The following is a 57,671-nucleotide window of genomic DNA, read 5'->3' as shown; positions in this document are numbered from 1 at the left end:
TCAAGGGGCTCCAAAAATAAATAATGCTGTGATTGCAGCTATTCCTCAATTTAATCAGCGTAACTATCAAGTGGCGTTTGTTACTGGAAAAGGTCGCTACGATGGGGTTGTTCAAGGATTAAACAAAATCAATGTTAACGATAACGTAAAGGTATTGCCTTACATTGATAACATGCCTAACGTTTTACCACAGGTTCATTTAATAGTTGGTCGTTCTGGAGCAACTAGTATCGCTGAAATCACCGCTTTGGGAATTCCCGCTGTTTTGATTCCAAGCCCTTACGTAACCGCTGATCATCAAACTAAAAATACAATGAGTTTAGTAAATAACCACGCGGCTGTTATGATAAAGGAAGATGAGCTTAACTCAGATAGTTTGATCAGGGCCATTGATAGCCTCATGACTGACGAGGAAAAACGGGCTTCAATGGCAGCGAGTTCAAAACAAATGGGGGTAACGGACTCTGCTGACCGAATTTTAACGATTGCTAGGTCATTAATGAATTAGTAACTGTATAGGGGACTTTTTATGGGAAAGAATAAGAAGGATAGTTCTGAACTAACGCCGTGGGAGAAAGCTGCTGCAGACAGTTCAGAACCAGAAAGCCAACAGCATAAAGCTAGGCAACGAAAACATAAAGATCACAAACCTTTGCTAAAGGAATTTCAGCGTCGAAATTTAAAGCGCCTTAGTCCAATCGTTTTTCTAATGATCGTTGCGATTTTGGGATTGGTCTTTTTGCTGACACCAATCAGCCGAGTTCAATCTGTAGAAGTGACTGGAAATAAGGTCGTGGCTTCTTCGTCTTTACTCCGTTATACGTCCATAAAAAAGGGAAACTCGTTGATGACTATTTGGACGCAACGGAAGCGGCTTGAGGCTGAGATGAAAAGTAGAAGCCAACGGTTAGAAAACGTTGATATTAAACTCAGTCAGTTTAATCACGTGAAAATCGCGGTTAAGGAATACCCAACTATTGGTTACTTATATGCTCACCATGGCTATCAACCAATCCTAAAGAGCGGGGTAATCATCAACACCAAGATTTTAAATCCCAAAACTGGTTTTCCAATTTTAAGGGATTTTAAAAACCCCAGCAAACTTAAAGCGGGTATTAGTCAGTACAAAAAGATCACACCAAATGTAAGGGCATTAATCGTTACTATTAATTACGCTCCAAAAAAGGATAATGATAACCGAATTGTTTTACAAATGCATGATAAAAATACGGTTTACGCGGTCCTTAAAACGTTTGGTGACAAAATGAACTACTATCCAAGTATGGTCCAGAAGTTTAAAACCCCTAGAATTATTGATTTACAGGTTGGTGCGTATTCCTATCCTAAGTCGTTGAAGAAGCGGGAAAGCCAGACGAGTCAGGCGATAACTGGCCAAAATCAGACAAGTGAATCTAGTTCACAGAGGGCTAATACTCAAAGTAGTCAACAATCGGCATCACAATAGTTTTCGTGGTTGATTAACCTTTTTATCTTGGATATTGTTGTGGTAGAATTAAGTTATATTCAAAATTTATTAATAGTGTGGAGGTTCCTTACATAAATGGATAATTCAGGTTTGTATGTGGGACTTGATATAGGAACCACCTCAATAAAAGTAATTGTTGCGGAAAAAGTTAAAGGGCAATTGAACGTTATTGGTGTGGGGAATGAACCATCTAACGGATTGAGTCGTGGGGTAATCATTGATATTGACCAAGCGGCAGAGGCCATTAGAGGGGCAGTAAATCAAGCTCAAGAAAAAGCAAGTATTGAAATTAAAGACGTTGTTGTTAGTGTTCCAGCAAACATGTTAAAAATTGAACCATGCAATGGGTTGATTACAATTGACGATCAGTCTAGAGAGATAACGGGTGCTGACGTGAGAAATGTTGCCGCCTCAGCTCTCGGCACTAGTTTGCCACAAGAACGGGAAGTTGTAGATGTTCAACCAGAGGAGTTCATCGTTGACGGCTTTGACGGTATCAAGGATCCGCGGGGAATGGTTGGAGTTCGGCTTGAGATGCGTGGTAAGTTGATTACCGGTTCAAAGGGAATAGTTCACAACTTACAAAAAGCTGTTGAAAAGGCCGGGTTGAATATCGTTTCAATGATTCTTACCCCACTTGCTGAAGGTCATGAACTATTAAATGACGGGGAGCAAGACTTTGGTACTATCATCATTGATCTTGGTGGTGGTCAAACAACGGCTTCTGTCATTCATGATTATGAGTTGAAGTATGCAGTGACCGATCCTGAGGGCGGTCAGTTTATCACTAAGGACATCTCAATCGTTCTTAATACGTCGATGAACAATGCTGAGAAGATCAAGCGTGATTATGGCTACGCAGATTCATTCCAAGCATCATCAGACAATGAGTTCCCAGTTGAAGTGGTTGGTCAATCAGAACCAAGTTATATCGATGAAAAGTACTTGTCAGAAATTATTGAAGCGCGACTTAGTCAAATATTCGACCGAATCAAGGACAAATTAGACCAAGTTTCAGCATTAGACCTTCCTGGTGGAATCGTTCTAACGGGTGGGGTAGCTGCACTACCTGGAATTGCTGATTTAGCAGCTGATCAATTCAATACCAACGTTAGGGTGTATATTCCTGATCAAATGGGGCTGAGACATCCATCGTTTTCAGCAGCATTATCCTTGGTATCTTATTACTCAGACTTATCGGACGTCGAACTTACAGTTAGGTCGGCAGTAAAAGCCACAATGACTCAGGCACCAGCTGTTAAAGAACCTGTTCATCCTAATAATAAGCAACAAGCGGAACCGGTAGCTAAGCAGAGTAAACCAAAGCGTCAAAAATCAAAAAAGAAGCGTGGAGAAGGATTTAAGAGTTTCTTCAGCGACTTCTTCGATTAGGAATAAAACGGAGGTATTAATAATATGGAATATTCACTTGATTCCGCTCAAAGCAACGGAGCCAAAATCAAAGTATTCGGAGTTGGTGGCGGGGGTAGTAACGCCGTTAATCAAATGATCAACCAAGATGTTAAAGGGGTTGAATTCATTGTAGCCAATACCGATGTTCAAGCATTACAAACATCAAAGGCAGAAATCAAGATTCAACTTGGTCCTAAGTTAACTAGAGGTCTTGGTGCCGGTTCAAACCCAGAAATCGGAGCAAAGGCTGCCGAAGAAAGTGAAGAAGCAATCGCTGAAGCACTTGAGGGAGCTGACATGGTGTTTGTCACTGCCGGAATGGGTGGTGGTACTGGTAACGGTGCTGCTCCAATCGTGGCAAAAATCGCTAAGGATTCAGGGGCCCTCACAGTTGGGGTTGTTACCCGACCATTTAGTTTTGAAGGACCTAAGCGTTCTAAGTACGCTGACGAAGGGGTAGCTCAACTTAAAGAAAACGTTGATACCCTTATCGTTATTTCTAACAACCGGTTGCTTGAAATGGTTGATAAGAAGACACCAATGATGGAAGCATTCAAAGAAGCAGATAACGTTCTTCGCCAAGGTGTTCAAGGTATCTCTGACTTAATTACTAGTCCTGGATACGTTAACTTGGATTTTGCTGATGTTAAGACAACCATGCAAAACCAAGGTTCTGCATTGATGGGAGTTGGCTCCGCAACTGGTGAGAATCGGACTGCTGAAGCAACTAAGAAAGCTATTTCATCTCCATTACTTGAGGTTTCAATTGATGGTGCAGAACAGGTATTGTTGAACATTACTGGTGGCCCTGATATGTCATTGTTTGAAGCTCAAGATGCTTCTGACATTGTTTCTCAAGCTGCTACAAGTGACGTCAACATTATCTTTGGTACTTCAATTGATGAGTCACTCGGCGACGAAGTCCGGGTCACAGTTATTGCTACTGGGATTGATAAGAAGAAGGCTCAAAATGCCCGGTCTGCTAGAAGCCCAAGGGGAACATTTAGATCTAACCAACCAGCTTCTAGTCAACCTTCACAACCAACAGGGAATCAACCTTCAGGAAATGATGAAGATCCACTTGGCAACTGGGACATTAGAAGACAACCTTCTTCACGGAATTCATCCGCAGATACGGATCAATTCAGCGATGTTGAGAAGAAAGATTTCGAACCGTTCCAAGCTGATGTTCCAACTGATGATAGTGCTGATGATGGGGATAGTCAGGATGACATTCCACCATTCTTGAAGCACCGTCGTAATCATAAGGATTAAGGTTGGATTACTTAGAAGCGGGTCTGAAAGGAAAGGTCATGTCACAAAAATTCAATTTGGCTAATTTTTTCGGAATGGAAGAAGAAAATAACCAACCCACAAAAAGCGATTCACAATCAGATCAAAAGAGAAAAGACAATATTGTTCTTATGAGTAGAGAAGACACACCAGCTCCAAAAAGTAGAGTTATCGTGTTCGAACCAGTCAACTATTCAGATGCAGATATGATTGCTACGAAGTTGATGGATGGATATGCCGTTATTATCAAACTAGGTAAACTCGACGTTAAATCATCAGCCAGAATGGTTGATTTCCTAAACGGAACAATTTTTGCTATTCATGGTTCAATCAACCGACTGGACACAAATATATTTATCTGTGCTCCAAACAATTTCCAAGTCACTAAGTAATTTATCTATCAACCAATTAAAGGAGAAATTTATTTGGTAACTGTAGTTAGCTATATCGTTATGGCACTTGTTCAATTGATTAACATATACACATGGGCAATCATCATTTATGCCCTGTTAAGCTGGTTTCCTGGAGCTTATTCAAGTTGGCTTGGTCGCTTTCTTGCTAGAATCGTTGAGCCGTTTCAATCAATGTTCAACTTTGCGTCGATTGGAATGATTGGACTGGCACCGGTTGTTGCTGTGTTCGTTTTATGGTTAGTTCAGAAGGGAATAATTTATGTTGGTCAGCTGATAATCCTTAATTTCGGCTAGAGGGGGACAACATTGGTAGATTTAAATATTACCCAGCACTTTAGACCCGAAGAGACGCCGTTTCTTGAGTCAGTGGAGGATATGTGTGGTCAGGCTCAAAATGAGTACCGACCAATCCTGACAGACTTTATGAATCCGCGAGAGCTGTATATGTTTGAGGCCGTTGCAAATCGCTTTGACTCGATTTCATATCAGTTTTTTGGTGGGGTTAAAAGTGCAGAAATGAAGCGGGGGCTAATTTATCCAGACTACTTTGAACCTAAGGAATCAGACTTTCAAATTGTTGCGTATCTAATTGATTATCCGAAGAAATTCGCAACGCTTAGTCATGGCCAAATTTTGGGTTCAATCATGGGCAGTGGAATTAATCGGAATGTGGTTGGTGACATCGTAACCGATGGTGACGATTGGCAGTTTGTTTGCGAACGGGAAATGAGCGATTATTTAACTTCTCAGCTTGATAAAGTTGGGAAGATCAAGGTGAAAATCAAGCCACTTGAACTTGCGAACCTAATCACACCAGTTGATGAATCTGAGGAGACTACGACAACCGTCGCCTCGCTCAGAATTGATGCTTTAATTAGTGAGGGATTTAACATATCTCGTCACCATGCAAAGGAATTGGTTGAACAAAAGCTAGTGAAGTTGAACTGGGCTGTAAATGAGCGTCCCGATACCGAAATTAGAGTGTTGGACGTGATTTCAGTTCGTGGGTTTGGCCGGTTGAGCATTAAGCAAATTGATGGTTTAACCAAGAAGGGCAAAATTCGAGTTAGTTTGGATTTACTTAAAAGAGGAAAAAAATAGGAGGGATGCACGATGGTATTAAGTCCACAAGATATTCACAATAAGGAGTTTTCTTCAAAGCTTCGGGGGTACAACGTTGATGAAGTTAATGATTTCTTAGATCAGATTATTAAGGATTATCAGATGGTTCTGCAAGAAAATAAAGATTTGAAGAGCCAACTCGACGAGAGTAAGGATAAACTTACATACTTCAATGATTTAAAGGATTCACTTAATCAATCGATTATTGTTGCGCAGGAGGCTGCGGATAAAGTTAAATCTAATTCTCAAAAGGAAGCAGAAATAACTAATCGTGAGGCTCAAAAGCAAGCTGAGGATACCGTTAATTCAGCAAATGGTAAAGCAAATAAGATTCTTGAGGAAGCTTCAAAACGGGCTAAAAAGTTGGCAGTTGAAACTGACGATTTGAAGAAGAATACCCGTGTATTCCGCCAGCGGTTGCAAGTTATGTTGGAGAGTCAGCTTGAGGTTATCAAAGGTTCTGACTGGGATCAATTAGTTGATGATTCAGGTTCTACAACGTACGAAGACATTGAAAAAGTTGTATCTGAGCTTGACAATGATTCTTCAGCAAGCGTAAAATCAGATAACAAGCAGGAAGATAATCCTGCTGATTTGGTTGAAGATACTCCGGCTAATGGCGATAGTGCCAGTGACACCGTTGTTATTTTCCCAGATGGTTCAACTAAATAACATTCGATAAGAGGACGGAAAGTTTTCTGGAGACACTTGCAGAGAGCCAAACAGAGCTGAAAGTTTGGTAGTAGTCACTTGAGAAAAGATCACCTCTTGATAATCGATAACTTACAGAGAGAATTTTATTAATTCTAAATTTGGGTGGTACCACGGAGATTTCGTCCCTTGCGATGAAGTCTCTTTTTTTGTTTAGAATTTGAGAAAGGGAGTTAGTTATGCGAGTTAAAGACACACTTAATCTTGGGAAGACCAAGTTTAAAATGCGCGGAAATTTGCCCGTTAAAGAGGTTGATCGGCAAAAGGCGTGGGATGACAATGACGTATATCAACAGAGACAAAAATTAAATGAGGGCAAACCAAGTTTTGTTCTTCATGATGGTCCTCCATATGCCAATGGAGATATTCACATGGGTCATGCCATGAATAAAATTTCCAAGGATATCATCGTTCGTTACAAATCAATGAACGGGTACCGGGCTCCTTACGTTCCAGGTTGGGATACTCATGGGTTGCCAATTGAACAACAATTGACTAAAGCTGGTTACGACCGTAAAAAGATGACCACTAACGAATTCCGGAAACTTTGTCGGGAATATGCTTTGAAACAAGTTGACCGGCAAAAGGCAGGCTTTAGAAGATTGGGAGTAGCTGGTGATTGGGACAACCCATACTTAACCCTTGCCCCTGAATTTGAAGCTCAAGAGGTTCGTGTATTTGGTGCCTTTGCTAAACGTGGCTTGATTTATAAGGGTAAAAAACCAGTTTACTGGTCATGGTCATCAGAATCAGCTTTAGCTGAAGCTGAAGTTGAGTATCACGATATCACTTCACCATCAGCCTTTTATGGTGAAAAAGTGGTTGATGGTAAGGGTGTCTTAGAAGACAACAACACTTACATGGTTGTTTGGACAACTACTCCATGGACAATTCCCGCTTCTGAAGGGATTACTGTTGACGCTGACTTCGACTATTCCGTTGTTCAACCAGAAGGTGATGATCGAAAGTTTGTTATTGCCACTGAACTTCTTCATAAGGATGAAGAACTATTTGGTTGGAGCAACGTTAAGGAACTTAAGGTGGTTAAGGGTAAGGACCTTGAATACGTTCTTGCAGAACACCCATTTGATCACAGTAGAAAATTAGTAACTATGTTAGGTGATTTCGTTACTTTGGATGCTGGTACTGGACTTGTTCATACCGCACCTGGATATGGTGAAGATGACTTTAGAATTGGTCGTCAATACGATTTGGATATTTTCGCTCCAGTTGATGATCGCGGTTACCTAACCGAAGAAGCTGGTGAGGATTTTGCCGGTGTATTCTACGATGATGCCAATGAAATTGCCCTTAATAAATTAAAAGAGCAGAACTTGTTGCTCGACTACATGCCAATTGAGCATAGTTACCCATTTGACTGGCGGACAAAGAAGCCAATCATTTTCCGGGCAACTCCTCAATGGTTTGCTTCTGTTGATAAAATCAAGGACGAAATTTTATCGGCAATCGATGATGTCGAATTCTTCCCAGATTGGGGTAAAGTTCGGCTTGCTAATATGATTAAAAACCGTGGTGATTGGGTTATCTCAAGACAACGGGTTTGGGGTGTACCACTTCCCATCTTCTACGCCGAAGATGGCGAGGCAATCATCACTGAAGAAACAATTAACCATGTAGCTGACCTGTTTGAAAAGTATGGTTCAGATATTTGGTTTGAAAAGGAAGCCAAAGATCTTCTTCCTGAAGGCTTCACTAGTGAGCATTCTCCTAACGGTGAGTTTACTAAGGAAGACGACATTATGGATGTTTGGTTCGATTCAGGTTCATCACATCAAGGTGTGCTTGCTGAACGTGATAATCTTACTTACCCAGCTGACATGTACCTTGAAGGTTCAGATCAGTACCGTGGTTGGTTCAACTCAAGTTTGATTACCAGTGTTGCGGTATCTGGTAAAGCTCCTTATAAGCAGGTTGTATCACAAGGATTTACGCTTGATGGTCAAGGCCACAAGATGAGTAAATCACTTGGAAACACTATCGCTCCAGATGAAGTTATCAAGAAAATGGGAGCCGAAATCGTTAGACTTTGGGTTACCTCAGTTGATACGTCTGCCGATGTGCGGGTTTCAATGGATAATTTCGTTAAGATTTCTGATGCTTACAAGAAGATTAGAAATACGATGCGATTCTTGCTTGCTAACACGACTGACTTTGACCCTAAGACGAATACGGTTGAATTTGATCAACTTGAGTCAGCTGATAAGTACATGTTATTGTTGTTGAATAAGTTTGTCAGTGATGTAAAGGCCGACTACGACAAGTATGATTTCTTGAGTTTGAATAAGAAATTAACGACATTTGTTGCTAATGACCTTTCAGCATTCTACCTTGATTTCTCAAAGGATATTTTGTACATCGACAAAGAAGATGGTCACAAGCGTCGGTCAATGCAAACAGTAATGTACGAAATTGCTGTTGCATTAACTAAGTTGATGACTCCAATTCTTCCACATACTGCCGAAGAAATCTGGGAATTCTTGAAAGAACCAGAGGAATTCGTTCAACTTGCCAACATGCCAGAAGCAAAACATTTTGATAATGAAGAAGATACGTTAGCTAACTGGAACTCATTCTTGAGTTTAAGAAGTGACGTTTTGAAGGTTCTTGAAGAAGCTCGGGATAACAAACTGATTGGTAAATCATCAGAGGCAGCTTTGACAATTTATGCAACTAGTTCTGTTAAGGAGTTATTCGATAAACTAGGAACCGAATTGCAAACAGTATTGATGGTTTCTCAACTATCAGTCGCCGATTATGATGATGCTCCTGCTGATGCAGAGGTATTTGAATCTAACGGAATTGCTCTCAGCGTTAAGAAAGCTGAAGGCCAAGTTTGTGAACGTTGTCGGTTGATTAAGCAAGACGTTGGTTCTGATCCAGATTACCCAACTTTCTGTGCTTCATGTGCTGCAATTGTTCGAAGTGAGTTCCCAGAAACGGCAACTGAAGGTTTCGAAGAAAAGTAAATGATATAATATCTCCCATAGAGTATTTCTGTGGGAGATTTTTTGGAGGTAAGACCATGTTAATGGGAACAATCAAAAGTTACAGTGAAAAGAATGCATTTGGCTTTATTGAACAGGATAACGATAAGGAAGATTTGTTCTTCTTTAAGAATGCGTTTAGAGATGATCAGATTCGCGATATTCAAGCAGGCGCTAGGGTAGAATATGTAGTAGTAACAGGGCAAAAGGGTCCTCAAGCAGCAAAGGCGCAAATCGTAACCGACGAAGGTTAATTGTCAAATCTATCAGTAACGGTTAAAATAACTTTGGATTAAGGTGATTTTGTGGATTTTGAAGAGAAGGTACTTAGTACTGAAAAGATATATAACGGAGCAATCATTGATGTTATTAAGCAGAAGGTGGAGCTCCCAGATGGTCAGACTTCATACCGAGAAATTGTTCGTCACGCTAAGGCAGTTGGGGTACTCGCAATTACCGATGATGATAAAATGATTTTGGAAAAGCAGTGGCGAGCACCAGTTTCTGAAACGGTGTTAGAGATTCCCGCGGGTAAACTTGATAGTCGTGATAAGTCAAGCGAACATGCCGTTTATCGAGAGTTAAACGAAGAATTACGGATGAAACCAGCCGAAATAAAATTACTAACTGGGTTCTACTCCACTGTTGGCTTTTCGGATGAATATATGGAATTATACCTTGCTAAGGGATTAAAGCCGGTTACTGACGAGTTACCAAGAGACAAGGGTGAATTTCTTGAGTTATCGAAGGTTAGCTTATCTGAAGCGCTTAAAATGCTTGCTAACGGCGAAATAAAAGATGCAAAGACAACGACTGCTATTTTGTATTGGCAGTTCTTAGAGAACCAAGAGTAGGTGAATAAAGGTGCCAATTAAAAATAATGACGACACAGAACCATTGACTAGAAAACAATACCGGGAACGTCAACGTCAAGGGGAGCGAAAAGCTGCTCCTAAACCTAGGCGAGAACCTGATGTGGTAAGTGATGACCAAAGTGGTGATGACATTCCAAGTCGGCAACCTCAAACATCAACAGAAGCTGAGGATTTTAAGACGCCCAAGTGGCATCGAACAAACCGGCGGTTGAATTGGATAATCGGCGTTTTGCTGGTCCTTGTTTTAATTGTTTACTTGATCTTATTCTTTATTAATTAGGAGATTACGAATGACATACGGAATAATATGTGCAATGGACGAAGAAATTGAGGTTCTTAAGGGAGCCTTGACAAACACAAGCACTAAAACGGTTGGCCACGCAGACTTTTTGAGTGGTCAAATTGGTAGTGAAAACGTTGTGATCGTTAAATCTGGAATTGGTAAGGTCCAAGCTGGAATTACAGCTGCCTTGTTAATTACTGAGTTTAACGTTGATGAGTTGATTAATTCAGGATCAGCTGGTGGAGTTGGCGAAGGACTTCACGTTGGTGATGTGGTGGTTTCGACAGAGACTGCGTATCACGATGTAGATGTTACTAGTTCGGGTTACGAAGTTGGTCAATTACCAGGGATGCCAGCTCGTTTTCCAGCGGACCGTGAACTTGGGGACCGAATTATTGAGGCAGCCCAAGAAACAGGTCTAAATACTGCAAAGGGACTGATTGTATCCGGCGATCAGTTCGTGGCTAGCTCTGAAAAAACAGCTGCCATCGTTGCCAATTTCCCAGATGCGCAATGCGTTGAAATGGAAGGGGCAGCTGTAGGCCAAGTGGCATACGAAAACAAGGTGCCTTACGTTGTGATTCGGGCCATGTCTGACGTTGGTGATGAGGACGCAGAACAATCCTTTGACCAATTTATTATTCAAGCTGGTCGTAGATCCGGCGAAATGTTAATTAACTTATTTAAGAACTAGATTTACAGGAAGTGAAAATTGTGGAAGAGATTTATTTAGATAATGCCGCAACAACGCGGGTTTCAGACGAAGTTTATGCTGAGATGATGGATAAGTATAAGAATGTGTACGGAAACGCATCGACGTTGTACGGGCTTGGGCGTGAAGCTAAGCAGGTGATGGAATCTGCTCGGGAAACTATCGCAAAGAGTATCAACGCAGATCCTGAGGAAATTATCTTTACCAGCGGTGGTTCCGAAAGTGACAATACTGCAATTATGCAGACAGCGTTAAGTCGTCAGGATCTTGGTAAGCACATTATTACAACGGCGATTGAACATGAAGCCGTGCTGCAACCAATGCGAGCTTTGGAAAAGCAGGGGTTTGAAGTAACTTATTTGCCGGTTGATGAGAATGGCTATATTTCGATGACTGATTTTAAAGAGGCACTTCGTGATGACACGATTTTGGTTTCAATCATGATGGGTAATAATGAGGTCGGTTCTGTAATGCCAATTCATGAAATTGGTGAGATATTGAAGGACCATCAAGCTTGGTTTCACACCGATGCAGTTCAGGCTTATGGATTGCTAGATATTGACGTTCAACGAGACCATATCGATCTGTTATCGACTTCTGCTCATAAAATCAATGGTCCAAAGATGATTGGATTTCTATACAAGCACCAAGGGGTTAATTTCCCAAGTTTTGTAAAGGGTGGTCAGCAGGAAGATAAGCGCCGAGCAGGAACTGAAAACGTACCGGCCATCGCTGGGTTTGGTAAAGCTGTTGAGACGATAACCAGTGATGAGAAGCATCGGCGGCAGGAAAAGTATTATGGGTTCAAACAGTATCTTATTGACCAATTAAAAGCTAATAACGTTGACTTTGAAGTCAATGGTTTGGTTGCAAAGGATAACCTAAACCATGTCTTCAATATTTGGTTAAAAGGGATTTCAACTTACGTAATGCAAACTAACCTTGATTTGGCAGGAATCGCTGTTTCAGGTGGCTCAGCATGTACTGCCGGCAGTATTGAGCCGTCTCATGTGTTAGTGGCTATGTATGGCGAAGATAGCCCCAGAATCTCAGAATCAATTCGAATCAGCTTCGGTCGATACACCACTAAGGAAGATTTAGATAAATTAGTTGATGCAATCGTCAAAACTATTGGTAGAATAAAGAAGAAAGGGGTTACAAACTAATGGCATTTTCAAAAACAGCAAAAGCAAATGGCGATAGTGTGACGTATGAATTATCGGATCAGGTTAAGCGGTACTCACTTAAAGACGTTGGGTTCACGGAGACAAAGCAAGGAAACTATTCCCTTGAGCGGTCTCTTGACCCAGGCTCTCCGTTTAATGCAACTTATAAAGTAAAAGTAATGGTTAAAAAGGATTTAACTGGATTTAGAATGTCAGTAACTACCGGAAATGGATTGAAGCCGGTGAATATTTTTGCAAACGACGATACTGCTGAAAACGTTGAGCAATTTCGGTTTGTAATGCAAAACTTAGTTGATCGTGATATTTTAAAACCAAATCATGAATAAATATAAGAGTAGTCGTGGCGGTGCTTTCAGCAACCTACGGCTATTTTTTTATCAAAAGTTAGGTTGACATCAAGTCAAAAACAAATTAGAATCTTATTAAAAATAAATTAGATTTCTAATTTATATTACATGGAGGTATGTTATATGGCAAAAGCACAACCAGCATCAGAAATTGATTGGAACGACCTTGGATTTGATTATATGGATCTCCCATATCGATTCCTTGCCCATTACGAAAATGGTAAGTGGGACGAAGGTGGATTGACTGAAGATTCAACATTACATATCAGTGAGGGTTCAACTGCCCTTCATTATGGTCAAGCTGACTTTGAAGGATTAAAGGCTTATCGGACAAAGGATGGTAGTATTCAATTATTTAGACCAGATCAAAACGCAAAGAGAATGCATAACAGTTGTGAGCGGTTATTAATGCCTGCTTTCCCAGAAGATAAATTTGTTGAGGCTGTTAAAGCGGTCGTTAAGGCAAATGCTGATTATGTTCCTCCTTATGGTACTGGTGGTACTTTATACTTACGTCCATTGATGATTGGAGTTGGGGGTAATATCGGTGTTCACCCTGCTCAGGAATACATCTTTACTATTTTCGCAATGCCCGTTGGTGCTTACTACAAGGGTGGAATGACGCCAACCAACTACGTAACATCAGATTATGACCGGGCTGCCCATAAGGGAACTGGTCAATCTAAAGTTGGTGGTAACTACGCTGCTAGTTTGTTACCTGGTGACGAAGCCCATAAGCAAGGTTACTCAGATGTTATCTATCTTGACCCAGTTAACCATCAAACGATTGAAGAAGTTGGTTCGGCTAATTTCTTTGGAATCACTAAGGACGATGAATTTATCACTCCTAAGTCACCATCGATTTTGCCAAGTATCACTAAGTTCTCACTTTTGTGGTTGGCAGAAAATCGCTTAGGTTTGAAAGCTACTCAAGGGGTTGTTGATATCGACGACCTAGATAAGTTTAAAGAAGCAGGGGCCTGTGGTACTGCTGCGGTTATTTCACCAATCGGTAGTTTGACTCACCATGGTAAGAAGCATGTCTTCTACAGTGAAACTGAGGTTGGTCCTACAATTAAGAAGTTATATGATACGTTAACTGGTATCCAATTTGGCGATGTTGAAGCGCCAGAGGGATGGATTCAAAAGGTTGAGGTTTAATATAAACTAAGAGTATCGGTAGTTATCCTGTTGGGTAACGCGACCGGTACTTTTTTGTTAGCAAAACGGGTGGTATTTGAGAGAGATTTGCGTTATCATAAAATTTACTGGAAATTACGACCTTCAAATCGTGGATTCTCCAGAATCTCTTTGAAATGATGGTGGTTTTTATGACAGACAACAGTCAGACTCGTGTTGTTGTTGGAATGAGCGGAGGCGTCGACTCTTCAGTCGTTGCTTACGAACTCAAACAACAGGGATATGACGTGATTGGCGTTTTCATGAAAAACTGGGATGATACGGATGAAAATGGCGTCTGTACGGCAACTGAGGATTATAAAGATGTTGCCAAGGTTGCAAACGAAATTGGAATTCCGTACTACTCAGTAAACTTTGAGAAGGAGTATTGGGACCGCGTGTTCACGTACTTCTTGGACGAGTATAAGAAGGGTCGGACTCCCGATCCTGACGTTGTATGTAATAAGGAAATCAAGTTTAAGGCATTCTTGGATTATGCCCTTGAACTTGGTGCTGATTACATTGCAACTGGTCATTACGCTCAATTGACTCGAGATGAAAATGGGCACAACCATCTTCTCCGTTCTACGGATATGAACAAGGATCAAACTTATTTCTTGAGTCAATTGTCAGCGGACCAACTTGATCGGGTTATGTTCCCAATTGGTAACATGACTAAGCCTGAGGTTAGAAAGATTGCCAAGGAGGCCGGATTAGCTACTGCAGCTAAGAAGGATTCAGTTGGAATTTGCTTTATTGGTGAGAAGAACTTCAAGGAGTTCCTTGGTCACTACCTTCCAGCAACTCCAGGCAAGATGATGACCGTTGATGGCGAAGTTAAGGGCCAACATGCTGGTTTGATGTATTATACTATCGGTCAGCGTAAGGGCCTTGGTATCGGTGGCGACGGGGTTGATAACCAACCTTGGTTTGTAATTGGTAAGGACTTGAAGAAGAATATCTTGTACGTTGGTAAGGGATACGAGAACGAATTGTTGTATGCCGACTACCTTGATGCGTCTGATATTCACTGGGTCAATAACCTTGACCGTGGCAAGGACTTCCATTGCACTGCTAAGTTCCGTTACCGGCAAAAGGATCAGGGCGTTACTGTTCACATCAGTGATGATGGGAAGACGGTTCGCGTTGATTTTGATGAGCCAGTTCGGGCAATCACTCCGGGACAGGCCGTTGTTTTCTACGATGGTGAGGAGTGCCTTGGCTCAGCAATTATTGATGCTGCTTACAAGAATCAAAAGGAATTGCAGTACGTATAACCTTTAATTAACAACTTGTTTTTAATCGCTAACTTTGTGATTAGAAATGGGTTGTTTTTTTGCAATCAGTTTTGAAAATCTTCATAATACCTGTCATAATAAGGAAAGATATTATTTGGAGGAAGCACTGTGACTAGATTGTATTTTGTGAGACATGGAAAAACTGAGTGGAATCTGGAAAGCCGGTACCAAGGTGCTGGTGGTGATTCACCCCTACTTGAGCAAAGCTATCAGGAAATAAAGCAAGTTGGCGAATTTTTAAAGGATATTGAGTTTGCCCATATTTATGCAAGCCCTATCAAACGGGCTCGGGATACAGCTCTAGGAATTCGGAAACAACTAAGTAAACAGCCACCGATCACGTTCTTATCTCGATTGGAGGAATTTCACCTTGGCAAAATGGAAGGGATGAAGTTTGCTGATGTGAAGGCAGAATTTCCAGAGGAGGCTGAGAACTTCAAACTCCACCCTGATAAGTACGATAATTCAGTTATCGGTGGTGAAAGTTACCCAGACGTAATTGCCCGAATGACTCCGGCAATTCAGGAAATCGTTCAAGCAAATCCTGACCAAAATGTACTGATTGTTAGTCACGGAGCAGCGTTAAACGCTGAAATGAACCATTTGTTGGGAGCGAGTTTACCTGACTTGAAAAAACGCGGTGGGTTGGCGAATACCAGCACGACCATCATTGATAGCAATGAGGCCGGAACTGTGTTTTCACTGGTTAAGTGGAACGATACAGAGTACTTGAACCGAGAAATAAGTGAAACGGATATTGTATAGGTGAGATAAGTTGGCTAATCAGAATAAAGACGATTTACAAAGAGAAAACCAGGATAAACAACGGAAGTATATGACAGAGCGGGAAAAGGAAGAGCAGAAGGCGAAACAACTAGTTCATGAATTAGTGGTGAAGATTGATCAGGATCCAGATAATTACCGCAACTATTATGAATTAGCTACGCTATTGGTTGAAGGAAAAGACTACCCTCAAGCTGAAGAACTATTAATGAAGGCACTAGGTAGGTTTGCGACCGCTGAAATCCAAATTGTTGATTTATTGCGATACGGATTGGGTAACGTGTACTATGCAGCTGAAGAATTTGATAAGGCAATCGCCGAATTCCAAAAGGTTACTGATAAGGGGTTACAGTTTCAGTCGTATTTAATGTTAGCTCAGAGCTATATGGCGAAGGGAGATAGTAAACGTTCGTTAGCATTTGCAATATCTGCCCAAGAAAAGAATCGCAAAGATAAGACTGTGAACCAGTTGATTGGTGACAACCTATTGGCGTTAGGTAATTTCACCCAAGCTGGTGAATTTTACGATATGGTGCTGGAGATTGATTCAAAGGACGGTAAAGCCAATTTTAATCGGGGAATCGTTGCAATGATCAATGATGAGAACTTCAGTGATTATTTTGATAAGGCAAAAAAGTACGACCAAAATTACTTTAACGACGGTCAGGAAAGACTAAAGGATATCGAAAAGTTCATTCAACTCAACAAAAAGAAACAAGAGTAAGGGAGAATCGTTTTGGCTGATTCAATTGATTTGTTTGATGTCGCTGGCGACAATAATACTGAAAAATTTATCGATGGCCGGTTAAAAGCCATCTTTTTTGCGAGCGATGATAGTTTCTACAAAGTGCTATTAGTTGAAATAACCAATACAAATCTTGATTGGGATGAAGCGGAAATCGTTGTTACTGGAAGCTTTGGGGATGTAATTGAAGAAACTGCATACCATTTTGTTGGTAAATTGATAGACCATCCTCGGTACGGTAAGCAATTTCAAGCAACTAATTATTCAACGGTAATGAAGACGACTCGGCGGGGAGTGGTCAACTTTTTATCGGGAGACAAGTTTCCTGGGGTTGGCGAAAGGACTGCTGAAAAAATCGTTGATGTTTTAGGAACGGATGCCCTTGAAAAGATTGATAATGATCATTCGGTTCTTGACCAAGTTGGCTTGACCGATAAGCAAAAACAGTCGATTACCGATAATTTGGTAATAAAGGATGACCTGGAAAAGGTTATCATCGGCTTGAATAGTTATGGTTTTTCAAATCAGTTAAGTTCAGTTATTTACCAGAAATATCGGGATGACGCTCTGAATATCATTGCCGAGAATCCCTATCGGTTGGTTGAAGATATTCCATCTATTGGGTTCAAACGAGCTGATGCGATTGCAATTGATCAGGGAATCGCCCCAGATGCCGCGGTTAGAATCAGTGCCGCCTTGCTTTATAGTATTCAGACACTTTGCGCCCGCAATGGAGACACATACACTACCACTCAACCATTGCTACAGGAAACAGAGCGGATGTTGGGTGCGCGTGGGGAAGATGTTCCCGCTAATAAAATTGCCCAGGGGCTAGTGGAACTTTCCAAAGAATCAAAAATTATTGGTGAAAAGGACCGAATTTTTCTAACTGGTTTGTACAATGCCGAAGTTCAAATTGCTGAGCATCTCAATCGTTTAATAAAAAACAACGAAGATGAAGAAGTTGATGATGAACAGCTTGATAAGGTAATCAGGAAAGTTGAACGAAAGTTTGACATTGAGTACGATGATTCCCAGGAAGCAGCCATAAAGCAGGCTATTAAATCACCGCTGTTTGTCTTGACTGGAGGACCCGGAACTGGGAAAACCACGATTATCAACGGAATCGTGAATGTTTTTAGTGAACTTAATGATTTTTCCCTTGATATCAATGCTTACAAAGATAAACCATTTCCAATCCTGCTTGCAGCCCCAACTGGGCGGGCAGCAAAACACATGACCGAAAATACCGGGTTACCAGCCAGTACGATTCACCGACTCCTCGGGTTGACTCAGAACGATAGTGAGGATGCGGCAATCACCAAGGATATTGATGGCTCACTTGTGATTATTGATGAAATGTCAATGGTCGATACTTATTTGTTTAAGATGCTCGTAGCGGCGCTTCCTAGTCACATTAAGGTGGTACTAGTTGGGGATGCTGACCAGCTTCCATCAGTTGGCCCAGGCCAAGTTTTCCATGATTTGATTGAATCAAAATCACTACCAGTAATGAAATTAAATCGAATTTATCGGCAAGATGCTGATTCAACGATTATTTCGCTTGCCCACCAAATTCACAGTGGGCGGCTTCCAGAAGACTTTACCGTCAACAAACCCGATCGGTCTTTTATCCCTTGTAGTCCAGCCCAGGTGAGCTCAGTTGTCGATCAAGTGGTCAAAAGAGCTAAGACTAAGGATTTCCCCCGAATGGATGTTCAGGTACTTGCCCCGATGTACAGGGGACCTGCAGGAATTGACAATCTAAACGACTCAATTCAGACCGTCTGGCAGGATACTCCCGGCAAAAAGAAAGTAGAAATTCGAAACCACAGCTACATGATTGGCGATAAAGTTCTTCAGCTGATCAACAATGCTGAAAAAAATGTCTTTAACGGTGATATTGGTCAAATCGTGTCAATGAAGCAGGAAAAGGGGCAAGACGCACCGACTTCAATCACAGTTGATTTTGAGGATACAGAAGTCACTTATGAAAAGAGTGAGTGGAACCAGTTTACATTGGCCTACTGTACTTCAATCCATAAGGCTCAAGGTAGTGAGTTTGATATGGTAATTCTCCCAATCGTTCATCAATTTAGTAGGATGCTTCAACGAAATTTGCTATATACCGCAGTTACCAGAGCAAGTAAGTTCTTGATTTTAGTTGGAGAACAAAGTGCGTTTGAACAGTGTGTTGAGACCGTATCAGTTAATCGGCAGACTTCATTGATTGAGAAGGTCAAACGAGCCGTTGGAATTGATGACGGTACTGAAGAAAATGTTCAAATTGAGTCTGACGATACTGAGATTATTAATGAACACACCGAGGAGCCAAATTCAGAATCACTGAATGATGATAAAGTACTAACGGTGGCAAAAATATTGGGAAATGAGATTGACCCAATGATTGGGATGGAAGATGTTACCCCAGGGGATTTTATGAATTAGAAGATTTAGGGGATTTCTTAATGAAAAAGTAGTAATTTTTATGTTATGATTTTTTTAAACAAACACTCTTGGAGGCCATCATGACGGACAGTAAGTCACAACCAGATATTAAAATTTTTGCCCTTAATTCCAACATGGAATTAGCTGAGAAAATCAGCGCAGCAGTAGGTATTCCTTTGGGGAAGTCCACAGTAAAAAAATTCAGTGACGATGAGATTAAGATTAGTGTTGACGAAAGTATTCGTGGTGACGAAGTTTATGTTATTCAATCAGTTTCTGACCCAGTTAATACGAATTTGATGGAATTGTTGATCATGGTTGACGCTTTAAGAAGAGCATCGGCCGGCTCAATCAATGTTGTGATTCCCTACTATGGCTATTCACGGGCAGACAGAAAAGCTCGTTCACGGGAACCAATTACAGCTAAGTTGATTGCGACGTTCTTCCAGATGGATGGAGTTGATCGAGTGGTAACACTTGACCTTCATGCAGATCAAATTCAGGGCTTCTTTGATATTCCTGTTGATCACTTAAGAGCAGCTCGTCTTTTGGCAAATTTCTTTGAGAGTAAGCATGGTGCTGAAGATGTTGTTGTGGTTTCTCCTGATCATACCGGTGTTTCACGGGCAAGAACATTTGCTGAACTGCTAAACGCACCAATTGCGATTATTGATAATCGTTCTCCGGAAGATGCTAATACTATTCCTGAGTCAGTAATTGGGGATGTTAAGGGCAAACGAGCAGTTGTCGTTGATGATTTGATCGATACTGGTATCAAACTCGAAATCGCGTCAGAAACTCTTAAGAAAGCTGGCGCCTCCGAGGTGTTCGCTATGGCGACGCACCCAATCTTCTCAGGCGATGCCGTTTCTAGGTTAAAGAATTCGCAAATCGAGAAGGTGATTGTTACTGACTCAATTAAGGTTAGTGAAAAGAATCAGTTTGATAAACTTGAAATTGTATCTGTTGATAAGTTGTTTGGCGAGGCCATCAAATTGATTCACAACCAGCAATCAGTTGGTAAGCTTTTCGGTAGATAAAAAATAATTTATGGGGTGACAATTAATGTATAGCTATCGTGCTAATGAAAATCGTTATGATAACGCATTTGTAAGAAGAGCCGGTGATTCGGGGCTTGAATTACCAGCAGTTTCGTTTGGATTGTGGCACAGCTTCGGGGATACAGCTAATTTTGGAGATAGCGAGAAGGTAATCCTAAAAGCTTTTGATGAAGGAATCTTTAGTTTTGATTTGGCTTATAACTATGGCCCTGGTTCTGGTGCTGCTGAGAGAATGTTCGGTAACGTTTACCGAGAAGATTTAAAGCCATACCGGGATGAACTTGTTATCACGACTAAAGCCGGCTTTAACATGTGGCTTGGACCTTATGGTAACTTCTCATCAAGAAAAACGTTGATCAATGCGATTGATGGAAGTTTGGAACGGATGGGATTGGATTACGTTGATATTTTCTATAGCCACCGTTTTGATCCCAATACCAACCTTGAAGAAACTGCCGATGCCCTGAATGATATTGTTAGGTCAGGCAAAGCACTGTACGTTGGGATATCTAACTACGATAGTAAGCAAACCGCTGAAATCACTAAATACTTCAAAGAAATGCACACACCATTTGTAGTTAACCAAGCCTCTTATAATATGTTGAACAGGACCATCGAGGATGATGGACTGCTCGACACATTGAGAGATAATAATAAGGCACTGGTTGCATATGGTCCACTTGCCGAAGGATTATTAACGGATAAATACCTCGGTGGTATGGAAGATGACATCAAAGTTCACTGGAGCAATGATTTTATGTTCAAGAACGGCAAGGATGCCCTCGTTAAGAAACTTAATGAGCTTAACGATATTGCTGCAAATCGGAACCAGTCACTTGCTCAAATGAGTCTTGCTTGGCTTCTTCATGATGATGTTGTTGCCAGTGTTGTAACTGGAGCATCAAAGGTTGACCATTTGATGAGTAACCTTGAGGCTTTGAAAAACACCAAATTTACAGCCGATGAATTAACTAAAATCGATTCAATTATTAAGGGTTAGTTCCCTTACATTAAAAGCGTTAAACGGATTTACCCCGTTTAACGCTTTTATTTGGTATAATCAAACTATAAGGATGAATTGATGGGAGAAAGGCTATGAAAAAGAAAGTTACAATTAACGATTTAGCTAAAAGAGCTGAGGTGTCTGTTACCACTGTTTCACAAATTCTTAATGGTAAAGGCGATCGGTTCAGTAAAAAAACTGTCGAGAAAGTTCATGAACTGCAAAAAGAAATGGGATATGTTCCTGATTTTAATGCGCAAAGTTTAATTAGACGTTCTGGGAGAACGTTAGGGATTATCGTTCCCAATATTAATAACCCGTTCTTCTCAAGATTTTTACGAGGAATTGAAAGCGCTGCCCTCGAAAGAGACTATGTACCGTTAGTGTTTGGATCAAATGATAGTGAGAAACAAGAAACTCGGTATTTGTTTGAATCAATCCGGCGGGCCGCTGATGGTCTGATTATTGCTTCTGCCGTGTCTGATTTAAACGAAATTGATCATATTCTCTCACAGAATGAAATTTCTTATTTATTAATTGACCAAGCTCCGGTTAAAGATGGGGATCAAGTTGAGGTTCATAATTATGATGGTGGTAAGTTATTAGCCGATCACTTGCTAAAAAATGGCCATACAGACGTATCAGTTGTGAAAGCTAACAAACCCACAACTAACTTGGAAGAACGGCTACAGGGCTTTCTAGACGCTTTTGACGCAGCTGGCCACAAAATTGAACCATCTCACGTTATTTCTGCAGATTTAACTAAAATGGGAGGATACGAAGCTGCCGACTCTGTCCTCAAAACTAAGACAACGGCGGTATTTGCTATCAATGATGAGGTCGCCTTTGGGCTGTACCGGGCATTTGCCGAAAAGGGGATTTCAATTCCTGATGATATCTCAGTTGTTGGTTATGATGATATTGATTTGGCTGAATACTTTACTCCTAAATTAACAACTGTCCATCAACCAGCATTTGAGATGGGGGAAACGGCTGCAAAATTATTAATCGACCGAATTGAAAATCGTGATACCCCAAAACAGCGAGTATCGCTTTCGATTCACCTGGAAGTTAGAGATAGCGTTAAAAAAATCACTGAATAATTATTGTTATAACGGTTTAAATTTGGTAGAATCTTGTTAGTAAAATGTTTTAACCAACGAAATTCTCATTTCAAAAGAGGAGATTTGATATGACAAATAAAGTAGTAGTTTTGGGAAGCTTAAACGTTGATACAACGTTGCATATTGCTGAAATGCCAAAGCCAGGGGAAACAATCAGTGCTCATAGTAAGACAAATTCAGCTGGTGGTAAGGGAGCAAATCAAGCTGTCGCGGCAGTTCGGTCTGGAGCTGAAACTAGTTTTATCGGTAACGTCGGCAATGATAATTTGGGCGAATTTATGAAGGATTCACTTGCCGGGAACAAGGTTAATATTGATCATATAGAGATTGCCTCCGCTGAGGGAACAGGATCAGCTGTAATTCTTCTTGATGAGCATGGTCAAAATTGTATTATGGTTTATGGTGGCGCTAATCAAGCAATGACTAATACAACTGTTGATAAAGCAGCAGACTTGATTAAAGGGGCAGATATTTTAATTTCTCAATTTGAAACCCCACAAGAGGTAACTAAGCATGCGTTTGAGATTGCTAAGCAAAATGGAGTTACAACTGTCTTGAACCCCGCACCGGCCCAAACGATTATTGATGGTCTCCTTGAAGTTACTGATCTAATTGTCCCAAACGAAACAGAAAGTGCTAGTTTGACTGGGATTCAAGTTGTTGATACTGACTCGATGGACAAGAATGCTGAGAAGTTCTCCGAAATGGGAATTGATAACGTAATTATTACTGTTGGCAGTAAAGGTGCCTACTATCACACAAAGAGCGATAGTGGATTTGTAAAAGCCTTTAAAGTTAAAGCAGTGGATACAACTGCCGCGGGAGATACCTTTATAGGTGCATTTAGTTCTCAGGTGGATAAAGAGTTGGCCAATGTTAAAGAGGCACTTATTTATGCTCAAAAGGCTTCATCCATTACTGTTCAAAGACCGGGAGCGTTACCATCGATTCCTACTAAAGATGAGATCAATAAAGCTTACAAATAAATTTTCAAAATGAGATTGCTTTATCATTTCTTTTCTGGTAATATTCTTGCGTTGACATAAATGGCGTCCAAAATTTAGGTTCACAAAGTACCATTATGGTGTTATATTCGATTTGTAGATTAGTTCAATTAAAAGGAGTTTATAGCTATGAGTAACAAGTTAGAAATTCTTGAAGAATACAAGAAGGCAGCCTCTGAGTTAAATCAGCTTAAAGCAAAAGAGGGCAGTCACAATCTTCGCGACTCTAACGAAACCGTGGTTATTCAGCCGCAGTTCGGTGATCAAATGCACGAACTGACAAACAAATGTAGCCAATTGACTATGATCATTGAAGCTATGAATGCGTCAGAAGATTAGGTTAGAAAGATAAAGCAACTAAATTTAAATTAGAAAAAGCAAGCGAATTTTTCGCTTGCTTTTTTCGTAGCCTAAAAATTATTTGATAACAACGCAGCCGCAACGGACCACTTTAGTTCATTACGACCTTTAAGGTTAGTTAACCAGTCGGATGGGAATGACACCGGTGCGTAGAGAACAGAAGCTAACATGGATGTGATAGAGCCAATAGTGTCAGCGTCATTACCAAGGTTGATTGCCTTTTTTACTGCTGATTCATACTTCTCGGAGTTCATTAGGCACCAGAATACGGATTGAAGCGTGTCTATCACGTATCCAGAACTGATAACTTTTTCATTAGGTATTCGATAAAAGTCAGCTTTATCAAAACCAGTAAAGAAGGTCAATTCATAACTGTATCCTGGCTTTTCAGCGTAATAGTCTAGCACTTCAGTAATTGCATGAAGCATTGCATACTTATTCGGATTCATTATTACCCGAATAATGACATTAGTTAGGATGGAGGAGGCAATCAAACTGCGTTTGTGTCTGTGGGTAACTGAGGTGAACTTTTCAACGTACTCGCAAATTGTGTCATCAAATGAGTAATCTGGGTATTTGTTTAACAGATAAAAGGATAGGGGCATCAACCGCATTAGGGCACCGTTGCCGTTATCCTCTTCTGTCTCACCACCACAAAGTTCAGGGGGAGTTCCTTGGTTGAACTTTTCAATGGCGTTCATTGTTGTTCTGCCAATATCGAATGACTTTCCAAGTGGAGTGTAATGCCCAAATTTGTACCAGTTAGAGTATCTAAGCATGAGATCGTTTAAGTTGAACCCATATGTAAGGCTGTTGAGGGACGCAACCGTCAAGGATGTATCATCTGACCAAACACCTGCGGGCAGGTCAAAGGCCCCGTGGCCAGTCATCTTGCTAACGGGATTTTTGAATAATGATTGTCGCTTTTTAAATTGAATTGGGACTCCTAGTGCGTCACCAATTGCAACCGCAGTTAGTGATTGGAAGAGGAGATAACTGGTTGAAAACATAGAGCTTACCCCTTAAGTCGAATTCTAGTTTAAGATAAATGGATATTGGGTCTTTGAAAATTCAATATTGTATTTTCGTTTTCCTAACTCTTCACCGTCGATTTGACCGTGACGAATTGCTTCACATCTAATTGTAAACGATTTCTTGGAATAATGATGAACAAATTTCAAGTTTAGGTGCTTTCCCGCCATTAATAACACGATAAATTTTAACAATTGAAAAAATGTTGGTTTTTCAACGATAATTAATTCGAGTTTTTCATCACGGATGGACGCACTTGGTGCGATTCGGACACCGCCACCGAAGTAGGGAATGTTTGTGGTGGTTACTAGGTATCCATTTGGAATGGATGTTTGTTTATCATCAATGGTGACAAAAATTGGCATTGCTTTAAATGTCCTAAGCACATGCAAAATCGAGGCAATATAACTAAACCTACCGAGGATGGAATTTTTCTTTAGTAGCGAATGATTTGCTGTGTAAACCACGGTAGCATCAAATCCAATCCCGTAGTTGTTGATAAAGTGGCCAAGTTTGCCCGAATCTAGATCGCGATATTTGCCAATAAAAATTGAGGTTGGCTTGGAGCTTGAGATAATTTGGTTGATTCTTTTCTTCCAATTTGTTGGCATGGAAACTGCCCGGGCAAAATCATTGCCTGATCCAATCGGCAGAAAAGTGACTGGTATTTTGGTAAGTAGAGGGTGGTTTTCATAAAACTGACAGCAACCTTCTACCACTTCATGAAGGGTGCCATCACCACCAGCCGCAATAATAACAATATCCTGAGTTTGGTTGTTATGAATTTCTGTTAGAAGCCCTTTAACCTTAGAGGTAGCGTGACCCGGGAAGCTCGTAGTTATAGTTTGAAAATCAACGTTCAAATTGGTCAGGTAGTCGTTGATTTTTGGCCATAGCCGTTCAACGTTTCCTCCCCCTGCGGCGGGGTTAACCACGATATAGTATTTTGTCATTGATGATTCCCCCGGAAATAAAATATGTAAAAAAATAGTTTGGAATCATAGTAGATTCACAAACTATTATAGGCTTTAGAATTACTTTTGTTTATCGCTAATTATAATCATTGGTAAGATTAGTGGGTGGCGCTCAGTCTTTTCATAAAGGAAAGATTGAAGTTCATCGATAATTGAGTTCCGAATGGAAGATTCAGTTGCCTTTTTGGAACGCATTGATTTCCTAATTGAACTAAATACCAAACGTCTACCTTCATCAAGTAGTTCACCTGATTCTCTCATATAAACGAATCCACGTGAGAGAATATCAGGACCAGATTGGATTTCTTGATTCTTTAGGTTAACGGTCGCAACGACCACGACAATTCCTTCTTCGGAAAGTAATTGTCGATCCCGAAGAACGATATTACCGATATCACCAATTCCACTGCCATCAATGTAAACATCACCGGCCTGGAAATGACCAGCTATGTGAGCACTATCCTTTGAAAGGGCAAGGACGTCACCGTTTTGCATGATGAAGCTGTTTTCCAATGGAACCCCACACTCTTCAGCCAATTCGGTATGAATCTTTAACATCCGGTATTCACCATGAATAGGCATAAAGAATTTAGGCTTCATCAATCTTAGCATTAGTTTCTGTTCTTCTTGGCCACCATGACCAGAAGTATGAATGTTGTTTACTTTACCGTGGATAACGTTAGCTCCGGCTTCTTCAAGCTTGTTGATAACGCTATTGACGCTAGTTGTGTTTCCGGGGATTGGGTTACTTGAAAAGATAACTGTATCACCGGGTTGGATGGCGATTTGGCGGTGGGTTCCGTTGGCAATTCTCGAAAGGGCAGCCATCGGTTCACCTTGAGATCCAGTACATAAAATCATCGTTTTATTTGCCGGAAGTGATTGCAAGTCATGGGCATCGACAAAGGCTTCGTCTGGGATGTCAAGATATCCAAGCTCTCGACCATTGACGATGGCTGCTTCCATACTTCGACCAAACACTGCGATTTTTCTGCCGTGAGCCATTGCATTGTCACAAGCAGTCTTAATTCTAGAGATGTTTGATGCGAAGGTAGCAAATATAATTCTATCTTCGATTTGATCAAAAATGTGAGCAACAGAATTTGCAACCCACTTTTCAGATTTGGTCCAAACTGGCCGCTCAGCATTCGTACTATCAGCCATCAAACAGAGAACACCTTCAGCACCTAGTCGTGCCATTTCTTGAAGGTTTGGTGCTTGTTTTGTAACTGGCGTTAAATCAAACTTAAAATCACCGGTTTGGACAATAACTCCAACTGGTGTGTGGACGGCAATCCCTAAGGTATCTGGAATTGAGTGGGTTGTTCTGAAGAAGGTTACCTTAGTCTTTCTAAACTTTAGGACTGATCCTTCAGAAATTTCATGAAGTTCAGCTGAGTTTAAAAGGCCATGTTCTTCAAGTTTATTTTTAATCAATGCCATCGCTAAAGGTCCAGCATAGATTGGAACGTTTAGCACCTTTAGTAAATAGGGTACACCACCAATGTGATCTTCATGACCATGGGTAATGACAAGTGCTTTGATTTTATCTTTGTTATCAAGTAAGTATTGGTAGTCAGGGATGACGTAGTCTACACCTAGTAGATCATCCTCTGGAAACTTGATTCCGGCATCAATTAGAATTATTTCATCTTGAAATTGAACGCCGTAGGTATTCTTCCCGATTTCCCCCAAACCACCAACGCCATAGATAGCAGCTTCGTTATTTTTGACGTTTAGTTTTTTCATTATTAGTTAAACTCCGTAACTTTAAAATCGGGACTTTGTTGTTCGTATTCCAAATGAGAACCTGATAAAGGTTCGATGAACTCGATGATGTAGTTAGTGTTGTCTTGAACTAAGGAACGAGCATCGACCTCAGTATCTGCCTCAACGTAGAGGGCCTTTGATGTTTCTCTGCTAGGACTTTCGTTTTTGTTTTCTTGGTAGATTACTTTAAAAATCATAAAAAAATACTCCTTTAAAATATATTCTGTTTTTTTAAGGAACTGATAAATTCCTTTTCGGACAGGTGGTTGTCTTTTACACAACTAATAATGGTAGTTTAACATAATTATGAAAATAAGTATATAATGCCCGTTTCCGAACTTCGCAGGTGTAAAAATGTTAAAATGAAAAGAAAAGGACTCGAAAAACGATGATACTATTATTTCAAGTGATAATCGGTCTCATTTTAGCCGTAATTTTGTATAATCTAATTCACTACTGGTTTGTTACGAGACCGAGGACAAAGCAAGTGAAATCAGCAGAAAGAGTGACCGCTAAGGCAGTAATTTCAGTATTGAACCAACTGAGTGTTGACGGCGTGATTCGAAATGACGACTACTCAGATATTGTCTCTGAGGACATATCAGATGTATGGGGTCGTGGTGTAATGGCGTTTGAATATAAACTCGCACCAGCAGCACTGTTAACCGATTTAGATCAATTTAAATCTGCCTTTAAACATGGCTTGGTTGAGTATTCAAAAGAGAACTATTTTGATCATGCTGATGTGAAGAAAAATAAATCAATTTTTATTATTTCAGATAGTTGGTTGTTAGATGATGTTGTTCACTTTGATGTGGCATTTCTGATTAATCAGACCACAATTGAATACGTAAACGATTTAAGAAAGCTAAAATGAAAAACAGGCGAAAACTTTTAATTAAATTTGAAAGTTTCTGCCTGTTTTTTAATTTAATAGATAAAAATTTCGTCTTCAGTCTTTGAAAACGGATTGTCCTTATCAATGTGATCATAAAATAACGTGCCGTGTAAGTGATCAATCTCGTGCTGGCAAACGATAGCAGGATAATTCTTTAACCTGAGCTTGTGTTCTTCGCCATCAACGTCAGTGTACTTTAACGTGATTCTTGCCGCGCGGGGAACGTATCCAGGAATATCCTCATCGACCGATAAGCACCCTTCGCCTTCAGTCAAAGCACCCCTTTGAACTGAGTTAGAAACGATTACGGGATTAATGATTACATCCTTGAAAAGTGGATCGCTGTTTTCATCTTCAGCGGGCACCAAAACTGATGCCATCATTTTAGATTCCCCAACCTGGGGAGCTGCCAAACCAACACCAGCCCTCAATTGGTACTTTTCACATAATTCAGGGTCTTGGCTAACTTCCAAATATTCCATTAAATCATGAGCTAACTGTTTATCTTCATCGCTGAGAGGAAATGCAACCTTCTCAGCTTCTTTTCTCAAAACGGGATCTCCGTCTCGAACAATATCTTTCATCAAAAACAAAGCTAAAACCTCCGAACAATTTGTCTATGAATATTCTATCGTAAAACACTGAAAAAAGAAATTTTATTTAGTGGAACATTGACGTTACGCTAATTTCACAAACCATCAAAATGAAAGCAAGCTTTTTATTTGACAAACGGAATGTTTTATACTTTGAAAAAGTTGTAATATCAGCGTTGGAAGGGCTTGCATCTTTTCTGAAAAGATGATAGATTTTAGTTGTGGTTGTTAAAGATCGCTTGTGCATCACAAAATTAAGCTTTTAGGAAAGGAAAGTGTTATATATGGCAGGAAAAAGTAAGCATATTGTTGATTTAGCTAGTATCAAGTCAACAATGAGCGACCCATACAAGAAACCGGTTCAAGTTATCGATGAAAATGGGAAGATAGTTGATAAGGAACTATTCGATCAGTTCAGCGATGACCAATTAGTGGACTTGATGGAAAAGATGGTTTGGGAACGTGCTTTACACGAACAAACAATGAACTTTTCACGTCAAGGCCGACTTGGTTTCTACGCTCCTACCTACGGGGAAGAAGCTTCAGAAATGGGGATAGCTAGTGCTATGCAAAAGCAAGACTATTTATTCCCAGCTTATCGTGATTTGCCACAATTGATCCAGCATGGAGCGACTGTTGAACAAGGATTTCTTTGGTCAAAAGGTCACTACCTTGCTAACAAGTACCATGCAGATGGTGTGAGAGCTATGTTCCCACAAATCATTATTGGTGCTCAATACGTTCAAGCAGCGGGGGCTGCACTCGGTATTAAGAAGAATGGGGAAGAAAATACCGTATCATATGCATTTACTGGTGATGGTGGTACTTCTCAAGGTGACTTCTATGAAGGAATCAACTTTGCGAGTGCCTTCCAAGCTCCAGCCGTATTCTTTGTTCAAAACAATGGATACGCAATTTCTGTTCCACGTCACAAGCAAACGGCAGCTGAAACTTTGGCTCAAAAGGGTGTTGCTTCAGGTGTTCCTGGTGTTCAGGTAGACGGAATGGATATTTTAGCTACTTACCTAGTTGCTAAAGAGGCTCGTGAATTTGCATCAGCTGGAAACGGTCCTGTTCTTGTTGAAACATTAACTTACCGTTTTGGTGCCCACAGTTCAGCTGGTGATGATCCAAGTCGTTACCGGACAAAGGAAGAAGAAAAACCTTGGTTCGATCGTGACCCATTGATTCGATTAAGAAAAGTTCTTACTGAAAAGAAACTTTGGGACCAAGAAAAAGAAGACAAGTTAGTTGAACAATATAAGAGTGACTTCAAGGAAGCTATGAAGAACGCTGAATCTGCACCACAACAAAAGGTTAGTGACTTCTTGAAGACTACTTTCGAAGTTCCTACCCCAAATGTTCAACGTGATATTGAAAAATTTGAAGCAAAGGAGTCGAAGTAATCATGGCTAAATTAACGTATATTAACGCAATTAACGACGGATTAAAGCAAGTATTGCAAGAAGACCCCAAAACGTTGATTTTTGGTGAAGATGTTGGTAAAAACGGTGGTGTGTTTAGAACTACTATCGATCTTCAAGACCAATTTGGTGAAGATCGAGTCTTCGATACTCCACTTGCCGAATCAGGTATTCTTGGCCTTTCAATTGGGTTAGCAGTAACTGGTTGGCGTCCAATTCCAGAAATTCAATTCATGGGATTCACTTTTGAAGCTGTCGACTCCATTGCAGGTCAAATGGCACGTAACCGGTTCCGGTTTGCCGGAGCAGTTTCAATGCCTATCACTATCAGAACACCATTTGGTGGTGGTACTCATACTGCTGAACTTCACGGTGACTCACTAGAAAACTTCTTCACTGGTGTTCCAGGACTCCGTGTTGTTACTCCTTCAAACCCATATGATGCAAAGGGATTAATTATCTCTTCAGTTGAGAATAATGACCCAGTGCTATTCATGGAAAACTTGAAATTGTACCGTTCAATGAAGGATGAAGTTCCTGAAGGCAAGTACACCGTTCCGCTAGATAAAGCTAACGTTGTTCGCGAAGGATCTGACATTACCATTGTTGCTTATAGTGCAGAAGTTAATGAAGCATTAAAAGTAGCTGAAAAATTAGAAAAAGAAAACATTTCAGTTGAAGTTGTTGACTTACGTTCACTTTCACCAATTGATACTGAGACTATCTTTAAGTCAATTGAGAAGACCCACAAGGTGGTTATTGCTCAAGAAGCTCAAAAGATGGCAGGTGTTGGTGCTGAAGTCGCATCTGAAATTGCTGAAAACAAGATCATGTCATTGGATGCACCAATTGGACGGGTAGCTGCTCCGGATAGTGTCTTCCCATTTGCTATGGCTGAAAACGATTGGCTTCCAAATGCTGATGATATTGAAGAAAAAGTTCGTGAGATTTTGAACTACTAAAATTCTAATTTGAGAAAGGAAGTTAGACCCTATGGCTTACAATTTTAAACTCCCAGAATTAGGAGAAGGAATGGCCGAAGGCGAAATCGCTACATGGTTAGTTAAACCAGGCGATGTTGTCAAAGAGGACGATCCATTAGTAGAAATTCAAAACGACAAGTCCGTTTCTGAATTGCCTTCTCCAGTTGCTGGAACAATCAAAGAAATTCAAAAGCAGGAAGGCGAAACAGCTGAAATCGGCGATGTTTTAGTTGTCATCGATGACGGTTCCGCTGATAGTGGCGATTCTGCCCCTGCAGAAGCTCCTGCTAAAGAAGAAGCTCCCGCAGCACCTGCACCAGAAGCACCAGCTACCCCAGCTGCACCTGCAGCTCCCGCAGCCAGTGCTAACCCAACCCCAGCTGATCCTAATAAGATTGTCTTAGCTATGCCATCAGTTCGTCAGTATGCTCGTGACAAGGGAATAGATATCTCCCAAGTTCCTGCATCTGGAAATCATGGTCAAGTAACTAAGGCTGATATTGATGGATTCAGCGGTGGAGCAGCACCTGCACCTGCAGCAGCTGCCGCTAGCACAGCAGCTCCCGCAGCAACTGGTGATAAACCAGCTGGTGCTCCAATCAAGCCTTACTCATCAGCAACGCCAGAGCTTGAAACAAGAGAAAAGATGTCACTTACTAGAAAGGCGATTGCTAAGCAAATGCGGCTTTCAAAGGATATTGCACCTCACGTTACCTCGTTTGATGACGTTGAAGTTAGTGCTTTGATGGCAAACCGTAAGAAGTACAAGGAAATTGCTAAGGACCGTGATATTCACCTTACATTCCTGCCATATGTTGTAAAGGCCTTAGTTGCTGTTATGAAAGCATATCCTGAACTTAACGCGTCAATCGACGACTCAACTCAAGAAGTTGTTTACAAGCATTACTATAATGTTGGTATCGCAACCAACACTGAGCACGGTCTTTACGTACCAAACGTTAAGAACGCTGACTCTAAAGGTATGTTTGAAATTGCTAAGGAAATTACTGAAAACACCCAAGCTGCATACGACAACAAGTTGAGTGCTGATCAGATGTCCGGTGGTTCAATCACTATCAGTAATGTTGGCTCAATCGGTGGTGGCTGGTTCACACCAGTTATCAACTACCCTGAAGTTGCAATCCTTGGGGTTGGTAAGATTGCTAAGGAACCATATGTTGATGATGACGGTGAAATTAAAGTAGGTAACATGCTTAAACTTTCATTGAGTTACGATCACAGATTAATTGATGGTGCTTTAGCTCAAAACGCATTGAACTTATTAACTAAGTTATTGCATGATCCAGATATGTTATTGATGGAAGGATGATTAGTAAATGGCTGATGCTGAAAAGAAAGAAACAGTAATTATCGGTGCCGGCCCTGGTGGCTATGTTGCCGCTATCCGGGCATCTGAATTAGGCCAAAAAGTTACTCTGATTGAAAAATCAGATACACTTGGCGGTGTATGTTTAAACGTTGGTTGTGTTCCTTCTAAAGCTTTAATTGCTGCTGGTCACCGTTTACAAGAAGCTAATCGCTCTGACGAATACGGAATCAGTAGCAAAGGGGCAACAATCGATTTTGCCAAGACTCAAGAATGGAAACAACACGACGTTGTTGACAGAATGACAAATGGTGTTTCGATGTTGTTGAAGAAGCACAAGGTTGAAGTTATCCAAGGAGAGGCTGTATTGGACAGCGACACTCGATTAAGAGTAATGCCTGTTGGACCTCGTCAATTTATGGATAACAACAATGGTCAAGTCATTGATTTTGATAACTTGATCATTGCTAGTGGTTCCCACCCAATCGAAATTCCAGGTTTCAAGTTTGAAGGCAGAGTTGTTGACTCAACTGGTGGCTTAAACTTACCTGAGGTTCCAAAAGAATTTGTTGTTATCGGTGGTGGATATGTCGGAACTGAATTAGCTGGAGCCTATGCTAACCTTGGTTCTCACGTAACAATTATCGAAGGAACTGATTCGATCCTTGCCGGATTTACTAAAGATATGGTCGCTGTTGTTTTGAAACAACTCAAAGCAAAGGGTGTCGATGTTATCACTGGTGCCAAGGCCAAATCATCAAGTCAAGACGACAAGGGAGTCACAGTGACATATGAAGTTGATGGTAAGGAATCAACAGTAGCTGCAGATTACTGCATGGTTACAGTTGGTCGGAAACCAAATACTGATGAACTGGGACTTGAATACACTAAAGTTGAAGTGAACGACCGCGGAATCATTCAAACTGATGAACAAGGTCGAACAGCTTCAGAACACATTTTTGCTATTGGAGACGTTGCTTCTGGGCCTGCATTGGCTCATAAGGCATTTTTCCAAGGAAAAGTGGCTGCAGGAGCAATTGCTGGTAAACACACTGCTAACGATTATGTTGGTGTTCCAGCTGTTTGTTTCTCAGATCCTGAATTAGCAGTAGTTGGAATGACCGAAGCAGAGGCCAAAGACAAGAGTTTGGACGTCAAGACGGCCAAGTTCCCATTTGCTGGTAATGCTCGTGCCGTTTCATTGTACGAAGCCGAGGGATTTGTTCGCTTGATTTATACAAAGGATGAAGGAACCGTTCTTGGAGCGGAAGTAGTTGGCCCAGGTGCTAGTGATTTAATTTCTGAATTAAGTTTGGCTGTAAATGGTCGAATGAATGTTGAAGATATCGCATTAACAATTCACCCACACCCAACCCTCAGTGAACCAGTTCAAGAAGCTGGCGACATTGCTTTGGGCTTCCCAACCCACGTTTAATAAGCATCTAAAATAGAATAAATTGGTTTCTATTCACAAACCTCAATGAAAGAGTCAGAACGTTTTCTGGCTCTTTTTGTTTTGAGTATTTTCAACATCACAAATTATGGAAACTGGTATAATTGAATCATCGAAGATTATTGAATAGCGAGGTGACTAACCGTGAGTGATAATTATGAGTACCCATTACTTCCAGGATTATCCGTTGATGAAATAACGAGTATGATCAATTTCTTTCAGCAAGTAGAAAAAGCGTATGAACAAAAAGCAGGGGTTAAAAAAGCGGATTTTGAGTTGGCACTTAAGCAATTTATGAATATTGTCCCCAGTAAAATGGAACAAAAGCAACTTGAAACCAAGTTTAAAGACGAATCTGGCTACGATGCATACAGAGTCATTAAGGCGCTACGAGATTCAAAAACTGAATACATAAAAGTGAGCGATGAATAATGGAAAAAGAAGAGATTATAAAGGTAGATACCACCGTTAAGGCATGGTTGAGTGAAGCTCGGGATAACGTTCTTCGCAAAATGGATAATCGATTAGAAGTTGATACGAAGTCAGGGAGAAAAGATTTAGTTACTAACATTGACAAGGCAAATGAACGCTTTCTAGTTAGTAAAATTAGACAATTTGATTCAGAAGCTAAGATTTTGGGCGAAGAAGGTTCTGGTGACGAAGTTCGGAACACTGACGGGCGAGTGTGGATAATTGATCCAATTGACGGTACGATGAACTTTGTTAAGCAACGAAACCACTTTGCTATTATGATTAGTTTGTACGAGGATGGAGAAGGTATTCTTGGCTATATTTTGGATGTGATCAATAATGAACTCGTTAGTGGTGGCCCCTCAGTAGGAGTTACGATTAATGGTCATCGAATGGAAGAAGTTCCTGATACGCCTCTCAAAGATGGGCTAATTGGTTTATCTGGACCAATGGTTTTAAATGATAATTATCATATGCAAGAAATTGCTCATACTTCAATGGGAATGAGAATATATGGGAGTGCTGGAATTGAAATGATTTCTGTTTTCAAGGGAGAACAAGTGGGATACATTTCCTACCTGAAGCCTTGGGATTTCGGAGCTGGAAGAATTATCGCTGAAACTTTAGGAATGAAAATCACATCTATTGACGGTAAACCTCTTGGTGTGTTATTATCTAATGCAGTGTTATTAGCGACAAAAAATGCACATCAAGACATTCTTACAATTGTAAAGAAGTAGTCCTACTGTGACAATGGTCACAGTTTTTTTATGCTAATTATTCAACAAAAAGTTACCTAATGACCGATTTTAATATGAAGGGAAGCAAACGAATTGAAAACAAGAGACGACATTCGCAACATCGCCATTATCGCGCACGTTGACCACGGTAAAACTACACTGGTTAACGAATTATTGAAACAATCTGATACTTTAGATGATCACGTTCAAATTGAAGACCGTGCCATGGATACTAATGACATTGAAAAGGAAAGAGGTATCACCATTCTTTCCAAGAACACGGCTGTTCGTTATGGGGACAAACAAATCAACATTTTGGATACCCCAGGACATGCTGACTTCGCTGGTGAAGTTGAACGAATCATGCGAATGGTTGATGGTGTTCTTCTTGTTGTCGATGCTTTTGAAGGTACTATGCCTCAGACTCGGTTCGTTTTGAAGAAAGCCCTTGACCAACACTTGACTCCAATCGTTGTTATTAACAAGGTTGACCGGCCAGGTGCTCGCCCTGAAGAAGTTGTTGACGAAGTGCTTGATTTGTTTATCGAATTAGGTGCTGATGAAGAACAACTTGATTTCCCTGTTGTTTACGCATCAGCTATGAATGGAACTTCAAGTTTTGATTCTGATGTAAGTGCACAAGAACATACAATGAAGCCAATTTTCGACACTATTATCGACAGAATTCCTGCTCCAATCGATAATTCTGACGAACCACTTCAGTTCCAAGTTGCCCTTCTTGATTACAACGATTTCGTTGGTCGAGTTGGTATTGGTCGGGTGTTTAGAGGAACAATCAAGGTTGGTGACAGTGTTACTGTTATGAAGCTTGACGGCTCAACTCAAAACTTCCGGGTTACTAAGTTGATGGGTTACTTCGGTTTGAAGCGATTAGATATTGATGAAGCTAAGGCCGGTGATTTAATTGCCATTTCTGGTATGGATGAAATCAGTGTTGGTGAAACAGTGGTTGATCCTGCTCACAAGGAAGCTTTGCCAATTCTAAGAATTGACGAACCAACTCTTCAAATGACTTTTGGTACTAACACTTCACCTTTTGCTGGTCAAGATGGTAAGTTCGTTACTGCTCGTCAATTGGAAGAACGTTTGAAGCGTGAACTTCATACTGATGTTTCACTTCGAGTTGAAGATACGGATAATCCAGGTGCCTGGACAGTTTCAGGTCGTGGTGAACTTCACCTTTCAATCTTAATTGAAAATCTTCGTCGTGAGGGTTACGAATTACAAGCTTCACGTCCAGAAGTTATCTACAAGACGGTTGATGGTCAACTTTCAGAACCATTCGAATCTGTTCAAATTGATACTCCTGATGAATACAGTGGTTCAATTATTGACTCACTTTCAAGAAGAAAAGCTGAAATGCAAAACATGGAGAGTGTTGGTAATGGCCAAACTCGTTTGACATTCTTAGCTCCTTCTAGAGGTTTGATTGGATACTCAACTGAATTCTTATCAATGACACGTGGTTATGGTATTATGAACCACACATTTGAAAAGTATTTACCAGTTATTAAGAACTGGAACCCTGGTCGTCAAAAGGGTACTTTAGTTTCAATGAATGCCGGTAAGGCAACTACCTACGCAATGATGGGTATTGAAAGCCGTGGTACTTTGTTGATTGATCCAGGTACTGAAGTATACGAAGGTATGATTGTCGGTGAAAACAACCGTGAGAATGATATTACGGTTAACATCACTAAAGGTAAAAACCTTACTAACGTCCGGGCCGCTGGTTCAGATGACATGGCAAGAATTAAGACACCAACTCACTACTCACTTGAAGAATCACTTGAATTCATCAATGAAGATGAGTTGTGTGAAATTACACCTAACTTCGTTCGTTTAAGAAAGAGATTACTTAACACGAATGAACGTGAAAAGGCTGCTAAGCGTGCTCGTCACAACTAGCAACTTCAAAGCGGAACCGAGCAATCGGTTCCGCTTTTTTTAAGGCTTTCTTTTTTCCGTTAGTAGCTATCAATCAAGGTGAGTGGCTGTGATATAATTATTTTTGTAATTAAAGATACGTAATGAAAGCTGAGAAACGAATATGAATCGACTTAAGAATTTAGATTATTTAATATTTATTCCATACGTTATTTTATGCGCTGTCGGAATTGTTATGGTGTACTCTGCCAGTGCTAATATTGGAACTCAAAACGGGGGCTCACCGCTTAGCTATTTAGTGAAGCAAGTTGCATACGTGGTGATGAGCTTTATAATTGTAATGTTTATGACCGCCGTTAATATTGATAAATTAAGGAATAAATCAGTATTATTATTTACTTGGATAGTTTTTATTTTTGCTTTAGCTGGTTTGCTGGTATTTGGAAAGACTGTCAACGGGGCGGCAGGTTGGATTCCGCTTGGACCAATCAACATTCAACCCGCTGAGTTCGTTAAGTTTTACTTGATTATTCAAATTGCCCATTCGATTACATCCAGATCCGATGATTTGATGTTCTCCAAGCGCGAGTGGTGTCGGGTCATGGTTTCAATTGGTTTTAGGGCGTTAGTTCTCATAGTCCTAATATTTCTTCAGCCTGATTTGGGTGGAGCAGCTATCAACTTTATGATTGCATTCATAATGATCATGGCAAGTGGAATCAATTGGAAGTACGCTTTAGGGTCAATTGGGGGATTAGTGGCATTAGTCCTGTTTGGAATTAAATTTATTTTGATTCCTATTTCACACACAAGCTTCGCTGATAGTTCATATAAAATCCAAAGAATTATTGCTTTCACTGATCCTTTTCATCACGCACAAGGAGCAGGCCAACAGTTGGTTAACTCCTATTATGCCATTAGTAATGGTGGCCTGTTCGGAGTTGGCTTGGGTAACAGTATTCAAAAAACCGGCTATTTGCCAGAACCAAACACCGACTTTATTATGTCAATTTTGACTGAAGAGCTTGGAGCAATTGCGGCAGTTATCGTTATTGGTCTTGTGGCCTTGATTGTTGCCCGGACGATTTTGTTAGGAACCAGGAGTAAGAGTCAGTTTCAAAGCTTAATTTGTTATGGAATTGCAACTTACATTACGATTCAGACTTTATTCAACATTGGTGGTGTCGTTGGGCTACTACCTATCACTGGAGTTACATTCCCATTTGTTAGTTATGGGGGATCAAGTATGCTCACACTGTCACTGTGTTTAGGGTTACTTCTAAATATAAGTGGTCGCCAACGACGCGAACGTGAAATGACACAGTTAGCCGTTAATTAACTGAAAGGGATGGATTATTTGGATACAGAGATACCAGAAGGTGTAGGCTTAATTGTCTATATATACTCACCCAGACAGCTGCGAAATTTAAAGCAGTTTGGAAAGACTGTCTACTACTCAAAGAGGCTGAGATACGCTGTTTTGTACGTTGATAGTGATAATATTGACGAAACAATTAAAAAAATTGAGAGCAGAAGATTTGTAAAAGAAGTAATCAGGTCGAAATTTCCTGAGCTGTTAAAAACGGTGAATGAAAGTAAGCTAGGTAACGCAAAACAAGAAAATGATTTGGGAGTTTAATGGCAATGAGAGTAATTTCTGGTAAATATGGCGGAATCCGGCTGAATCAAGTTAAAGGAGATCAAACGAGGCCAACTACTGATAAGGTTAAGGAGTCATTGTTCAACATTGTTGGACCGTACTTTGACGGTGGTGTGTTCTTGGATTTATATGCTGGCTCAGGAGCAGTCGGAATTGAAGCAGTATCTAGGGGAATGGAAAAGGCTGTACTGATTGATAAAGCATATCCAGCTATTGCTACGATTAAAGAAAACCTCACAAAAATCCATGATGATCAATCTTTTAAGGTTATCAAGGGGGCAGCAACTAATGTCCTTAGTCAGCTGGCAACCAGTGGTGAGAAGTTTGATATGGTTTTTCTGGATCCACCTTATAAGAAGCAACAGAACGTAGCTGATATTGAGAAATTACTGGAGCTTGATTTATTATCAGCTGATTCAATAGTTATTTCTGAGACTGATAATACGGTTGATCATCCAGATAGTATTGGTCCACTAAAATTGGGCCAAAAGAAAAACTATGGATTAACTAACGTTGCGATTTATCACTTTGAATAGGAGGAACAACAATGACAACTGCCTTATATGCTGGAAGTTTTGACCCGATTACTAATGGTCATGTTAATGTGATTGAAAGAGCATCAAAGCTATTTACAAAAGTGGTCGTAGCTATTAGTATCAATACAAGTAAAAAGTCTTTTTTTACTAGAGAAGAACGGGTTGATATGGCAAAACAGGCGTTAGCCCATTTGACAAACGTTGAAGTAATTGAGTCTGAAAAATTGACGGTTCGGCTAGCAAATCAGATTGGGGCAACTGTTTTGGTTCGAGGGGTTCGAGGAGCTCTTGATATTGACTCTGAGATGGCGATTTCTGATTTGAATGAAAGCATGGATGCAACTATTCAAACGGTTTTTTTGCCAACTAGCGCAGAGTTTAGGGCCTTGTCATCTAGTATGATCAAGGAAATCGCTAAGTTTCACGGGGATGTATCTAAATTTGTTCCAACCGCTGTGAAAACAGCGTTAGTAAATAAAAATAGATAAGCTGGTATTTGATGAAAAAAAGAACTAGGCAACTGGTAGTTGGTATTATGGCGGCAATTATTTTGTTGACCGCTGTATTTTTGCCACTACCTCAATACATAGAAGGACCGGGAGAGGCATTTAACTTAGCGAAAATCGTTAAGTTACCAAATCATCCCGATAAACACAAAGGAAAATTTTTGCTAACCTCGGTAGGAATCGCGCAGGCAAGGCCGTTAACTTACCTTTATGCTAAGCTCAATCCCCACTATTCAATTGAATCTAGTGAAAGTGTGACCGATGGTCAAAACGAAGAGGAATACGATAAGGTACAAAACTTCTACATGAGAAGTTCTATTGGCGAGGCAATTTACACTGCTTATAAACATGCTGGTAAAAAAGTTGATCGAAAATATCGTGGTATTTACGTACTCAACATTCAAAAAAAATCTAAGTTTTATGGTCATATTAAAGTCGGCGACGTAGTATCAAAGATTGATGGTCATAGATTCAAGAATTCAGATGGATTCGTCAATTATGTTAAAAAACATAAACTAGGTGATAAGGTTACGGTTCAATTTTCAAGGGGTAAAAAGCATTATCAAGTAACGAAGCCCCTAATTAAAATTGCGAAGAATAGAGCCGGAATCGGGATCACTCTAACCGATGATGTTCGTGTGCACACCAAGATACCAATCAAGGTCAATCCGGGTGAAGTAGGTGGTCCATCTGGTGGGTTGATGTTTTCATTGCAAATCTACTCTCAATTAACTGGTAAGAATCTACGGAAAAGTCGGGTAGTCGCCGGGACCGGAACAATCAATAGTGATGGTTATGTTGGTGAGATTGGCGGAATTGATAAAAAAATCATTACTGCTAAACGAGCTGGAGCTAAGATTTTCCTAGCACCATACGTAAAGCCGACCAAGACGATTTTGAAGTATGAGCCTGATGGTAAGACGAATTACCAAGTGGCAAAAGAAACTGCTAAAAAGTACGCTCCGAATATGAAGGTGGTTCCAGTTTCAACCTTCGGTGAAGCGGTTAAGTACTTAGAAAATAATTGATATTTTTTGGAGGATGCAGAAAAATCTGCTCCTCTTTTTTTCGTATTTTCTTTTGTAAGGAGGATACGTATGAATAGGATAAAGGAAATAATTGATGAGTATACTTATTATGTAGTTGGAGGGATGTTCGGAATTATAATCTTGATTGGTTTTGCGTGGGTAATGGTGGGTTCGCAGGTGGGTAATAATAAACAACCCGTAAGAAACAATACTTTAATGACTAAAGCTGCCTCGCAAGAATCGTTATCAAATAAGGAAAGTGAATCAAGTCAAACTACCCCAGCAAATGTTAATTCTGGCAGTGCCTACAATCAAATTTACGTTGATGTGAAAGGGGCAGTCAAGAACCCTGGAGTTTTTCAAGTTACCAGTCGGATGAGAGTCAATGATGCAATTAATTTGGCCGGGGGCTTTAATCGTTCCGCGGATCGAAAACAGGTGAATTTGGCTCAGAGATTAACGGATCAGCAGGTTGTTTATATTCCAATCAAAGGCGAAATCAAGGGAAATAGTTTAGCTAGTGGAACAACCCCACAAGAGCCAGCAAACCAAACCCAGATGGACTCTAGCACCGGTGATAGTGGTCAGACAGGTGATTCACAAGCTAAAATAAATCTGAATACAGCTGATAAAACCAAGTTGCAAGAATTAAACGGGATTGGTGAAAAGAAGGCTGACCAGATTATTGGGTATCGTAAATCTCATGGTCAGTTTAAAAAAATCGAAGAAATCAAAGATGTCCCTGGATTTGGTGATAAAACGTTTGATAATTTAAAGAGCTTAATTTGTGTATAGCAGTTAATCAGGATATGAGATATTATTATTCTCATGGAAGGTGAAATTAAATGGATACGCGAATTAAATGGGACCAATATTTTATGATGCAGGCAGTTTTGCTCGCAACGAGAAGTACCTGCCAAAGATTATCGGTAGGGGCAGTAATTGTTAGGGATAAACGAATTATTGCTGGTGGTTACAATGGGTCAGTGGCAGGTGACGATCATTGTTTGGATGAAGGTTGTTATTTAGTTGATGGCCATTGTGTCAGAACGATTCATGCCGAAATGAATGCAATTTTGCAGTGTGCTAAGTTCGGAGAGAGTACAGATGGTGCCGAAGTTTATGTTACTGATTTTCCATGCCTTCAGTGTACAAAAATGTTATTACAGGCTGGAATTACTAAAATTAATTATTTGCGTAATTACCACAACGATGAGTATGCTCAAAAATTAATCAAATTGAAGAATATTGAACTAAATAAAATAAAGCTAACTCAAGATGATGTTAATCAAATTGAGTTTGATTCCTATTTGTCCGGAGAATAATTAGAAATAGATGGATTTTTGTTGCCATTGCGGTTCTTGCGGTGGCAACTTTATTTGCTCAATTGTATATTATTGGGACTATTCTTGGCGTATGGATTATAGTTCGGTTGGTGTTCCTGGGCGATAATACAACATCAGTAGTTAGTTGTATTTGTATTATCATCTTTTGCTTGATCTGCTTTATTAAAACAGAGAAGTACTCTGAGAATGAGGTCAGGATTAATCAAGAAACCACTGAAGTAATTAAAGTAGACCCAGATAGGGTTAACGTTAACGGCGCAGTTTACACGTTCACTGGGAAATCAAGTAGTGGGCAGCCAACCTGTTTTCTAGGTCGTTTTTCCTCGGAGCAGGAAATTCAACTATTTAAAGCTCAAACTAAACCTTTTTGGTGGCAGGTTGAGGGTAAGTATGGTTCAATGCCTGAAGCTACCAATGTCAATCAGTTTGACATGCGTAAATACTATAAAAACATTGGGGTTAATCAAGAATTTATAATCAACAAAGTTATCCAGCAGGATACGAACTACAGAATGAATGTAATCGACAGAATTCACGCTTTTAGGGCCCAATTCATCAGGATGCTATCAAAGATGCCACCAACTGTTAGAACCTATTCAGAGGCTCTTATGTGTGGAAGTCGGAATCCATCTTTTTATGATGACTTGTCTGGCGTGACAATTCTTGGGCTAATTCATTTGTTTAGTATATCTGGGATGCATGTTGCTTACTTTTTAAAAATGTTGGAAAGTTTATTGAAACTTTTGAGACTACCTCGCAAGTTGATAAATATTGTGGCAATAATTTTTTTAGCTGCTTACTTCGTTTTTTCAGGGAGTGCAGCCGGTGTATTTAGGGCAACTGTAATGGCTGGTCTAAAGAATGCGTTTCAGATTGGCAAAATAAGAATTTCTAGTTTAGATGTTTGGAGCCTGACCCTGATTGCTAATTTAGTTGTGAACCCACGGGCTTTTTTATTGATGGGAGTCCAGCTAACATATATTTTATCTTTGGGAATAATTACATTATCGAGTGCGGGTTATCTAAAGAGGACTTTATATCTAAATCTACTCTCACTGCCAATTATTCTTTATCATATGTTTGAGTGGCACGTGCTTAGCCTTATCGCCAGCATAGTTGTAATGCCACTGTTTGGATCAATCATTTTTCCAGTTGTAATTATTGCGGTTATCTTTAACAATATTCCAATAATTGTGATTTTGGCGGACACAGTTTTAAACTGGTTCAATTCAGGCTTAAATTCAGTAGCTCTATTGCCTGGAAAGGTAACGTTTGGGAAACCATATATCGGGATAACGCTGATTATTTTATTTTTAAGTATTCTTCTAGTTGCTAATTGGCAGGTAAAAAGGCTCCCTGTGAAATTTTGGCTGTTAGGTTTATACGTGGCAACTTTCTGCTTGATTCATTTTCCAATTCAAGGAGAAGTTACGATGATAGATGTTGGCCAAGGAGACAGTTTTTTAGTAAGGGAGCCATTCAATCGGCGGATTAGTTTAATCGATACTGGGGGTAAAGTCACCTTTAATCAGCAGTCATGGCAGCGAGGCCACAAGAGTTATCAAGCTGTTAGGATTGGAATTAACTACTTAAAGAGTATTGGAATTTCTAAAGTTGATGATATTTACCTAAGTCATCAAGATGCTGACCACTGCGGGGATATTACGGCTTATTTAGACAAACTAGTTGTTAAAAATGTTTATGTTCCGGCTGGAATGGATAAGAATCCTCAGTTCTTGAAAAGAATTGAGTCAAATTATTCATCACCTAGGATAATTGGAATTACAGACAAACAACCATTGCCAAACCCCAGTCTTCAAGTCCTTCACCCGTTTGAGAGTGGGAAGGGTGAGAACCACGATTCGATTGTATTGTTGGCTAACCTTGGTGGCTTAAAATGGATATTCACTGGCGACCTTGATCAGCAAGGTGAGTTAGATACGATTAACCGGTACCCCAATTTACGAGTTGATGTGTTAAAGGTGGGGCATCACGGTAGTCGCACATCATCGGCTCCTGAATTTGTTAAGAAGATAGCCCCGTCAATAGGATTGATTTCAGCAGGAGTTAACAATCGCTATCATCACCCAAATGACGAAACGATAAAAACTTTGAGCCAAAACCATATTAAAATTTTAAACACTCAGAAGCGGGGCATGGTACGATATATGTATTCAGGCAATAATGGTAGTTTTAAATGCTTTAAGTAGGCGAAGGGAAACCGGAATGAACTATACTCAGCTATTAAATAACTTAAAAAATAATAAGTACAAACAGCTATACGTGGTAAAGGGCGCACAGGAGTATCTATCAGATCAAATCAAGCAAGCGTTCGTTAATTTGATTCCGGACGAAGAACGGGATATGAACGTTTCTAATTTTGATATGGAGGAAACCCCGATAAGTGTCGCGGTTGAAGACGCTGTTTCAATCCCATTTTTTGGTGAAAAACGGTTGGTTTTCATAAACAGGCCATTCTTCTTGACCGGTAGTAAATCGAAGTCAAAAGTTAATCATAATCTTGATGATTTGTTGGCGTATTTGGAGCACCCTGAGGAATCGTCAGTTGTGGTGTTTTTTGCACCATACGAAAAATTAGATGCTAGAAAAAAGGTCACAAAATTGTTGACAAAGCAGGCTGAAGTTATTGATATTAGCAAGATTTCAGAATCTGAAATCAAAACTTTGGTTGCTGATAAGCTTAATGCTAGTGAGATGACAATTGATCAAGATGCTCTTGAAAAATTGCTGGAGCTCACAGCTGGTAATCTAACCAAGATTATGGCTGAACTACCGAAACTGATGCTTTACAATCAACAGTCGAAGGTAATTGATGTTGAATCAGTAACGGGGCTTGTAACCAGGTCAATGGAACAAAATGTTTTTGATTTGGTTAACTCGGTTTTGCTTCGGCGGGCGAATGAATCTTTAGATATTTATCATCAATTATTGCTTGAAAATGAAGAACCGTTGAGGATCAATGCGGTACTAGTCCAACAATTCAGGTTGATGATTCAGGTTAATATTCTTCAGAAGCACGGATATGCCCAAGGAAACATTGCTTCTGCCCTAAAGGTTCACCCGTTTAGGGTAAAGTTGGCGATGCAATCAGTAAGAAAGTATCATTACGATGAATTGAGGGATGCTTACCTTGGGCTGATTGATATTGAAAGAAAACTAAAGTCGACCAGCCAAACCCCAGAGTTATTATTTGAATTATTTATCGTTGAATTTATGAAAAAAAGAAGTGCATAAAACAAAAAAGCCAACCCAGACCGGGTTGGCTTTATCTCTTACATGAGATAGGTTATTACTTAGCTAATTTTGTAAGACGTGACTTGTCACGAGCTGCCTTGTTAGCTTTGATTAATCCTTTTGATTTTGCGTGATCAACAGCACTGATTGCTTGGATATATAAATCCTTAGCATCGTCTGAGCCTGCTTCTTGAGCTTTTTCAAACTTCTTAACAGCAGTTCTCATAGTACTGAGTTGAGCAGCGTTTCTACGTTGTGCCTTTTCGTTAGTCTTAACACGTTCGATAGCTGATTTGATGATTGGCATGTGTTTCACCTCCGGAATACTTCTTATAAAGTAAAATTTCAACAAGCATCATTATACAAAACCAGGGTACTATTTGCAAGTCGATAACTAAAATAGAAAGCCAAAAAGTCTTGATTAAATGGCTAGATTCAGATATACTAATTTTTGTGCGTTGCACGACCCGCTACTTAGTTTCTAGGAACCACCTTCCTGATTCTCAGTGGTAGGGAATAAAAATAATAAGGTGGTAAATTATCATGGCTCTTTCACAAAGTGAAAAGAATGAAATTATCAAGAAGTATGCTCGTCACGAAGGCGACACTGGTTCAGCAGAAGTACAAATCGCAGTATTAACTGCAGACATTAATGAAATCAACAGACACATGAAGGAACACCGTAAGGATTTCCATTCACAACGTGGACTAATGAAGAAGATTGGTCACCGTCGTAACCTTTTGGGTTACCTTCGTAAGACAGACGTTTCTCGCTATCGTGATCTTATTCAAAGCTTAGGACTACGTCGTTAATATTTCAAGACCGGACTTGTTCCGGTCTTTTTTATACCCATTTTTGCCGTGGAGCTTAGTTTCAGTAAACCCTTAAGTATGGTACACTAAAGAAAGCTGAATACGAACGCAATAAAAAACAATATTTTTTGAGGTGAAACATGGATAGTAAAGTTAAAATTATTCCCTTGGGCGGCGTCCGAGAGAATGGAAAGAATATGTATGCCGTTGAAATCAATGATGGTATTTATATTTTAGACTGTGGGTTAAAGTACCCTGAAAACGAATTGTTGGGAATCGATATCGTCATTCCTGACTTTTCATATTTAGAAGAAAATCGTGATAAAATCGTTGGGGTCTTTCTTACTCACGGCCATGCTGATGCGATTGGTGCACTACCATACTTTTTAAGTCAGTTTAATGTTCCCGTTTTTGGTTCTAAGATGACGATTGAGCTCGCAAAAATTAACGTTGCTGGTTCAGAAGAGATTGATGATTTCGATGATTTTCATGTTGTCAGCGATCGAAGTGAAATTGATTTTGATGATGTTAAGGTAACGTTTTTCAAAACAACTCACTCAATCCCTGGCTCACTTGGAATTGCGATCAGAACAAGTTTAGGGGCGATTGTCTATACAGGTGACTTTAAGTTTGATCAAACTGCAAAACCAATTTACGCAACTAATTATTCAGAATTTACCAAACTCGGCGACAAGGGAGTTTTAGCATTACTTAGTGATTCAAGTAATGCGGAAAATCCACTTCCAAGTGCTTCTGAAATTAAAATTGCGGACTATATTTATAGCACTTTCAACGATCATCCAGGAAGAATTATTGTTGCCAGCGTTGCGTCTAACATAATTAGAATGCAACAGGTTTTCGATGCAGCCGCTAAATCAGGCCGCCGAGTTTATTTGACGGGTCATGATTTAGAAAGAATCGTTAACACAGCTATGAAGTTCTCAATGCTCACTCTTCCTAAAGAAGATTTGTTGATCAAGAATCTCGAAGAATTAAAGAAAATTGATAAGAAGAACGTCGTTATTATTCAAACTGGTCGAATGGGTGAACCAATTAAGGCCCTTCAACGAATGGCGAATAATGAGCAGGGGGATATTAATATTGAACCCAACGACTTGGTATTTATTACCACAACACCTTCTACTGCGATGGAAACGACAGTTGCAAAGACAAGGGATATGATTTACAGAGCTGATGCTGAAGTCAAAATGATTGCAGATGAGATGAATTCTTCTGGTGACGCTAGCCAGGCTGATTTGCAGTTGCTACTCAACTTACTTCACCCTAAGTTCTTGATCCCAGTTCAAGGGGAATACCGTTTGCTTTCGGCTCATGCTAGGTTAGCAAAGCAACTAGGTTATACGGATGATAAAATCAAGATTCCAAGTAAGGGAGATATTATTTCTCTTACTGAAGACGAGATGTGGATTGGCGATAGTTTAGACATTGCTGACACTATGATCGATGGTTCAGGAGTTGGAGATATTGGCAATATTGTGCTTCGGGATCGAAAAGTCCTTTCCGAGGATGGTATCTTTGTTGCAGTTGTAACGATTGACCGCAAGAAAAAGCGGATTGTTTCAACTCCAAAGTTAACTTCACGCGGATTTGTTTATGTTAAAGCAAACAAAGACTTGATGAGTGATGCAGCTCAAATTATCGAAAAGACGGTATTGAATAATCTTGATAACAAGGAATTTGATTGGGGTAATTTGAAGCAAGATGTTAGAGAAAGTTTGAGTGATTTTCTATACAAACAAACAAGACGTCGCCCAGTTATTCTTCCAGTTATCATGGAAGTTAACCAGCATCATAAGAAAAACACAAAAAAGAAAAAGCCGGCTGCCAGCAAAAAGCAGGGTAACTAGCTAAAATAGTTTTTAGGTGGTAAGGAGTTCGTTGATTACGGAATCCTTACCGTTTTTGTTTTAAACAATAATAAAGCCAAAAATTGAATCAGAGGTGAGTAGGTATCTATGGATTTAAATAATTTAGCTGAAAAGGATCGGGTTATTTTTGAAACAGCAAGAGAAGATTTTCAAGAAAAGCACTATTACCAAGCAGTTAAAAAAATTGATTTCATTCAGGCAAACTATGAACCAATTACGGAATTGATAATGTTGGAAGCTGCTTGTTATTTTGAATTAAAAAAAGTAGACACTGCTCTTGAACTAATTCAAAGTCTGGCGGATTTAAAAGTTCCCACTGATTTTGAGTTGAAGTATCTTGTGAAAATCCTTCTTGAGGAGGGAATACTTGTTCAGACTAGATTGGCCTTGATTGCCAACGACCAGATTACCAGTAAAGAGGATTGGCAATCGTATGAAAGTGCCGAGAACGAAGGAAAAAAAGACAATGTATTAGAGTACGAAATGATTACTAAAAAGTTGACGTATATTGGTGGTGAAAATCCAGATAAGCAACAAATGATTTTGCAGACTAGTCAGAAGTTGCCGTGGCAATTATTTGTTAAGGCAGCTAAAAGAGTGTTGTCCGATCCGATTGTTTGGCAAGTTGTAAAGAGTCATTTGTTGGCAACTTTGATGGATGGCAAACTTGATGAGAATATCGAATTTGCTTGGGTTGATGATAATACGTATCAAATTAATCCTAAACTGCTAGCTGAAAGTGATTATGGTGCAAGTTTTGCAAAACTAGATTACGAGGTTAGACAGAAATGGGCAGACAAAGATCCTGTTATTTTTGAAAATATTGAAACGATTATTTCAGAACTTAGTCGTAATATGTTTCCTTTTTTTGACAAAATCATAAAACGACCAAAAGAATTTCTGAGAGCGATTGAAATTGAAGTTTTAGGTTTGACTGGGGAAGAAAGTCAGGCTCAGCTTGAACCGGAGATGAAATGGATCAAAAAGCTGTTAGCCGCAAATCAGTACTTTAACTTTTAGCGAAAAATTATTTTCAAAAAATCCAACTAATATGTTTACAAACAAATTAAGTATCGATATAATATTCAAGGATTCTTCGAAAATCGACGGCTTTGTCTTTTAGAGAAGATGTAGTATAATATTCACTAGAAATGCATTGATGGAAATTGATGTAATTCTTGAAAACAACAGGAGGTTTCATTAATGGCTAAAGAACATTATGAAAGAACAAAGCCCCATGTTAATATTGGTACAATTGGCCATATTGACCACGGGAAAACTACATTAACTGCTGCAATCACTAAGGTATTGGCTGACAAAGGTCTTGCAAAGGCTGAAGACTATGCTGATATCGATGCAGCTCCAGAAGAACGTGAACGTGGTATAACGATCAACACTGCCCACGTTGAGTACGAAACTGAAAAGCGTCATTATGCTCATATTGATGCCCCAGGACATGCTGATTACATCAAGAACATGATCACTGGTGCCGCTCAAATGGATGGTGCCATCTTGGTTGTTGCCGCAACTGATGGTCCTATGCCACAAACTCGTGAGCATATCTTGCTTGCTCGCCAAGTTGGTGTTGAATACATCGTTGTATTCTTAAACAAGACTGATTTAGTTGATGATGACGAATTGGTTGACTTGGTTGAAATGGAAGTTCGTGAATTATTGTCAGAGTACGATTACCCTGGTGATGATATTCCAGTTATTCGTGGTTCAGCTCTTAAAGCCCTTGAAGGCGACAAGGAACAAGAAGAAGTTATCCTTCACTTGATGGACGTTGTTGATGAATACATCCCAACTCCAGAACGTGACGATACTAAGCCATTCTTGATGCCTGTTGAAGATGTCTTCACTATCACTGGTCGTGGTACTGTTGCATCTGGTCGTATCGATCGTGGTATCGTTAAGGTTGGTGACGAAGTTGAAATCGTTGGTTTACACGACGATGCATTGAAGTCAACTGTTACTGGTCTTGAAATGTTCCGTAAGACACTTGACGAAGGTCAAGCCGGCGATAACGTTGGTGTTCTTCTTCGTGGTGTTGACCGTGAACAAGTTGTTCGTGGACAAGTTCTTGCTGCTCCAGGATCAATTCAAACTCACAAGAAGTTCTCTGGTCAAGTTTATATCTTGACTAAAGAAGAAGGTGGACGTCATACTCCATTCTTCTCAAACTACCGTCCACAATTCTACTTCCATACCACTGATGTTACCGGTGTTATCGAATTGGATGAAGGCGTAGAAATGGTTATGCCTGGCGATAACGTTACATTCCACGTGGAATTAACTAAGCCAGTTGCCATCGAACAAGGTACTAAGTTCACCATCCGTGAAGGTGGCCATACTGTTGGTGCCGGTGTTGTTGGTGACATCGAAGACTAATTTATTTATTCTTCTTGAAAGAAGTCATGGGAATTCCCATGGCTTTTTTGTTAATACTCGAAAATTATTTTACATTTAGTTTTTAATACGTTAAAATAACAATGTTATGCAATAGTTTATTGTAATTAAATTTTGTTTGTCTCGGAGGAAACATAATGTCTGCAAAATGGGAAAAGAAGGGTACAAATGACGGAGAATTAACTTTCGAAATCGGTACCGATTCAATTAGTGAAGGTTTGAAGAAAGCTTTCAACAAAAACAAGAAAAACATCAACATACCTGGCTTCCGTAAGGGAAAGGTTCCTCGCCAAGTATTTGAACAAATGTACGGTGAAGAAGCATTGTACGAAGACGCATTAAACATTCTTTTACCAGATGCTTACTCAGATGCTGTAAAGGATGCAGAAATTGAACCAGTTGATCAACCTCAAATCAATGTTGAATCAATGGACAAGGGCAAGCCTTGGGTTATCAAAGCAGTTGTTACTGTTAAGCCAGAGGTTGAACTTGGTGATTACGAGGGACTTAGTGTTCCAAAGCAAAACACTCGAGTTTACCAAAAGGACGTTGACGCAGAACTTGAAAAGCGTCGTGAAAGCCAAGCTGAATTAGTTCTTAAGGAAGACAAGGCTGCTGAAAAGGGCGATACTGTCGTTATTGATTTCGATGGTTCTGTTGACGGCGAACAATTCGATGGTGGTAAGGCAGATAACTACTCACTTGAACTTGGTTCAGGTTCATTCATTCCAGGCTTTGAAGACCAACTTGAAGGTCACAAGGCTGGTGAAGATGTGGATGTTAAGGTAACCTTCCCAGAAGACTACCAAGCTAAGGATTTAGCTGGTAAGGAAGCTATCTTCAAGACAACTATTCATGAAGTTAAGGCTAAGGAATTACCAAAGCTTGATGATGACTTCGCTAAGGATGTTGACGAAGACGTTGACAGTCTTGATGAATTGAAAGATAAAATCAAGGAAGAATTAAAAGAAGATAAGAAGAACGAGGCTCGTGAAGCCATTGAAGATGCAGCAATCAGCGAAGCCGTTGATAATGCAACTATCAAGGAAGTTCCTCAATCAATGATCGATGACGATATTCAACGTCAAATGGATCAATATCTTGCAGGTATGCAACAACAAGGTATCAACTCACAAATGTACTTCCAATTGACTGGTACTTCACCAGACGATTTGAAGAAGCAATTTGCTGATGGTGCTGAAAAGCGGGTAAAGACTAACTTAGTTCTTGAAGCAATCGTTGAAAAGGAAGATATTCAACCTTCAGAAGACGATATTAAGGCAGAAGTTAAAAACCTTGCAGACCAATACGGCATGAAGGAAGATGCAGTACGTAGTGCATTGACTGATGATATGTTGAAGCACGATATTGCCATTAAGAAGGCAATTAATTTGATCGTTGATTCTTCTAAACAAGACTCAAAGGCAAAAGAAAGTTCTTCAAAGGATTAATTTTTGATTTTCGAAGACCCGTTTCCTTTATTGTGAGCGGGTCTTTTTTTACAGTTAGTGCTTCTAATTGATTTTTTGCTGTTATATGATAGAGTTACATTTAGTCTTATGACAAGACTCATGGTATGCTGCTTCATATGCAGAACGAGGAGTGAATTTTATTGTTTGAAAATGGCGATACTACTAACGGACCAGTAACTTGTTCATTCTGTGGTAAGACACAGGATCAAGTTAAGAAGATTGTTGCTGGCCCAGGTGTATATATTTGTAACGAATGTATCGATTTGTGCAAGGAAATTATTGATGAAGAATTAGCACCTGAAAAGAGTGCCGAAGATATTTTGTCAGTGTTAACTCCTGCGGAAATTCTGGATAAACTAAATGACTTTGTAATTGGCCAGGGAAATGCTAAGAGGACTCTGTCTGTTGCGGTTTATAATCACTACAAACGAGTTAACGAAATGGCTGAGCATCCAGACGAAGATGTTGAATTGCAAAAGAGTAATATCTGTGTAATTGGACCTACTGGTTCTGGTAAGACTTACTTAGCCCAAACTCTTGCTAAGATTTTGAATGTTCCGTTTGCAATTGCTGATGCAACTACTCTTACTGAGGCTGGTTACGTTGGTGAGGATGTTGAAAACATCTTGCTTAAACTACTTCAAAACGCTGATTATGACGTTGAAAGAGCCCAAAAAGGGATCATCTATATCGATGAAATTGATAAGATTGCCAAGAAATCAGAAAATGTTTCGATTACTCGTGATGTTTCTGGTGAAGGGGTTCAACAAGCCCTACTTAAGATTCTTGAAGGAACGATTGCTAATGTTCCCCCTCAGGGTGGGAGAAAGCATCCTCAACAAGAGTTTATTCAAATTGATACGACTAACATCTTATTTATTGTTGGTGGTGCGTTTGATGGAATTGAGGGTATCGTTAAGAACCGCCTAGGCGAAAAAACGATTGGTTTTGGGACAGAATCTTCAAAGGCTGAAGATGTTGATGATAACAATATCATGCAATCTGTTATTCCAGAGGATCTCCTTAAATTTGGGTTGATTCCGGAATTTATTGGTCGTCTTCCAATCTTGACTGCCCTTGATAAGTTGACAGAAGATGATTTGGTTAGAATTCTAACCGAACCAAAGAATGCACTTGTTAAGCAGTACGAAAAGTTGATTGAACTTGATGGTGTTAAGCTTGAGTTCCAACCCGAAGCATTGAAGGCAATGGCTCAACTTGCAATCGATCGGAATACGGGTGCTCGTGGGCTTAGATCGATTATTGAGGGAGTAATGCGTGATATCATGTTTGACTTACCAAGTCGAAGTGATGTAGAACGAGTAATTATTACTCCTGAAACGGTGTCAGATAACAAAGAACCACAATTAGTATTAAAACAGGCATCGTAATTATCCTAAATCTGATGTAAACTTTAATTAGTTTTGCATCAGATTTTTTATTACTGAACAGAGTTACAGGAGGATTTTCATGGAAGTTCATAACGTCGATTTAACAATTAGTGCGGTTGAAGAGGCCCAGTATCCAAAGACAAACTACCCCGAAATTGCGTTAGTTGGGAGGTCAAACGTTGGTAAGTCTTCGCTGACTAATGTTCTGATCAATCGAAAAAGTTTTGCTAGAACATCAAGCCAACCAGGAAAAACTCAGACGCTGAATTTCTACAACGTTGAAGATCAGCTATTCTTTGTTGATGTTCCGGGCTATGGATATGCTAAAACATCAAAAGCTAATCGAGAAAAATGGGGCAAAATGATAGAACACTACTTAACTGAGCGGGAGCAATTAAGAGGGGTTATTACCTTAATCGATGGTCGGCATGAGCCAACGGCTGATGATGTTGCAATGCACGAGTGGTTAGCGTATTACGGGATTGACATTTTAACCGTAGCTACAAAAATGGACAAAATCGTGCCCGGAAAGTGGAATAAGCAAGAATCAATCATTAGAAAATCGCTTCAACTTTCTAGCAATGATGATTTGGTGCTATTTTCTGCCCTTACTAAAAAGGGTAAGGATGAGGTTTGGAATTGGATAGAGGGGAGAATGTAGGATATGGAGTTCAACGAGTATCAAAAGGCTGCTAATAAGACTTTAATGGGGAAAGAGCAAGTGTTAACCAACTGTGCCCTTGGTTTGACTGGGGAAGCTGGTGCAGTTTCGGATTTGGTTAGAAAGTATGCATTTCAAAGTGAAAAACTAGATCATGACCAAATGGTCCAAGAATTGGGCGATGTACTTTGGTATTTATCCCAAATTGCTGAATGGGCTGACATCCCATTTGATGAAGTTGCGAACGAAAATATTAAGCGATTAAAAGAACGTTACTCAACGATTATCAAATAAATATGAAATTGGCTTTTCATTTTGAATGAAAAGCTATTTTTTTACGCGAAAATGTATAAAATTTGGTATAAATCAAATAATACTGCATAAAACATAAATAATTGTTGCAATTTATGAATATGAGTGGTAATCTTTATAATTAATAAATACAAACGAAATTGAGGGATGTTCATATGGCAAATAAAAAAGTAGTTTTAGCATATTCTGGTGGTTTGGATACATCAGTTGCAATTGCTTGGTTGAAGGATAAAGGTTATGACGTAATTGCATGTTGTGTAAACGTTGGCGAAGGTAAGGACTTAGACTTCGTTAAGAGCAAGGCACTAAAAGTTGGGGCAACTAAAGCCTACGTTTTAGATGTGCTTGATGAATTTGCTGATGATTATGCAGCAGTTGCATTGAAGGGAAATGCTTTTTATGAAGGCTCATACCCATTGATCTCCGCATTGTCACGTCCCCTCATCTCAAAGAAGTTGGTTGAAGTTGCTCACGAAGAACACGCTGAAGCCGTTGCTCATGGTTGTACCGGAAAGGGTAATGACCAAGTTCGTTTTGAGGTTGCTATCCACGGTCTTGATCCTAAACTCGATGTTTTAAGTCCAGTTAGAGACTGGCACTGGTCACGTGAGCAAGAAATTGAATATGCAAAGGAACATAATATTCCAATTCCAATTGACTTGGACTCACCATATTCAATCGATGCGAATATTTGGGGAAGAGCTAACGAAGCTGGGGTTCTAGAAGATCCATGGAACGCTGCTCCTGAAGATGCATTTGGTATCACTAATCCAATTGAGAAGACCCCTGATACTCCAACCGAAATTGAAATTAGTTTTGAAAAGGGAATTCCCGTTGCGCTTGATGGCAAGAAAATGTCATTCGCTAATGTTATTTCCGAATTAAATAAAGTTGCCGGCGAACACGGAATCGGTAGAATTGATCACATTGAAAACAGGTTAGTTGGTATCAAATCTCGTGAGGTCTACGAAGCACCCGCTGCTACTGTTCTCTTAACCGCTCACAAAGAACTGGAAGATTTAACTTTTGAACGTGACCTTGCTCACTTCAAACCAGTGATTGAAAAGCAGTTAAGTGAAATGATTTATAACGCGCTTTGGTTCTCACCGCTTATGGGAGCATTGCAAGCATTTATCGATCAGACTCAAGAGGTAGTGACCGGAACTATTAAGGTTAAGCTATTCAAGGGTAACGTTATGGTTCTTGGTAGAAAAGCCGACACTTCGTTATATGATAAGGACTTGGCTACTTACACCTCATCAGATTCATTTGATCAAGAAGCTGCCAAGGGATTCATCAAACTCTGGGGGCTACCAACGCAAGTTTACTCACAAGTTCAACTTAAGAATAAGCAAGCAGCATTTGTTGACGCAGTTGCAAAAAACACTAGTAAGGAAAAGGTGACTGTTGCAAAGGCAGAAGAAAACAGTAAGGAGTAACTAATGAGCACAAAAAAACTATGGGGTGGACGGTTTACCGCTCAGGCAGAAAGTTGGGTCGATGACTTTGGGGCATCAATCTCGTTTGACCAATTAATGGCCGATGAGGATATTACTGGTTCATTGGCTCACGTTAAGATGCTCAAAAAGACCGGTATTTTGCCCGCAGATGATTGTGACAAAATTATTGCCGGCCTAGAAGAGTTGGCTTCTGAATTACATGAAGGTAAACTGGAATTCTCAACTACTAACGAAGATATCCATATGAATATTGAGTCATTATTGACTGAAAAAATTGGTCCGGTTGCTGGTAAACTACACACCGCCAGGTCGCGAAATGATCAGGTGGCCACCGATTTTCATTTGTACGTTAAAAACCGGCTACCATTAGTGATTGAAGAACTAACCACCCTGCAAGAAACACTGGTTGGATTGGCGGAAAAGAACGTTAAGACAATTATGCCAGGCTATACCCATCTTCAACACGCACAACCAATTTCGTATGGCCATTATTTGATGGCTTACTACCAGATGTTCAAACGGGACAAGGAACGGTTTGAATTTTCATTCAAACACACGGATGTGTCTCCTTTAGGAGCAGCTGCTCTTGCTGGAACTACTTTCCCAATTGATCGAGAATTTACAGCTAAAGAATTGGGATTTGCTGATGTTTATGCAAATTCATTGGATGCGGTCTCTGATCGGGACTTTGCGTTGGAATTTCTGAGCAACGCTTCGATTATGATGATGCACCTTACTCGTTTCTGTGAGGAAATTAGTATGTGGGTAAGTCAAGAGTTCAAGTACCTAGAACTTAGCGATAGCTTTACTACTGGAAGTTCAATCATGCCTCAGAAGAAGAACCCGGACATGGCTGAGTTGATTCGGGGAAAGAGCGGTCGGGTATATGGTGATTTAATGGGCTTATTAACAACGATGAAGTCATTACCACTTGCTTACAACAAGGATCTCCAAGAAGACAAGGAAGGGGTCTTTGATGCAGTTAAAACTGTCCTTCCATGCTTGAAAGTATTTAATGGGATGATTGCCACCGCTAAACCTAACGTTGATCGGATGAAACACGCAACTGAAAATGATTTCTCAAATGCAACCGAGTTAGCAGATTACTTGGCAACTAAGGGAGTTCCGTTTAGAGAAGCACATGGAATCGTTGGTCAGTTAGTGCTAAAGGGAATTCAAGAGGGCCAAAATCTTCAGGATATGCCTCTTGAAGAACTAAAAAAAGCCTCTCCAAAAATTGAAGAGGACGTTTATAACGAGTTAAAATCAGAAGTTGCAGTCGAAAGACGGCATTCATTAGGTGGAACTGGTTTTGATCAAGTTCAAGCCCAAATAGATAATGCCAAAGCAGAACTAAAAAAAGCCGACTAAAATTAGTCGGGGAGATACTCCTAGTATGTTGGACACGGAAACAATTAAAATTCCGGGTTCATATACTAGGAGTTTTTATATTGACTAAATATCGCTACACCATAGACGAAAAATTATTCTTTCTTGATTTGCTTGCT

General features: G+C 40.0%; 58 protein-coding genes (1 of these 58 running past the window's edge). 52 read left to right on the top strand and 6 right to left on the bottom strand.

Annotated elements, in window-relative coordinates:
* The 25 genes from murG to QOW94_RS03765 all read left to right on the top strand — a co-directional run.
* A protein-coding gene (gene murG / locus QOW94_RS03885; protein ID WP_283678883.1) for an undecaprenyldiphospho-muramoylpentapeptide beta-N-acetylglucosaminyltransferase crosses the window boundary here: on the top strand, window positions 1-508 show its end. It extends 584 nt beyond the left edge of the window; only the last 508 of its 1,092 coding nucleotides appear in the window; its start codon lies beyond the left edge, outside the window; it ends in the stop codon at window positions 506-508.
* Window positions 509-529: 21 nt separating this feature from the next.
* The gene (locus QOW94_RS03880; protein ID WP_283678882.1) at window positions 530-1,465 is read left to right on the top strand and encodes a cell division protein FtsQ/DivIB; all 936 of its coding nucleotides are present in this window, start codon (window positions 530-532) and stop codon (window positions 1,463-1,465) included.
* Window positions 1,466-1,561: 96 nt separating this feature from the next.
* On the top strand, window positions 1,562-2,878 hold the full coding sequence (ftsA, locus tag QOW94_RS03875) for a cell division protein FtsA (RefSeq protein ID WP_283678881.1): 1,317 nt from the start codon (window positions 1,562-1,564) through the stop codon (window positions 2,876-2,878).
* Window positions 2,879-2,902: 24 nt separating this feature from the next.
* Window positions 2,903-4,174, top strand: coding sequence for a cell division protein FtsZ (gene ftsZ / locus QOW94_RS03870; protein WP_283678880.1), 1,272 nt, complete (start codon window positions 2,903-2,905; stop codon window positions 4,172-4,174).
* A gap of 38 nt (window positions 4,175-4,212) precedes the next feature.
* The gene (locus QOW94_RS03865) at window positions 4,213-4,584 is read left to right on the top strand and encodes a cell division protein SepF (RefSeq protein ID WP_283678879.1); all 372 of its coding nucleotides are present in this window, start codon (window positions 4,213-4,215) and stop codon (window positions 4,582-4,584) included.
* Window positions 4,585-4,644: 60 nt separating this feature from the next.
* Window positions 4,645-4,899 (top strand): YggT family protein, encoded by a 255-nt coding sequence (locus QOW94_RS03860; RefSeq protein ID WP_283678914.1) that lies wholly within the window; start codon window positions 4,645-4,647, stop codon window positions 4,897-4,899.
* A 12-nt stretch (window positions 4,900-4,911) separates the two neighbouring features.
* Window positions 4,912-5,706 (top strand): YlmH family RNA-binding protein, encoded by a 795-nt coding sequence (locus QOW94_RS03855; RefSeq protein WP_283678878.1) that lies wholly within the window; start codon window positions 4,912-4,914, stop codon window positions 5,704-5,706.
* A gap of 12 nt (window positions 5,707-5,718) precedes the next feature.
* Window positions 5,719-6,399: a DivIVA domain-containing protein gene (locus QOW94_RS03850; protein ID WP_283678877.1), complete on the top strand. Its 681-nt coding sequence runs from the start codon at window positions 5,719-5,721 to the stop codon at window positions 6,397-6,399.
* A 218-nt stretch (window positions 6,400-6,617) separates the two neighbouring features.
* Entirely contained in the window at window positions 6,618-9,425 is a 2,808-nt protein-coding gene (gene ileS, locus QOW94_RS03845; RefSeq protein WP_283678876.1) for an isoleucine--tRNA ligase, read from the top strand.
* Window positions 9,426-9,481: 56 nt separating this feature from the next.
* Window positions 9,482-9,697, top strand: coding sequence for a cold-shock protein (locus QOW94_RS03840; protein ID WP_283678875.1), 216 nt, complete (start codon window positions 9,482-9,484; stop codon window positions 9,695-9,697).
* A 51-nt stretch (window positions 9,698-9,748) separates the two neighbouring features.
* Entirely contained in the window at window positions 9,749-10,297 is a 549-nt protein-coding gene (locus tag QOW94_RS03835) for an NUDIX hydrolase (RefSeq protein ID WP_283678874.1), read from the top strand.
* Between the two features lie 10 nt (window positions 10,298-10,307).
* Window positions 10,308-10,598: a hypothetical protein gene (locus QOW94_RS03830; protein WP_283678873.1), complete on the top strand. Its 291-nt coding sequence runs from the start codon at window positions 10,308-10,310 to the stop codon at window positions 10,596-10,598.
* A gap of 10 nt (window positions 10,599-10,608) precedes the next feature.
* Complete coding sequence (locus QOW94_RS03825) at window positions 10,609-11,295, top strand: 5'-methylthioadenosine/adenosylhomocysteine nucleosidase (protein WP_283678872.1); 687 nt, start codon at window positions 10,609-10,611, stop codon at window positions 11,293-11,295.
* A 20-nt stretch (window positions 11,296-11,315) separates the two neighbouring features.
* Complete coding sequence (locus tag QOW94_RS03820; protein WP_283678871.1) at window positions 11,316-12,479, top strand: cysteine desulfurase family protein; 1,164 nt, start codon at window positions 11,316-11,318, stop codon at window positions 12,477-12,479.
* The gene (locus tag QOW94_RS03815) at window positions 12,479-12,826 is read left to right on the top strand and encodes a DUF1831 domain-containing protein (protein ID WP_283678870.1); all 348 of its coding nucleotides are present in this window, start codon (window positions 12,479-12,481) and stop codon (window positions 12,824-12,826) included. Before QOW94_RS03820 ends, QOW94_RS03815 begins: the two co-directional genes overlap by 1 nt.
* Window positions 12,827-12,970: 144 nt before the next feature.
* A complete protein-coding gene (locus tag QOW94_RS03810) occupies window positions 12,971-14,008 on the top strand; it encodes a branched-chain amino acid aminotransferase (RefSeq protein WP_283678869.1) in 1,038 nt (345 codons plus the stop codon).
* A gap of 170 nt (window positions 14,009-14,178) precedes the next feature.
* Window positions 14,179-15,303 (top strand): tRNA 2-thiouridine(34) synthase MnmA, encoded by a 1,125-nt coding sequence (mnmA, locus tag QOW94_RS03805; RefSeq protein ID WP_283678868.1) that lies wholly within the window; start codon window positions 14,179-14,181, stop codon window positions 15,301-15,303.
* A 129-nt stretch (window positions 15,304-15,432) separates the two neighbouring features.
* Window positions 15,433-16,089 (top strand): histidine phosphatase family protein, encoded by a 657-nt coding sequence (locus QOW94_RS03800; protein WP_283678867.1) that lies wholly within the window; start codon window positions 15,433-15,435, stop codon window positions 16,087-16,089.
* Between the two features lie 10 nt (window positions 16,090-16,099).
* Window positions 16,100-16,831, top strand: coding sequence for a tetratricopeptide repeat protein (locus QOW94_RS03795; RefSeq protein ID WP_502867234.1), 732 nt, complete (start codon window positions 16,100-16,102; stop codon window positions 16,829-16,831).
* A gap of 12 nt (window positions 16,832-16,843) precedes the next feature.
* Window positions 16,844-19,300 carry an SF1B family DNA helicase RecD2 gene (recD2, locus tag QOW94_RS03790; protein ID WP_283678865.1) on the top strand — a complete coding sequence of 819 codons (2,457 nt, stop codon included), beginning with the start codon at window positions 16,844-16,846 and terminating at the stop codon, window positions 19,298-19,300.
* An 80-nt stretch (window positions 19,301-19,380) separates the two neighbouring features.
* Window positions 19,381-20,340, top strand: a complete 960-nt coding sequence (locus tag QOW94_RS03785; RefSeq protein ID WP_283678864.1) for a ribose-phosphate diphosphokinase — start codon at window positions 19,381-19,383, stop codon at window positions 20,338-20,340.
* A gap of 25 nt (window positions 20,341-20,365) precedes the next feature.
* On the top strand, window positions 20,366-21,361 hold the full coding sequence (locus QOW94_RS03780) for an aldo/keto reductase (RefSeq protein ID WP_283678863.1): 996 nt from the start codon (window positions 20,366-20,368) through the stop codon (window positions 21,359-21,361).
* A gap of 95 nt (window positions 21,362-21,456) precedes the next feature.
* Window positions 21,457-22,467 carry a ribose utilization transcriptional repressor RbsR gene (rbsR, locus tag QOW94_RS03775; protein ID WP_283678862.1) on the top strand — a complete coding sequence of 337 codons (1,011 nt, stop codon included), beginning with the start codon at window positions 21,457-21,459 and terminating at the stop codon, window positions 22,465-22,467.
* Window positions 22,468-22,556: 89 nt separating this feature from the next.
* Window positions 22,557-23,474, top strand: coding sequence for a ribokinase (rbsK, locus tag QOW94_RS03770; RefSeq protein WP_283678861.1), 918 nt, complete (start codon window positions 22,557-22,559; stop codon window positions 23,472-23,474).
* A gap of 147 nt (window positions 23,475-23,621) precedes the next feature.
* Window positions 23,622-23,831, top strand: a complete 210-nt coding sequence (locus tag QOW94_RS03765; protein WP_283678860.1) for a hypothetical protein — start codon at window positions 23,622-23,624, stop codon at window positions 23,829-23,831.
* A 71-nt stretch (window positions 23,832-23,902) separates the two neighbouring features.
* On the opposite strand, the gene QOW94_RS03760 is transcribed toward QOW94_RS03765, so the two are convergent.
* The 4 genes from QOW94_RS03760 to QOW94_RS03745 form a co-directional block, all read right to left on the bottom strand.
* Window positions 23,903-24,862 (bottom strand): ADP-ribosylglycohydrolase family protein, encoded by a 960-nt coding sequence (locus QOW94_RS03760; protein ID WP_283678858.1) that lies wholly within the window; start codon window positions 24,860-24,862, stop codon window positions 23,903-23,905.
* Between the two features lie 24 nt (window positions 24,863-24,886).
* Window positions 24,887-25,837 (bottom strand): diacylglycerol/lipid kinase family protein, encoded by a 951-nt coding sequence (locus QOW94_RS03755; RefSeq protein WP_283678856.1) that lies wholly within the window; start codon window positions 25,835-25,837, stop codon window positions 24,887-24,889.
* 81 nt (window positions 25,838-25,918) lie between these two features.
* Entirely contained in the window at window positions 25,919-27,607 is a 1,689-nt protein-coding gene (gene rnjA / locus QOW94_RS03750; protein ID WP_283678855.1) for a ribonuclease J1, read from the bottom strand.
* Between the two features lie 2 nt (window positions 27,608-27,609).
* Window positions 27,610-27,825, bottom strand: a complete 216-nt coding sequence (locus QOW94_RS03745) for a DNA-dependent RNA polymerase subunit epsilon (protein WP_283678854.1) — start codon at window positions 27,823-27,825, stop codon at window positions 27,610-27,612.
* Window positions 27,826-28,115: 290 nt separating this feature from the next.
* On the opposite strand from QOW94_RS03745, the gene QOW94_RS03740 reads away from it, so the two are divergent.
* The gene (locus tag QOW94_RS03740) at window positions 28,116-28,505 is read left to right on the top strand and encodes a hypothetical protein (protein ID WP_283678853.1); all 390 of its coding nucleotides are present in this window, start codon (window positions 28,116-28,118) and stop codon (window positions 28,503-28,505) included.
* 53 nt (window positions 28,506-28,558) lie between these two features.
* Here the strand turns inward: QOW94_RS03740 and def are convergent, their stop codons facing one another.
* A complete protein-coding gene (gene def / locus QOW94_RS03735) occupies window positions 28,559-29,119 on the bottom strand; it encodes a peptide deformylase (protein WP_283678852.1) in 561 nt (186 codons plus the stop codon).
* 284 nt (window positions 29,120-29,403) lie between these two features.
* On the opposite strand from def, the gene pdhA reads away from it, so the two are divergent.
* From pdhA to holA, 16 genes are all read left to right on the top strand, one after another.
* A complete protein-coding gene (gene pdhA, locus QOW94_RS03730; protein WP_283678850.1) occupies window positions 29,404-30,525 on the top strand; it encodes a pyruvate dehydrogenase (acetyl-transferring) E1 component subunit alpha in 1,122 nt (373 codons plus the stop codon).
* 2 nt (window positions 30,526-30,527) lie between these two features.
* Window positions 30,528-31,505 carry an alpha-ketoacid dehydrogenase subunit beta gene (locus QOW94_RS03725; RefSeq protein WP_283678849.1) on the top strand — a complete coding sequence of 326 codons (978 nt, stop codon included), beginning with the start codon at window positions 30,528-30,530 and terminating at the stop codon, window positions 31,503-31,505.
* Window positions 31,506-31,536: 31 nt separating this feature from the next.
* Window positions 31,537-32,856, top strand: a complete 1,320-nt coding sequence (locus tag QOW94_RS03720) for a 2-oxo acid dehydrogenase subunit E2 (RefSeq protein WP_283678848.1) — start codon at window positions 31,537-31,539, stop codon at window positions 32,854-32,856.
* Window positions 32,857-32,863: 7 nt separating this feature from the next.
* Window positions 32,864-34,288, top strand: a complete 1,425-nt coding sequence (lpdA, locus tag QOW94_RS03715) for a dihydrolipoyl dehydrogenase (RefSeq protein ID WP_283678847.1) — start codon at window positions 32,864-32,866, stop codon at window positions 34,286-34,288.
* A gap of 162 nt (window positions 34,289-34,450) precedes the next feature.
* Window positions 34,451-34,738: a UPF0223 family protein gene (locus tag QOW94_RS03710; protein WP_283678846.1), complete on the top strand. Its 288-nt coding sequence runs from the start codon at window positions 34,451-34,453 to the stop codon at window positions 34,736-34,738.
* Entirely contained in the window at window positions 34,738-35,517 is a 780-nt protein-coding gene (locus QOW94_RS03705; RefSeq protein WP_283678845.1) for an inositol monophosphatase family protein, read from the top strand. The genes QOW94_RS03710 and QOW94_RS03705 overlap by 1 nt, the downstream gene beginning before the upstream one ends.
* 93 nt (window positions 35,518-35,610) lie before the next feature.
* On the top strand, window positions 35,611-37,446 hold the full coding sequence (typA, locus tag QOW94_RS03700; RefSeq protein WP_283678843.1) for a translational GTPase TypA: 1,836 nt from the start codon (window positions 35,611-35,613) through the stop codon (window positions 37,444-37,446).
* A gap of 142 nt (window positions 37,447-37,588) precedes the next feature.
* Window positions 37,589-38,764: an FtsW/RodA/SpoVE family cell cycle protein gene (locus QOW94_RS03695; RefSeq protein ID WP_283678842.1), complete on the top strand. Its 1,176-nt coding sequence runs from the start codon at window positions 37,589-37,591 to the stop codon at window positions 38,762-38,764.
* 18 nt (window positions 38,765-38,782) lie between these two features.
* Window positions 38,783-39,064, top strand: a complete 282-nt coding sequence (locus QOW94_RS03690) for a DUF2129 domain-containing protein (protein ID WP_283678841.1) — start codon at window positions 38,783-38,785, stop codon at window positions 39,062-39,064.
* A gap of 5 nt (window positions 39,065-39,069) precedes the next feature.
* Complete coding sequence (gene rsmD / locus QOW94_RS03685) at window positions 39,070-39,621, top strand: 16S rRNA (guanine(966)-N(2))-methyltransferase RsmD (protein WP_283678840.1); 552 nt, start codon at window positions 39,070-39,072, stop codon at window positions 39,619-39,621.
* 11 nt (window positions 39,622-39,632) lie between these two features.
* Window positions 39,633-40,109 carry a pantetheine-phosphate adenylyltransferase gene (gene coaD / locus QOW94_RS03680; RefSeq protein WP_283678839.1) on the top strand — a complete coding sequence of 159 codons (477 nt, stop codon included), beginning with the start codon at window positions 39,633-39,635 and terminating at the stop codon, window positions 40,107-40,109.
* Window positions 40,110-40,120: 11 nt separating this feature from the next.
* The gene (locus QOW94_RS03675) at window positions 40,121-41,155 is read left to right on the top strand and encodes a SepM family pheromone-processing serine protease (RefSeq protein ID WP_283678838.1); all 1,035 of its coding nucleotides are present in this window, start codon (window positions 40,121-40,123) and stop codon (window positions 41,153-41,155) included.
* Window positions 41,156-41,224: 69 nt separating this feature from the next.
* Entirely contained in the window at window positions 41,225-41,950 is a 726-nt protein-coding gene (locus QOW94_RS03670) for a helix-hairpin-helix domain-containing protein (RefSeq protein ID WP_283678837.1), read from the top strand.
* Window positions 41,951-42,000: 50 nt separating this feature from the next.
* Window positions 42,001-42,480, top strand: a complete 480-nt coding sequence (locus QOW94_RS03665; protein WP_283678836.1) for a ComE operon protein 2 — start codon at window positions 42,001-42,003, stop codon at window positions 42,478-42,480.
* Between the two features lie 41 nt (window positions 42,481-42,521).
* The gene (locus tag QOW94_RS03660; RefSeq protein ID WP_283678835.1) at window positions 42,522-44,711 is read left to right on the top strand and encodes a DNA internalization-related competence protein ComEC/Rec2; all 2,190 of its coding nucleotides are present in this window, start codon (window positions 42,522-42,524) and stop codon (window positions 44,709-44,711) included.
* Between the two features lie 16 nt (window positions 44,712-44,727).
* Window positions 44,728-45,756 carry a DNA polymerase III subunit delta gene (gene holA / locus QOW94_RS03655; protein WP_283678834.1) on the top strand — a complete coding sequence of 343 codons (1,029 nt, stop codon included), beginning with the start codon at window positions 44,728-44,730 and terminating at the stop codon, window positions 45,754-45,756.
* Window positions 45,757-45,811: 55 nt separating this feature from the next.
* On the opposite strand, the gene rpsT is transcribed toward holA, so the two are convergent.
* Complete coding sequence (gene rpsT / locus QOW94_RS03650; protein ID WP_283678833.1) at window positions 45,812-46,063, bottom strand: 30S ribosomal protein S20; 252 nt, start codon at window positions 46,061-46,063, stop codon at window positions 45,812-45,814.
* Between the two features lie 236 nt (window positions 46,064-46,299).
* On the opposite strand from rpsT, the gene rpsO reads away from it, so the two are divergent.
* The 10 genes from rpsO to argH all read left to right on the top strand — a co-directional run bounded on the left by rpsO (window position 46,300) and on the right by argH (window position 57,534).
* Window positions 46,300-46,569: a 30S ribosomal protein S15 gene (rpsO, locus tag QOW94_RS03645; RefSeq protein ID WP_283678832.1), complete on the top strand. Its 270-nt coding sequence runs from the start codon at window positions 46,300-46,302 to the stop codon at window positions 46,567-46,569.
* Window positions 46,570-46,709: 140 nt separating this feature from the next.
* Window positions 46,710-48,437: a ribonuclease J gene (locus QOW94_RS03640; protein ID WP_283678831.1), complete on the top strand. Its 1,728-nt coding sequence runs from the start codon at window positions 46,710-46,712 to the stop codon at window positions 48,435-48,437.
* Between the two features lie 108 nt (window positions 48,438-48,545).
* Entirely contained in the window at window positions 48,546-49,478 is a 933-nt protein-coding gene (locus tag QOW94_RS03635; protein WP_283678830.1) for an outer membrane protein assembly factor BamD, read from the top strand.
* Window positions 49,479-49,661: 183 nt separating this feature from the next.
* Window positions 49,662-50,849, top strand: a complete 1,188-nt coding sequence (gene tuf, locus QOW94_RS03630; protein ID WP_283678828.1) for an elongation factor Tu — start codon at window positions 49,662-49,664, stop codon at window positions 50,847-50,849.
* Between the two features lie 155 nt (window positions 50,850-51,004).
* Window positions 51,005-52,318 (top strand): trigger factor, encoded by a 1,314-nt coding sequence (gene tig, locus QOW94_RS03625; RefSeq protein WP_283678827.1) that lies wholly within the window; start codon window positions 51,005-51,007, stop codon window positions 52,316-52,318.
* Window positions 52,319-52,479: 161 nt separating this feature from the next.
* Window positions 52,480-53,730 (top strand): ATP-dependent Clp protease ATP-binding subunit ClpX, encoded by a 1,251-nt coding sequence (clpX, locus tag QOW94_RS03620; RefSeq protein ID WP_283678826.1) that lies wholly within the window; start codon window positions 52,480-52,482, stop codon window positions 53,728-53,730.
* Between the two features lie 79 nt (window positions 53,731-53,809).
* Complete coding sequence (yihA, locus tag QOW94_RS03615) at window positions 53,810-54,391, top strand: ribosome biogenesis GTP-binding protein YihA/YsxC (protein ID WP_283678825.1); 582 nt, start codon at window positions 53,810-53,812, stop codon at window positions 54,389-54,391.
* A 3-nt stretch (window positions 54,392-54,394) separates the two neighbouring features.
* Complete coding sequence (locus QOW94_RS03610; RefSeq protein WP_283678824.1) at window positions 54,395-54,685, top strand: nucleoside triphosphate pyrophosphohydrolase family protein; 291 nt, start codon at window positions 54,395-54,397, stop codon at window positions 54,683-54,685.
* Window positions 54,686-54,858: 173 nt separating this feature from the next.
* On the top strand, window positions 54,859-56,142 hold the full coding sequence (locus tag QOW94_RS03605; RefSeq protein WP_283678823.1) for an argininosuccinate synthase: 1,284 nt from the start codon (window positions 54,859-54,861) through the stop codon (window positions 56,140-56,142).
* Between the two features lie 3 nt (window positions 56,143-56,145).
* Window positions 56,146-57,534 (top strand): argininosuccinate lyase, encoded by a 1,389-nt coding sequence (gene argH, locus QOW94_RS03600; protein WP_283678821.1) that lies wholly within the window; start codon window positions 56,146-56,148, stop codon window positions 57,532-57,534.
* Window positions 57,535-57,671: the final 137 nt, after the last annotated feature.

It is taken from the genome of Lentilactobacillus sp. Marseille-Q4993 (assembly GCF_951230165.1).
Taxonomy (GTDB): Bacteria; Bacillota; Bacilli; order Lactobacillales; family Lactobacillaceae; genus Lentilactobacillus.
The sequence above is the reverse complement of the archived record's forward strand: the minus strand, read 5'-3'. Positions and strand labels throughout refer to the sequence as shown.

Excerpts from the sequence above, each read along its gene's own strand:
- QOW94_RS03880 (WP_283678882.1), top strand. The coding sequence starts at position 530 with ATGGGAAAGAATAAGAAGGATAGTTCTGAACTAACGCCGTGGGAGAAA.
- ftsA (WP_283678881.1), top strand. The coding sequence starts at position 1,562 with ATGGATAATTCAGGTTTGTATGTGGGACTTGATATAGGAACCACCTCA.
- ftsZ (WP_283678880.1), top strand. The coding sequence starts at position 2,903 with ATGGAATATTCACTTGATTCCGCTCAAAGCAACGGAGCCAAAATCAAA.
- QOW94_RS03865 (WP_283678879.1), top strand. The coding sequence starts at position 4,213 with ATGTCACAAAAATTCAATTTGGCTAATTTTTTCGGAATGGAAGAAGAA.
- QOW94_RS03860 (WP_283678914.1), top strand. The coding sequence starts at position 4,645 with ATGGCACTTGTTCAATTGATTAACATATACACATGGGCAATCATCATT.
- QOW94_RS03850 (WP_283678877.1), top strand. The coding sequence starts at position 5,719 with ATGGTATTAAGTCCACAAGATATTCACAATAAGGAGTTTTCTTCAAAG.
- ileS (WP_283678876.1), top strand. The coding sequence starts at position 6,618 with ATGCGAGTTAAAGACACACTTAATCTTGGGAAGACCAAGTTTAAAATG.
- QOW94_RS03840 (WP_283678875.1), top strand. The coding sequence starts at position 9,482 with ATGTTAATGGGAACAATCAAAAGTTACAGTGAAAAGAATGCATTTGGC.
- QOW94_RS03825 (WP_283678872.1), top strand. The coding sequence starts at position 10,609 with ATGACATACGGAATAATATGTGCAATGGACGAAGAAATTGAGGTTCTT.
- QOW94_RS03815 (WP_283678870.1), top strand. The coding sequence starts at position 12,479 with ATGGCATTTTCAAAAACAGCAAAAGCAAATGGCGATAGTGTGACGTAT.
- QOW94_RS03810 (WP_283678869.1), top strand. The coding sequence starts at position 12,971 with ATGGCAAAAGCACAACCAGCATCAGAAATTGATTGGAACGACCTTGGA.
- mnmA (WP_283678868.1), top strand. The coding sequence starts at position 14,179 with ATGACAGACAACAGTCAGACTCGTGTTGTTGTTGGAATGAGCGGAGGC.
- QOW94_RS03785 (WP_283678864.1), top strand. The coding sequence starts at position 19,381 with ATGACGGACAGTAAGTCACAACCAGATATTAAAATTTTTGCCCTTAAT.
- QOW94_RS03780 (WP_283678863.1), top strand. The coding sequence starts at position 20,366 with ATGTATAGCTATCGTGCTAATGAAAATCGTTATGATAACGCATTTGTA.
- rbsR (WP_283678862.1), top strand. The coding sequence starts at position 21,457 with ATGAAAAAGAAAGTTACAATTAACGATTTAGCTAAAAGAGCTGAGGTG.
- rbsK (WP_283678861.1), top strand. The coding sequence starts at position 22,557 with ATGACAAATAAAGTAGTAGTTTTGGGAAGCTTAAACGTTGATACAACG.
- QOW94_RS03765 (WP_283678860.1), top strand. The coding sequence starts at position 23,622 with ATGAGTAACAAGTTAGAAATTCTTGAAGAATACAAGAAGGCAGCCTCT.
- QOW94_RS03760 (WP_283678858.1), bottom strand. The coding sequence starts at position 24,862 with ATGTTTTCAACCAGTTATCTCCTCTTCCAATCACTAACTGCGGTTGCA.
- QOW94_RS03755 (WP_283678856.1), bottom strand. The coding sequence starts at position 25,837 with ATGACAAAATACTATATCGTGGTTAACCCCGCCGCAGGGGGAGGAAAC.
- rnjA (WP_283678855.1), bottom strand. The coding sequence starts at position 27,607 with ATGAAAAAACTAAACGTCAAAAATAACGAAGCTGCTATCTATGGCGTT.
- QOW94_RS03745 (WP_283678854.1), bottom strand. The coding sequence starts at position 27,825 with ATGATTTTTAAAGTAATCTACCAAGAAAACAAAAACGAAAGTCCTAGC.
- pdhA (WP_283678850.1), top strand. The coding sequence starts at position 29,404 with ATGGCAGGAAAAAGTAAGCATATTGTTGATTTAGCTAGTATCAAGTCA.
- QOW94_RS03725 (WP_283678849.1), top strand. The coding sequence starts at position 30,528 with ATGGCTAAATTAACGTATATTAACGCAATTAACGACGGATTAAAGCAA.
- QOW94_RS03720 (WP_283678848.1), top strand. The coding sequence starts at position 31,537 with ATGGCTTACAATTTTAAACTCCCAGAATTAGGAGAAGGAATGGCCGAA.
- lpdA (WP_283678847.1), top strand. The coding sequence starts at position 32,864 with ATGGCTGATGCTGAAAAGAAAGAAACAGTAATTATCGGTGCCGGCCCT.
- QOW94_RS03705 (WP_283678845.1), top strand. The coding sequence starts at position 34,738 with ATGGAAAAAGAAGAGATTATAAAGGTAGATACCACCGTTAAGGCATGG.
- QOW94_RS03695 (WP_283678842.1), top strand. The coding sequence starts at position 37,589 with ATGAATCGACTTAAGAATTTAGATTATTTAATATTTATTCCATACGTT.
- rsmD (WP_283678840.1), top strand. The coding sequence starts at position 39,070 with ATGAGAGTAATTTCTGGTAAATATGGCGGAATCCGGCTGAATCAAGTT.
- coaD (WP_283678839.1), top strand. The coding sequence starts at position 39,633 with ATGACAACTGCCTTATATGCTGGAAGTTTTGACCCGATTACTAATGGT.
- QOW94_RS03675 (WP_283678838.1), top strand. The coding sequence starts at position 40,121 with ATGAAAAAAAGAACTAGGCAACTGGTAGTTGGTATTATGGCGGCAATT.
- QOW94_RS03670 (WP_283678837.1), top strand. The coding sequence starts at position 41,225 with ATGAATAGGATAAAGGAAATAATTGATGAGTATACTTATTATGTAGTT.
- QOW94_RS03665 (WP_283678836.1), top strand. The coding sequence starts at position 42,001 with ATGGATACGCGAATTAAATGGGACCAATATTTTATGATGCAGGCAGTT.
- holA (WP_283678834.1), top strand. The coding sequence starts at position 44,728 with ATGAACTATACTCAGCTATTAAATAACTTAAAAAATAATAAGTACAAA.
- rpsT (WP_283678833.1), bottom strand. The coding sequence starts at position 46,063 with ATGCCAATCATCAAATCAGCTATCGAACGTGTTAAGACTAACGAAAAG.
- rpsO (WP_283678832.1), top strand. The coding sequence starts at position 46,300 with ATGGCTCTTTCACAAAGTGAAAAGAATGAAATTATCAAGAAGTATGCT.
- QOW94_RS03640 (WP_283678831.1), top strand. The coding sequence starts at position 46,710 with ATGGATAGTAAAGTTAAAATTATTCCCTTGGGCGGCGTCCGAGAGAAT.
- QOW94_RS03635 (WP_283678830.1), top strand. The coding sequence starts at position 48,546 with ATGGATTTAAATAATTTAGCTGAAAAGGATCGGGTTATTTTTGAAACA.
- tuf (WP_283678828.1), top strand. The coding sequence starts at position 49,662 with ATGGCTAAAGAACATTATGAAAGAACAAAGCCCCATGTTAATATTGGT.
- tig (WP_283678827.1), top strand. The coding sequence starts at position 51,005 with ATGTCTGCAAAATGGGAAAAGAAGGGTACAAATGACGGAGAATTAACT.
- yihA (WP_283678825.1), top strand. The coding sequence starts at position 53,810 with ATGGAAGTTCATAACGTCGATTTAACAATTAGTGCGGTTGAAGAGGCC.
- QOW94_RS03610 (WP_283678824.1), top strand. The coding sequence starts at position 54,395 with ATGGAGTTCAACGAGTATCAAAAGGCTGCTAATAAGACTTTAATGGGG.
- QOW94_RS03605 (WP_283678823.1), top strand. The coding sequence starts at position 54,859 with ATGGCAAATAAAAAAGTAGTTTTAGCATATTCTGGTGGTTTGGATACA.
- argH (WP_283678821.1), top strand. The coding sequence starts at position 56,146 with ATGAGCACAAAAAAACTATGGGGTGGACGGTTTACCGCTCAGGCAGAA.